The organism is Streptomyces silvisoli (assembly GCF_029269905.1).
In the GTDB taxonomy this organism is placed as follows: Bacteria; Actinomycetota; Actinomycetes; order Streptomycetales; family Streptomycetaceae; genus Streptantibioticus_A; species Streptantibioticus_A silvisoli_A.
In genome coordinates, this window is record NZ_JARJBC010000018.1 from 1 (window position 1) to 57671 (window position 57671).

The following is a 57671-nucleotide window of genomic DNA, read 5'->3' on the forward strand; positions in this document are numbered from 1 at the left end:
ACGCCACACGCACGATCTGGCACCCCGAGGCCGTCAGCTCCGCGATCTGCTGCAACGTGGCACCGATGTCGGCCGTCACCGTGGTGGTCATCGACTGCACCGACACCGGCGCGTCGCCACCCACCGCGACCGACCCCACCTGGATCTTGCGGCTCCTGCGCCGTTCCGCCAGCTTGGGCGGAACGGACGGCACGCCGAGTGAAACCGCCGCCATGGCTCAGCCCCGGTTTCCGGCGACGGTGTCGCGTGCGGCGCGCAGCGACTCCTTGAGCGAACCCATGGTGGCGAAGACGGCGGTGGGCTCGTAGCCGCAGTGGGCCATGCAGTTGTCACAGCGCGGGTCCTTGCCGCGGCCGTACTTGTCCCAGTCGGTCTTCTCGATCAACTCCCTGTAGGTGGGGACGTATCCGTCGCTCATCAGGTAGCAGGGGCGCTGCCAGCCGAACAACGAGTAGTTGGGGATCGCCCAGGCGGTGCAGGGGAAGTCGGCCTTGCCCTCCAGGAAGTCGAGGAACAGGGGACTGTGGTTGAGCCGCCACCGCTGCCGGTTGCCGCCCGCGAACGCCTTCCTGAACAGTTCCCTGGTCTGCTCGACGCCGAGGAAGTGGTCCTGGTCGGGCGCCTTCTCGTAGGCGTAGGCGGGCGAGATCATCATCTCGTCCACCTGTAGGTCGTCGTTGAGGTAGTTGAGCACCTCGACGATGGTCTGCGGAGTGTCGGTGTTGAAGAAAGTGGAGTTGGTGGTCACCCGGAAGCCGCGCCGCTTGGCCTCCTTGATCGCGGCAACGGCTTCGTCGAACACACCCTCCTTGGCCACGGACTCATCATGGCGCTCACGCAGTCCGTCGATGTGCACAGCGAAGGCGAAGTACCGGGAGGGGGTGAACTTGTCCAACTTCTTACGGAGCAACATCGCATTGGTGCACAAGAAGACGTATTTCTTTCGGGCCACCAACTGCCGCACGATCTCGTCGATCTGCGGATGCATCAGCGGTTCGCCCCCGGCGATCGACACCATCGGCGCACCGGACTCCAGGACGGCGCCCACCGCCTGGGCGACCGGCATGCGTTGTTTGAGCACACCGGCCGGGTGCTGGATCTTGCCGCAACCCTCGCACTTGAGGTTGCACGCAAAGAGCGGTTCAAGTTCCACGATCAAGGGGAACTTCTCGCGGCGGCGGAGCATTTTCTGTTCAAAGAGGTAGGTCCCGACCCGGACGGTCTGACGGAGCGGCATGGCCATCTGGCTCACCTCCAAGGGAGCTCGGTAGAGCGGTGCCAATCAAGAAAGGCGGGAAGAATAGACCTCAACACGCGGAACGCGTTGATTCCTGTGCGGAGCGTCGCGACACGCAGGAGTTCGTACTCAGGGGTGTCCACAACGACACGGACGGCGGTCACCGGACGCGGCCCCGCGGCGAGGGCCGCGCGCTGGACGGCGGCCGACTCCATGTCGACCGCCGTCGCCCCGGCAACGCGCAACGCGGATCGCTCCGCGCCCCGGACCACATGGTCCGAGGCGGCGATCCGACCGGTGTGGACGGTGCACCCGAGCCGCCGTACGGCGGCGGCCAACGGTGCGCCGTCGGCGGTGCGGTCGTCGACGACCACGTCACCGGGTGCCACGCCGGGGGCCAGCCCGGCGCAGAAGCCGGTGGCGAGCACCGCCGCGCCACGCAGCGCCGGGTCGTCGCGCAGCGCCCGGGTCACCGCGCGTTCCGCGTTGCGCGGCCCCATGCCGGTGCGCAGCAGCGCGACCGGACCGGCCGCGCCCAGGCGGCTTCCCCGGCGCAGTGCCGCCGCCTCGACGCCCAGCGCGCAGACGACCAGCAGCGGGCCCCGGCCGAGATCCCTACCCTCCGGCCCTCTCCGCACGTCGGGTGGTATCGGCTCGGTTTCGGACCGGAACATCAAGCGGCCTTCCCCAGCGGGGCCTCTGCCTGCAAGGAGGGTTCGCCGTGCAGGTAGCGACCGAGCGCTGTGACCGGGAAGACCATCCGGTACAGGTGGTAGTTGATGGAGAAGTCCCATGGGAAGCCGGTGCCGGTGAAGTACGGCTCGTCCCAGGACCCGTCGGGTGCCTGGGTCTCGGCCAGCCAGCGGATGCCGCGCTCGACCGCCTTGCCGTCCCGCTCGCCCGCGGCCAGCAGCGCCATCAGCGCCCACGCGGTCTGCGACGCGGTGGAGGTGCCACGGGCGATCCAGCCGGTGTCGGCGTAGGAGCGCAGGTCCTCACCCCAACCGCCGTCCGCGTTCTGCACGCTCTCCAGCCAGCTGACCGCCCGGCGGATCGCCGGATGCGACGTGGGAATCCCGGTGGCGACCAGTGCGGGCACCACGGAGCCCGTTCCGTAGACGTAGTTGACGCCCCAGCGGCCGAACCAGGCGCCGTTGGCCTCCTGTTCGGACAGCAGCCACTCCACACCGCGCCGGGTGCGCGGATCGTCCGTCATGCCGACGGCCGCCAGCATCTCCACCACGTGCGCGGTGACATCGGCCGACGGCGGATCGATGACCTCGCCGAAGTCGCAGAACGGCAGCAGGTTGGGCAGTCGGCTGGTGTTGTCCACGTCGAACGCGCCCCAGGCGCCGTTCCTGGACTGCATGCCCAGCACCCAGCGCGCCCCGCGCTCGATGGCGGACCGCAGCCGCGCCTGATCGGGGTGGGCGATCCGCTTGAGCGCCAGCACCACCTCCGCGCTGTCGTCGATGTCCGGGTAGTTGTCGTTGTGGAACTCGAACGCCCAGCCCCCGGCGGGGAGTTGGGGGCGGCGCACCGACCAGTCGCCGCGGCGGGTGATCTGCTCGTCCAGCATCCATCCCGCCGCCTTCACCAGCGCCGGATGGTCGGCGGGCAGCCCGGCGTCGGCCAGCGCGATGGCGGCCAGGCAGGTGTCCCACACCGGGGACTGGCAGGCCTCGATCATCCGGCTGCCGTCCTCGTGCCACACCGCGAAGCGGTCCAGGGACTCAAGCCCGGCGCGCATCACCGGGTGTTCCATGTCGTAGCCGAGCAGGTGCAGTGCGATCAGCGAGTAGACGGCGGGTGGTTGGATGCCACCCCAGCAGCCGTCGTTCTCCTGGCGCTCGATGATCCAGCGGGCGCAGACGTTCAACGCGGTGCGGCGCAGCGGCCGCAGGTTGACCTTGCGGTAGGCGTGCAGCGCCTTGTCCAGGCGGTGGAAGACGCCCTCCCAGCTGGCCAGCGGAGCCGCGGGGCGCGGCGGGTTGGGCACCTTGGGATCGGTGTGCAGCTCGTCCAGCGCGAACGGCGCGGGCCGCACCGGGCGGTGGGCGCCGACCACGGTCAGCGGCACGATGGTCTGCCGGGCCCACTGCCCGAAGGAGTAGATGTTGAGGGGGAACCACTTGGGCAGGTAGATCAGCTCCGGCGGCAGCTCGGGCAGATCCTCCCACTTCCACCAGCCGAACAGGGCCAGCCAGATCCGGGTGAACACCCGGGTGCCGGCGATGCCGCCCTGGGCGCGCACCCACTGCGCGGCCTTCGCCATATGCGGTGCGCCGGGTTCGTCACCGGCCAGTCGCAGCGCGGTGTACGCCTCGACAGTGGTGGACAGTTCGCCGGGGCCGCCGTAGAACGTGGCCCAGGTGCCGTCCTCGGCCTGCTGGGAGCGGATCCAGCGGGCACCCGCCTGAAGCGTCTTGTCGTCCTGGATGCCCAGGAACTGACGGAGCAGCAGGTCTTCGGCGTCCATGGTGACGTTGGTCTCCAGGGTGCCCTTCCACCATCCGTCCGGATGCTGCGCGGCGAGCAGGTAGGCGGTGGCGCGCTCCGCGGTGCGGGCCGCCGCCTCGTCCAACTCCGTTACGGGGTCGGCCGCGGACGCCGGGGTCGATGTTTTGTTGGCCGAGGTGACACGGGGTGGTAGGGATCCCGCGCTGCCGTCGGTCGTCGCTGTCATGGCTTCCCCTTCTGCACACTGCGCTGGTGGGGCTTCCACCGCACGCCTTTGCGGACGTGCGGTCGGCGACTGGGTTAAGTCGTCGGACTCTGATAAGTCGTCGGTTGCCTTGGTCATCTTTCTCGTACCACAACGAAGTCCGCGAGGGCGAAGAGGTTTTGCCGGGTTTCCTCGGGCATGGCGACACCCCGCAGTGCGTCCAGCGCCGTCGCGTGCTGGCGGCGGGCTTCCTGCGACGTCCACTCGCGTCCGCCCGCCTCCTCGATCAACGCGGCGCGGTCGGCGAACTCCTCCTCGCTGAAGTCACCGATCTCCGGGTTCTTGGCGTCGGCGGCGAGGAGTTCGGCGAGCCGCTCGGCGGCGGCGCCCTTGGCGGCCAGTGCCGCGACGACCGGCAGGGACTTCTTGCGCTGCCGCAGGTCGCTCCAGGTCTGCTTGCCGGTGACGGCGGGCTCGCCCCAGATGCCCAGCAGGTCGTCCACCGCCTGGAACGCCAGGCCCAGGTGGTAGCCGTACGCCTCCAGGGCGTCGGCGGTGGCGTCGTCGGCGCCGCCGAGCACCGCGCCGATGGAGGAGGCGCAGGCCAGCAGGGCGCCGGTCTTGTTGCCCTCCATCTCCAGGCACTCCTTGACGGTGACCCGCTCGCGGTGCTCGAAGGAGATGTCCTGCGCCTGACCGTCGATCAGCTTGCGGGTGGCGGTGGTGAGCCGCTTGGTGGCGCGCCGGGCGTCGGTGGTACCGACCTCCAGCAGGATCTCGTTGGCCAGCGCGAACAGCGCGTCGCCGACCAGGATCGCCTGCGCCGGTCCGTGCACCTTCCACACGGTGTCGCGGTGCCGGCGTTGCTCGTCGCCGTCCATCAGGTCGTCGTGCAGCAGCGAGAAGTTGTGCACCAGCTCGACGGCGACCGCCCCCGGGATCCCGACCTCGGGCGCGGCGCCCGCGGCCTCCGCGGACATCAGGGCGAGGGCGGGGCGCACCGCCTTGCCGCTGTCGCCGTCGGTGGGGCGCCCGGTGGCGTCGATCCAGCCGAAGTGGTAGGCGGCGACGGTGTTCATCGGAGGCGCGAGCCGGTCCACCGCCGCGCGGAGCACGGGGGTGGACATCGTCCGCCCGCGCTCCAGCAGCGCGGTGACGCCGTCGCGCGCCTCGGGCGCTGCGACCTGCTGCTCGTGGGCCGGGGTCACGTGTTCTCCTTGGGTCCTGTGGATGTCGTGGTGGCTCATGCGGCCGTCAACTCCCCGTCCGGGGCGGGCCTGCCCAGTTCCGTGAGCGCCTCCCTGGCGGCCCGCAGCCCGCTGCGCACGGCGCCCTCCATGGTCGCGGGCCAGCCGGTGGCGGTCCACGCGCCGGCCAGGTACAGGCCGGGCGCCTGGGTTCGGGCCTCGGGGCGCAGCCTGCCGACGCCCGGGGTGGGGGCGAAGGTGGCGGTGCGCTCCCTGGTGACGAAGAAGTCCCGCACCGTCACGCCGCGTGCGGCGGGGAGCAGCCGCTCCAGCGCGGGCAGGTACCGGTCCCGCAACTCGCTGACGGGACGGTCGATGTCGTCGTGCGCGGCCGACTGGGACAGCGCCAGATACTGCCCGCGGCTGGTCATCCCGGAGGTACCGGTCCGGTCGAAGACCCACTGGACGGGGCTGTCCAACGCGGCGAAGAAGGGCCGCTGGGTCACTGTGCGGTCGTACACGACATGGACGTTGAGGATCGGCGCGGTGCCGATGCGCAGCAGCGCGCCGGGGTCCGCCAGCGCGCCGTCCGGCAGCAGGCCGTGCGCCTCGCGCTGCGGTACCGCGAGCACCACGGTGGCGGCGGTCAGCCGCTCGGCGCGGCCGGGGCCGGTGGCCACGTCGACCTGCCAGCCGCCGTCCGCCGCGGGACGCAGCGCGGTCACCCGGCCGCGCAGTACGGTGCGCACCCCCGCCCTTTCGAGGGCGGTGCGGGCCCGGCCGTGGTGCAGGTCGCCGAGCGGGGCGGTGGCCCACCCGATGTCGGCGGCGCCTGGGTGGGACAGCAGGCCGGTCTTGAACACCATGGCGGCGAGCGCCAGCGAGGACTGCTCGGCGGTGGCGTTGAGGGTGGCCACGCCGACCAGGTCCCACAGCGCGGCGACGGTGCGCGGCGACTGGCCGCGGTCCCGCAGCCAGCTGCCGAAGTCCGTCTCGTCCAGCGCCGGGTCGTCCAGGTCGAGACCGCGCAGCGCCAGCGCGGCCCGGCCGACCCTGGCCCGTTCGGCGAGCGAGAGGTGCGGGTAGGTGGCGAGCGAGGCGGCGAGGTGCAACGGTACCGGCAGCGCGGCCCGGCGCAGCCGCCCGAGTCGGGCACGGCGCGCGTCCAGCACCGGCACGTCGAGCCGGTCCTGGAGGGTGACCATGTCCTGGGCGGCGATGCGGTCGAGGAACCACTGGTACGCGGTGCAGCAGCGCAGGAAGACGTGTTGGCCGTTGTCGACCGTCAACTCCCCTGCGGCGGTGGCCCGTTGGAAGGAGAAGGCGAGTCCGCCCAGCCGCGGGCGGCCCTCCACGAGGGTGACCCGGACCCCGGAGTCGGCGAGGGTGAGCGCGGCCGTGGTCCCGGCCAGCCCGCCGCCGATCACGACCGCCTCCGGTCCCCGCGCGGCCTCGGACGCCGCGTGCTCGCTCATGCCCGCCCCCGTTCGACGCCGCCGTCTGGCGGCGTGGTGAGGGACGCGCGGGAGGCCGGCAGGGTTGGTCCCGAGCCGTCCGGGCGCGGCCGTTGCGTGGTGATCGGTGGTCCGGAACGCATCAGGCGCGCCCCCTGGCGACCTGCCGGGCGTCCAGACCGGCGAGTCCGCGCAGCGCCACGTACGCCTTCTCACGGCCGGGCAGCGAGACCCGGCCGCGCAGCACCGCCTCCGGGTCCGCGGCGATCCGCTCCAGCAGGCGGCGGTAGATCCCGGCCATGGCGGCGACACAGGCGCCGCTGCGCCGGTCGAGCATGGGCAGCAGCCGGAAGCCCTCGTCGAACAGCGCACGGGCGCGCCGGACCTCGAAGTGCACGAGTCCGGTGAAGTCGGAGCCCTCCGACGGCCGGGAACCCCGGAACCCGGCGGAGCAGCCGAACTTGGCGAGGTCCTCGGCGGGCAGATAGCTGCGCCCGTTGGCCGCGTCCTCGCGTACGTCCCGTAGGACGTTGGTGAGTTGGAGGGCGAGGCCGAGCGTGTTGGCGTACTCCGCGGCGTGCTCGGCGTCGCGTGCGCCGGGTACGGTGCCGAACACGCCGAGGGAGAGCCGTCCGATGGCCCCGGCGACGCAGCGGCAGTAGTCCTTCAGGTCGTCCCAGGTCTCGTAGGTCTCACCGCGTACGTCCATCAGCACGCCGTCGATGAGTTCGTCGAGCCCGCCGAGCGGCAGCGGGAAGCGGCGCGCGGCGTCGGCCAGCGCGACCGCCACCGGGTCGGTGTCGTCCTGCTCCACCTCGCCGTCCCTGATCCGGCCGAGCAGCGCTCTGGTCTCCTCCAGCCGGACCTGCTTGACGGCCGGGTCGAGGTCGCCGTCACCGATGTCGTCCACCCGGCGGGAGAACGCGTACAGCGCCGACATGGCCTGACGTTTCTCCCCGGGCAGAAGCCTGATGCCGTAGGCGAAGTTGCGGGCCTGCTGCCCCGTCACGGTCTCGCAGTACCGGTACGCAGCGAGCACCGGCGCGGACGTGTGCGCGGTACCGTCCACGGTCCGGCTCACCCCTCTCGTCGCAATGTGGAGCCCACCTCGCGCAGCAGTCCGAGCTTGGTGGCCTTCGGCGGCCCCGGCAGGACGTCGTACCCGGCGGCCGCGACCGCCGCGAGCGCGGCCCGGCCCCCGGCGACAAACCCGGCGAGCAGCAGCTTCAGCCTGCCGTGGACGCTACCCACCAGCGGGGTGCCTTCATTCAACAGATCACCGGCGCGTTCCGCTTCGAATTTCACCAGCGCACGCACCTTCGCGCCGCCGGTGGGGGCGGCGAGGTCGGCCTCGGTGACGCCGAACCGCGCCATGTCCTGAGCGGGCAGGTAGACGCGGTCCCGGCGCAGGTCCTCGGCGACGTCCTGGAGGTGCTCGATGATCTGCAGGGCGGTGCACACGGCGTCGGAGCGTCGGATCCGCTCCGGGGTGGCGGTACCGGTGATGGCGAGAACCAGTCGGCCCACCGGGTTGGCGGACAGTTCGCAGTAGGCCAGCAGGTCCTGGTGGCTCTGGTAGCGGCTGACCCGCTGGTCCTGGCGGTTGGCCTCGATCAGGCCGAGGAACGGCTCGGGGGTGAGCCCGCGGCGGCGAACCGTGGGTTGCAGCGCCCGCAGCAGAGGGTGTCCCGGGGTGGCGTCGAAGACCCGGCGCAGATCGGCCTCGAAGGCGTCCAGCATGGCGAGCCGGTCGTCGGCCGCCTCGCGCGGCAGGCCGAGCCACAGCGCGTCGTCCCGGCCGGGCGGCAGGTCGCCGTCGCCGATGTCGTCGACCAGCCGGGCGTAGCCGTAGACGGCCATCAGGTCGTCGCGCCAGGCGCGCGGCAGGAAGAACGGCGCTACGGGGAAGTTCTCACGGGCGGCCTTGTCCAGCACGGCTCGGGACTGCGCGGCTCGCGACCGAACGGCCGCGTCGGCCTGTCCGGCGCCCACCCGCGCGGTCACCACTGGAAGCCCCGGGTGCGAGCGGCGGACGCGCCTCGGAGCTGGATGGTCTGCGTCGTCATGGCCGCCACATCCCCCGTTCTACACCGATCCCTAGGATCTTCCCATTTCGGACACGCCGCTCCCAATACCGCCCCTCCATTCCGGCTCGCGCCGCCCTTCGGATCCGCCCTCCCGTATGGGGGACAGACCATCGGTATTCCGGCGCTGAGCACCGCCCCAGCGTACGCCGTACAGTGATCCGTCGTACGCGGGGGTGGTTCGCGAGAACCTCCGCGACGGTGAACAAGCCGGGGGGTGTGAATCTTCCCTTCGGCCCCACGAGTTGCCGCACATCACGCTATCGGCCTCCGCCGATGTTGTCGGCGGAGGCCGGGAAAAAGTCCATGCGGTATGCCGGTAGTGGCTATTTGCCGCCGGTGTGCTCCTCGTACGCCTCAAGCACCTCTTCGGTCGGGCCGTCCATCCACAGCTCGCCCTTCTCCAGCCACAACACCCGATCACAGGTGTCCCGGATCGACTTGTTGTTGTGACTCACCAGGAACACCGTCCCGGCCTCGGCCCGCAACTCCCGGATCCGCTCCTCCGACCGCTTCTGAAACGCCCGGTCACCCGTCGCCAACGCCTCATCGATCATCAACACATCGTGCTGCTTCGCCGCCGCGATCGAAAACCTCAACCGCGCCGCCATACCCGACGAATACGTCCGCATCGGCAACGAGATGAAATCACCCTTCTCATTGATCCCCGAGAAGTCCACAATGTCCTGATACTTCTCACGAATCTCGGAATTACCCATCCCCATCGCCAACCCACCCAGGATGACGTTCCGCTCCCCCGTCAGATCATTCATCAACGCCGCGTTCACACCCAGCAACGACGGCTGCCCATCGGTGTACACCCGACCCCGCTCCGGCGGCAGCAACCCCGCGATCGCCCGCAGCATCGTCGACTTACCCGAACCGTTCGAACCGATCAGCCCGACCGCCTCACCCCGGTACGCCACGAAACTCACCCCGCGCACCGCGTGCACCTCACGCACGTTCGGCGACGTACGACGCTGCACGATCCGACTCAACGCGGCCGTGGCACTGCCCTTGCCGCTGCCCGCACCATGCACCCGGTACACGATGTGCAGATCGTCCACGATCACCGTGGGAACCCGCTCGGCCCCACCCACCTGCTGCTCAGCCACGACCGTACTGCTCCTCAGCCTTCCAGAAGAACACGAAGCCCCCGATACCGGCGACAACGGCCCATGCCACGGCGGCGATCCATACGTGGTGCGGCAGTTGCGCGGAGGTGAAGCTGTCGATCAGCGCGAAGCGGATCAGGTCGATGTACACGGCGGCCGGGTTCAGGTCCAGCAGCACGCCGACCGCGGTCGGCAGGTGCTTGACGACCTTGTCGATCGCGTAGAACACGCCGGAGACGTACATCCAGGTGCGCAGCAGGAAGGGCATCAGCTGGGCGAGGTCGGTGACCTTGCTGCCCAGCCGGGCCACGTAAAGCGCGACACCGATGTTGAAGACGGACTGCAGCACCAGCGCGGGCAGCAGCAGGAACCAGGAGAACTGCGGCACCTCGCCGGTCATCAGCACGATGGCGACCAGCACGATCATCGAGTACAGCAGCTGCTGCAGCTGGATGAGGGTGACCGAGATCGGCAGCGCGGCCCGCGGGAAGTGCAGTGCGCGGATCAACCCGAGGTTGTCGGAGATGGCCCGGGTGCCGGCGAGCACCGTGGACTGGGTGAAGTTGAAGACGAAGACGCCGGTGACCAGGTAGGCGATGAAGTTGTCGATGCCGTGGTCGGTCTGCAGCAGCACACCGAAGATCAGGTAGTAGACGGCCGCGTTGAGCAGCGGCGTCATCACGTTCCAGATCTGGCCGAGCCGCGCCTTGGTGTACTGGGCGCTCAGCCGGGCGATGGAGTACGCCACGATGAAGTGCCGACGTCCCCACAACTGGTGTACGTAATCCGGCAGGCTCGGCCGGGCACCGCTCACCGACAGCCCGTACTTGGCCGCCAGCTCGGCCGGTGACAGGCCGCCGTCAGCGGCCGAGACCGGCGGGGTGCTCACGGCGACCGCGCCCTCATGCGTGGTATCGCTCACAGTTGACACTTTCGTCCTCATGGTGCACGGGCCGGGGCGGGATCCCGGTCCGCGCCCGATGCGTTTCCATCCGAGCTTGTCAGATGACGGGTGGTCGTCCCAGTCGGGTCAGCCGCCAAACCGTACGCCACTTCATTGTGTGACGCGGGCCACAGGGAGTGGTCCACCCCTCCTTGAAGCCGCCCACCCAGGCCCGCAGCGCCTGCCGGGACGGGCGCCGGGCGACGGTGAGCAGGATCCAGGTTCCCAGATACAGCGGCACCAGTGGAGCCGGAAGGTTCCTCCGGGCCAGCCAGACCCGGTTGCGGGCCACCATCCTGTGGTAGACGGCATGGCGGCTCGGGGCGGTCGCCGGGTGCTCCAGCACCATGTCGGACCGGTAGTCGATCAGCCAACCGGCGTCCAGCGCCCGCCAGGCCAGGTCGGTCTCCTCATGGGCGTAGAAGAACTCGTCGGGCAGCCCGCCGACCTGCTGGAGGACCTCGGTGCGTGCCGCGCTCGCACCCCCCAGGAAGGTGGTGACCCGGGACGAGCGCATCGGGTCCGAGGCGCGCAGCCGCGGAACATGGCGGCGCTGGGTGGTGCCGGTGGCCGGGTCGGTGATGCGGAAGCTGAGGATGCCCAGCTTCGGGTCGGCGGTGAACGCCTCCCGGACCAGTTCCGCGGTGTCCTCGTTGGGCAGGAAGCCGTCGTCGTCCAGGAACAGGATCGCGTCGACCTCGGACCCGCCGGGCCCGAACGCCTCGATGCCCACGTTGCGTCCGGCCGGGATGCCCAGGTTCTCCGGCAGCTCAACGGTCCTTACCCCGTCGGGGAGTTCGGGAAGCGGTGAGCCGTTGCCCACCACCACCACCTCGACGGGCTCACCGCGCTGCTTGGCGACGGAGTCCAGCAGGGCGCGCAACTCGGCGGGGCGGTTGCCCATGGTGAGCACCACCGCGCCGAGCCTGGTCACCGGGCGGCCCGTCATCGCAACCTGCTCGACGCGAGGATGGACACCAGATGCAGCACCGTCTGCAGCATCGCGATGGCGGCGAGCACGGCGACGCCCAGCCGCGAGAAGAACAGGTCGCCCCTGATCGCGTCCGCGACCGCCAGAGCCAGGATCAGCAGGGACGCCTCGATCCCCAGGACGAGCCGGTGGAACTTCAGGGCCGCGGCGGCCCTGCGGGCCAGCGCCAGACCGGACGAACGCGGCTCGGACGCCGCCTCCTTGACCGGGGGCAACCCGCCCTGGTGGCGGGCGACGCCGACGAGGTCGGTCTCGGCCTTGATCAGGACCGCGCCGAGGGCGGCGAGGGTGCCGAGAAAGGCCCACAGCCAGTCGATCCGCCCGTGGCCCCACAGGTCGGCGGCGCGCAGGCCGAAGCCCACCAGGACCGCCGCGTCGCACAGGTAGGCGCCGACCCGGTCCAGGTACACGCCGCCGAGCGAGAACTGCTTCTTCCAGCGGGCGACCTCGCCGTCGACGCAGTCGAGCAGCAGGTAGAGCTGGGCCATCAGCACACCGAGCACGGCGCCCGGAATGCCGGGCACCAGCAGCGCGGGGCAGGCGAGGACACCGAAGAGGGTCATCAGGTAGGTCAGCTGGTTGGGCGTGACCCGGGTGTTCACCAGGTGCCGGTCCACCCGCAGCGAGATCTCCCGCATGTAGATGCGCCCGGCCCAGTGCTCACCGCTGCGCCGGTCCTTCACCCCGGCGGGGTGAACGACCGGCCGCAGTTCAGCTACCGATGGCTTTGACATAGTCCGCGTACGCATCCCTGATCGCGTCGGTGTCGAGGTCCAGGTGTTCCAGGATCGTGTACCGCCCGGGGCGGGTCTGCGGCGCGTACTCCACCGCGGCCACGAACTCGGCGTCGGAGAAGCCGATTTCGCCCGGTAGCACCGGCAGGCTGTGCCGCCGCAGTACGTCGGCGATGTTGCGGGCCTCGTCGGCCGCGCCGCGCAGGTACATCGCGAACGCCGCACCCATGCCGACCTGTTCGCCATGGGAGGCGGCCCGCTGCGGGTACAGCAGGTCGAAGGCGTGGCTGATCTCGTGGCAGGCGCCGGACGACGGGCGGGTGTCACCGCTGATCGCCATGGCGATGCCGGAGAGCACCAGCCCCTCGGCGAGCGTGGTCAGGAAGTCGTCGTCGGTGATGGTGCCGGGGTGCCGCAGCACCGACTCGCCGGCGCTGCGGGCCATCGCGGCGGCCAGGCCGTCGATGGGCTCGGCGGTCTCGCGGTGCGACAGCTCCCAGTCCGCGAGGGCGGACAGGTTGGAGACCGCGTCGCCGATGCCGGAGCGTACGAAGCGAGCCGGGGTCTGCCGGATCACGTCGAGGTCGATGACGAGCGCGATCGGCTGCGGGACGCCGTAGGAGCCGCGGCCGTTGTCGTTGTCCAGGGTGGACACCGGCGAGCAGATGCCGTCGTGCGACAGGTTGGTCGCCACCGCCACCATGGGCAGCCCGACCCGCGCGGCCGCGTACTTGGCCACGTCGATCACCTTGCCGCCGCCGAGCCCGACCACCGCGTCGTACCGCTTGCCGCGCATGGCGTCGGCCAGCTTGACGGCGGAGTCCAGCGAGCCGCCCGCCACCGAGTACCAGTCGGCGCCCGGCAGTTCGGGGGCGAGCCGCTCCCGCAGCTTCTGGCCGGAGCCGCCGCTGATGGCGACCGCGAGCTTGCCCGAGCTGGAGACGCGCTGGTCGGCGAGGAGGCCGGCCAGGTCGTCCAGCGCTCCGCCGTTGATGTCGACGACGACCGGCGAGGGGATCAGCCGGGTCAGTACAGGCACGCGATCTCCCGGGCCCGCTTGAGGTCGTCGTGGTTGTCGATCTCGACCCAGGAGACCTCGCCGATGGCGGCGGTGTCGACCTGGAAGCCGCGGTTGACCAGCTCCTGGTAGCCGTCCTCGTAGTACAGCTGCGGGTCGCGCTCGTAGGTCGCCTTCAGCGCGTCCGCGAGCGCCGCGGCGGCCTCGGACTCGATGAGGGTGACGCCGATGTACTCACCGGTGGCCTCGGCCGGGTCCATCAGCTTGGTGATCCGCCGCACGCCCTTGCCGTCGGCGGTGACGACCTTCATCTCCTCGTCGGCGAGCTGCTTGACCGTGTCGAGGGCCAGGATGATCCGCTGGCCGTTGCCGCGGGCGGACAGCAGGGTGCGCTCCACGGAGGCGGGGTGGACGGTGTCGCCGTTGGCCAGGATCACGCCCTCGGTGAGCACGTCACGGGCGCACCACAGGGAGTAGGCGTTGTTCCACTCCTCGGCCTTGTCGTTGTGCACCAGGTGCAGCTTGACGCCGTACTTCTTCTCCAGCTCCGCCTGGCGCTCGATGACGGCCTCGCCGCGGTAGCCGATCACGACGGCCGCGTCGGTCAGACCGACCTCGGCGAAGTTGCCCAGGGTCAGGTCGAGGACCGTGGTGGCAGCCTCCGCCCCACCGGGGCGGCCTACGGGGACCAAGGCCTTCGGCAGGGTGTCGGTGTAGGGGCGAAGACGCCGTCCGGCGCCGGCCGCCAGCACGAGGCCGATCATGTGGGTTCTCCTGTTTCGTCGTGTACCGCGGGTGCACCGGCCGAGACCCAGAAACGGATGGACTCGGTGAGCACCACCAGCGCCAGGTATCCGGCCAGTACTGCTACCGCCGTGGGCCAAGCTGCCGTTTTCAAAGCTGTGGTGTGCGCGAGCAGGGCTGAGGCCACGGTGATCACCAGCAGCCTGCCCTCATGGCCGCCGGTCGCGCGGACCAGGGCCCGGGGAGGCGCACCGGTGCCGCCGCGGATGCGGTACACCGTGTCGTAGTGATGGTAGGCGACGGCCGCCACCAGCCCGAACGCCGCTGGAAGCGCGCCGGGCACGCCGGAGCGCGCGGCGAGCGCCAGGATCACGGTGTACTCGGTGGCGCGCAGGATCGGCGGGACCAGCCAGTCCAGCGCGCCCTTCAGCGGTGCCGCGACCGCCACCGCCGAGGTCAGGCAGTACACACCCGCCCCGAGCACCGGCCACCAGGTGCCGTACGGGGTGAGCAGGGCGGTCGCCAGTGCGGCGGCACCGCCGACGACGGCGGTCACCGGCGCCGCGAAGGACGGCAGCACGCGCGCCGCCAGCTCCGCCACCGGCCCGGAGTCCGCCAGATCCGCCAGCGCCTGTGCCGCCCGGTCGGTGCGCCGCGCCTTGCGGGTGACCGAGCGCAGCACCCGGCCCGCGGTGGTGTAGCAGGCGGCGAAGGAGCAGCCGACGAGCAGCGCGTAGAAGACCACCCGCGGCGTGGTGGCCGCGGTCAGCACCGCGATCAGCGCCCAGCGCTCGCCGATCGGCAGCACGATCATCCGGCGCACCCACACCGTCCAGCCCACGCCGTCCAACCGGTCGGAGAGGGAAGCGGTGGGGCTGGTGTTGGCGGTGGCGTCGTGGTTGGACTCGTTGAAGGAGAAGTCCACGACATGGCGGCAGGTCTGCAGCACCATCGCGCCGAGCGCCAGCGCCCACACGTCGTCGCCCGCCCGGGCCGCGCCGAGCGCCAGGCCCGCGTAGTAGGCGTACTCCTTGGCCCGGTCGAAGGTGGCGTCCAGCCAGGCGCCGAGGGTGGAGTACTGCAGGGAGTAGCGGGCCAGCTGGCCGTCGGTGCAGTCCAGGAAGAAGGAGGCCAGCAGCAGCACGCCCGCCGCGACGAACCCGGCCCGGGTTCCGGTGGCCGCGCAACCGGCGGCGATCAGCGCGACCAGCAGCGAGGCGGTGGTCACCTGGTTCGGGGTGAGGCCGCGCCGGGCGCACCAGCGGGCCAGGTAGCGCGAGTAAGGGCTGACGCAGAACGTCGTGAAGAAGCCGTCGCGCGACTTCACGGCGGTGCGCAGCCGTACCTCCTCGTCATCGACGGCCGCCACGGCGTCGCGGGCCTCGGCGCGCGCCGCCTCGTCGGCGGGCACCGCGGCGGTCAGTACGCCCAGCTCCGGCCGGTGTACCGGAACGCCGGCGGTGTCCAGTGCGGCGGCCAGTTCGTCGGGGGTGGCCAGGCCGTCGGCGGCGAGGCACAGCCGGTCACGGCCGGCGGGGCTGACGCCGAGCGCGCCGGGGACGGCCCCCGCCGTGAAGCGCGGGTCGGTCAGGGCCAGCCGCAGCGCGTGCCGGTGCCCGATGAAGCGGCGGTCGACCACGGCGACCCTGGTCCCGGCGGGTGCGGCCTTGAGGTGTCCGGCGAGCTCGGCCGGGCTGTCCGCGGCGACCACGTCGAAGCCGAGGAGGCGCAGATCGTCCTCCACGGTCGAGTCCGCGACCGGCGGACCGGTGAGGATGGCGGTCGACAGACGAACTCACTCCCTGATGGGTCAAGGCGACGGCAAGGTCCCGCGTGGCTGCTGCACCTCGTGGCGCCCGGATTCCGGACGCGCCTGCGTCCCGCCACGGCAGTTCGCGGGGCGGGTTCGACGGCTGAGGCTATCGGATCCCCGGAAGGCACCGTTCACCGCACGTTCACTGCCCCCCGGTGGCGGCCTCGGCGCGGCCCTGGACCGGGCTGGTCGCCCGGGCGGGCGGCACAGCAGACACTCCAGCATGGGCGAGGGTCGGGTGTGACGACAAACCGCCGGTGCGCCAGGTGATCGACCGGCGGGGGTGCGGTGGTGTGCGGCAGACTTAGGCATCTCGTACGTCATGAGCGTCAAGAGCGAAGGATGGCCATGCCGATCAGTCCCGCCACCGGCCGGCCCGGCGACCCAGCGAGCGCAGGTCCGTCGTCCGCCGGGCCGTCGTCCAACGGCAGCTCCGCACCGATCCTGCTGGAGCTGGTCGACGAGGGCGGTGTGACCATCGGCACCGCGGAGAAGCTGTCCGCGCATCTGGCGCCGGGCAGGCTGCACCGGGCGTTCTCGGTCTTCCTCTTCGACGACGAGGGCCGGCTGCTGATGCAGCGGCGCGCGCTCGGCAAGTACCACTCGCCCGGTGTGTGGTCCAACACATGCTGCGGCCACCCGTACCCGGGCGAGCAGCCGTTCGTCGCCGCCACCCGGCGCACCGCCGAGGAACTGGGCCTCGCGCCCGTGCTGCTGCGCGAGGCGGGAACGGTGCGCTACAACCACCCCGACCCGGCCTCGGGCCTGGTGGAGCAGGAGTACAACCACCTGTTCGTGGGCCTGGTCCGGGCCGAGCCGCGGCCCGATCCGGAGGAGGTGTGCGACACCGCGTTCGTCACCCCGGACGGCCTCGCCGAACTGCGGGAGGGGACCACGCTGTCCGCGTGGTTCGGCACTGTGCTGGACGCCGCGCTGCCCGCGGTACGGGAGCTGACCGGCCCGTCGGCGGGCTGGTGACGGGCCGGTGGGCCGCCGACGTCACAGCAGCGGCATCGTCAGCGGGAGGGCCGCCCAGACCACCTTCCCGCCCGCCGGGGTGTGTTCGACGTCACAGACACCTCCCGCCTCGTCGGTGATCGCCTTCACCAGCAGCAGGCCCCGGCCGCCGGTCTTGGCGTAGTCCGCCTCCAACGCCTTGGGGCGGTACGGGTGGTCGTCGGCCACGCCGACCCTCACCCACTGCGGCCCCACCGCGATCTCCACGGTGATCTGCGGGGAGAGCACGGCGGCGTGCCGTACCGCGTTGGTGACCAGTTCGGAGACGATCAGCAGCAGACCGTCCACGGTCTCGGCCGCGACCGGGACGCCCTGCCGGGCGAGCAGGTCGCGCACCGCGTGCCGCACCTGCGGTACCGAGGAGTCCAGGGCCGGTGCGGTGAACCGCCAGGTGCCCTCGTAGGGGCAGGGGGCGACCCGCTCCGCGCCCGGAACCGCTCGCGCGGTCTCCGGGGGCATGGGTTCGGGCGGGGTTCTCCCGCAGACCGTCATGACAGCACCAGCCCTCGCTGACGTACCCCGCAGTCCCGCCCTGTCCCCACTTGCCGGGGCGACGGGAACCGCCTCATATGTGAAGAGTGTTGGGGCCACAAGGCGCTTGCCGTTGCGCTGACCACAAGTCAGCGTGTCTCGACGGGTCTTGACCGATTCAGACCGTCTACAGTGGGCGGCCAGAGCGGTCTTGCGGCTTTTGCTCGCTAATTTCGGGGGGTTGTCCGAGAGGCAGACATTAGGATCGCCCGAATCGGACCACCGGCCGGACAGCCCGGACGGACCCCCGCACCCCGACTGGAGGAAGCCGCATGGCAGAGCCCGGCCTGTCGCTCGACCATGCCGACGGCGCCGCCACCGCGACCATCACCATCAGCAATCCGGCCAAGCGGAACGCCATGACCCCGGACATGTGGCGGCAGTTGCCGGAGTTGCTCGACCAACTGGCCGCCGACCCCTCGGTACGGGCACTGGTACTCACCGGCGCGGGCGGGACGTTCTGCGCGGGCGCCGACATCGAGGCGCTGCGCGGCCAGCCGGACCCCGGCGCACCGGCGGTGGTCGCGGAGGAGGCGCTGGCGGCCTTCCCCAAACCGACGATCGCGGCGATCCGCGGCTTCTGCGTGGGCGGCGGCTGCCAACTGGCCGCCGCCTGCGATCTGCGGTTCGCGGCGCGGGGTGCCCGGTTCGGGGTGACACCCGCCAAGCTCGGCATCGTCTATCCGGCGTCGTCCACCCGCAGGCTGGTCGGCCTGGTCGGCCCGGCCACCGCCAAGTACCTGCTGTTCTCGGCCGAGTTGATCGACGGCGAACGGGCGCTGCGCACCGGGCTGGTGGACGAACTGCTCGCCGACGGGGAGCTCGACGCGCGGGTCGCCGAGTTCACCGGGATCCTGACCGCACGCTCCCAGCTCACGCAGGCGGCGGCCAAGGAGTTCACCGCGATGGCGCTGGGCGCGTCCGGCGCCGCGGATCCCGGCCGGCTGGCGCACTGGGCGGAGCAGGCGCGGGACAGCGCGGACCGCACCGAGGGGGTGGCCGCCTTCCTGGAACGCCGGATGCCGAAGTTCACCTGGACGGTCGAGACCGCCCACACCGCCCGCCCGGCGCGGCGAGGACACCCCGGCAACGGTTCTACCGACGGGTAACGTGACGCCATGACGACTCTCACCCTGCGCGCGTCACGGCGTTGCTACAACGCCCTCAACCCGCTGCACTCGGCCTTCTACTTCGCGCCAGAGCACGATGACGAGCTGGCCGCGCTCGGCCTGGAACGCGGGTCGATGGCGTACTTCGCCGGGCGGGCCGCGCCACTGGGCGCCGTCGGTGCGGGCACGGTCACCGCGACGTTCTACAACTTCCACCCCGACCTGGTCGCCCGGCACATCCCGCGCGCCTGGCACGCCGCGTCGCCGCGGGCCGTGCTGGAGGCCCGGCTGCGCATCACCGACGCCTACCTGCGGCGGCTGCTCGGCCCGGAGGCCATCGGCTCCCGGCAGTTGACCGAGGCCGCCGAACTCGCGCTACGGGCCACCGAGGCCTGCGGCCGCCCCGGCCGCCCGCTGTACTCGGCCAACGCCGACCTGCCGGTGCCCGACGCCCCCCACCTGGCGCTGTGGCACGCCGCCACACTGCTGCGCGAACACCGTGGTGACGGGCATCTGATCGCGCTCGCCGAGGCCGAACTCGACGGCCTGGAGGCCCTGGTGTCGCACACCGCCACCGGCAAGGGCTTCACCCGCTACTTCTCCCAGGCCACCCGCGGCTGGTCGGCCCAGGAGTGGTCGGCGGCCGAGGAGCGGCTGCGGGAGCGCGGACTGCTGGACCCGGCGGGCGAACTCACCGAAGCCGGTGTGGAACTGCGGCGCACCATCGAGGACGACACCGACCGTCTGGGCTTCGCCCCCTACCGGCACCTGGGCGCGGAGTACGCCGAACGGCTGACCGAGCTGGTCGCGCCGTTCACCAAGGCGGTGCTGGCGGCCAACGCGCTGCCGGTCAAGCACATGGGCAAGTAGCGGCCGGGCTCCCGTCAGCGGTCGCGGCCCTTGTGTGATGGGGTGGGTCAGCGAAAATGCTGCGAGCGCACCGACCAGGAGATGCCGATGACACTCGCCGGGACAGCAGCGATAGGCGCCCGAACGGCCGGATCAGCGGTCGCCCGCGTCCGCCGTGATCCGCGACTGGCGGTCGTCGCCGCGCTGTACACCGTCGCGCAGCTGGTGTTCGCGGCGCCCGGCCGCTCACTCGCCTGGGACGAGTCGATCTACTTCTCGCAGGTCGACCCGCGCTCTCCGGCCGCCTTCTTCAGCGCGCCGCGGTCCCGCGGGGTGACCCTGCTCGGAGCGCCGGTGGCGGCCTTCACCTCCGATCCGCTGGTGCTGCGCACCTTCCTCGCGGCGCTCTCCGGCCTGGCGCTGTTCGGCGCGTTCGCGGTATGGCGGCGGATCGTCGGACCCGGCACCTCGGCACTGGCGGCGCTGCTGTTCGCGGGGCTGTGGGTCACCGTCGAGTACGGGTCGCAGATGATGCCGAACCTGTGGGTGGCCTTCGGCGCGGTGGCCGCCACCGGCTTCTTCCTGCTCACGGTGCGGGAGGGGCCGCGACGGCGGTACCTGGTGGGGCTCGCGGTGGCGGTGGGCTGGCCCACGCTGGTGCGCGCCCCGGACGGGGTGTGGCTGGCACTGCCGCTGCTCGCGGGGGTGCTGCTGGTCAGGGCCTGGCGCCGGTGGCGGGTCGCGGCGGCGATCGTCGTGGGGCTGGCGGCCGGGCTGGCCGAGTGGATCGCCGAGGCGTACGCGCGGTTCGGCGGGGTCTGGGAGCGGCTGGCGGACTCCGACGCGATAGAGGGCGGACTGGGCTTCTCCTGGAACGTCGGAAACGCGCTGCGCAGCGCGGACGGTCCGCTGCTGTGCCGCCCGTGCGACGTCGGCTACCCGCCGGTGGCGCACATCGCCTGGTGGCTCGCGCTGCCGCTGCTCGCGGTGGTCGGCGTCGTGGTGGCGGCGCGGGCCGGACGGCTGGCCGGCGCGCTGCTGCCGGTGGTGTGCGCGCTGTCGCTCACGGCTTCGTATCTGTTCCTGATCCCGTACGCGGCGCCCCGGTTCCTCCTGCCGGCGTACGCGCTGCTGGCGCTGCCGGTCGCCGGGCTGCTGTCGGCGGGGGCGCGGTGGGTGCGCAGTTCGCCGACACCGCCGCGGATCGTGGCCGCCGTGCTCGCCGGTGCGCTGCTCGTCGGGCACTGGTACGTGCAGGGGGAGATCCTGCGGCGGCAGATCGGTTCCGCCGAGCGGAACGTCGGCGAGTACCGGGCGCTGGCCGACGCCCTGCGGCGGATCGGGGTACGGCCGCCCTGCCTGGTCGCCGGTGACACGCAGCCCATCGCCTACGACGCGGGCTGCGCGTCGTCGCTGCGCTCCAACCTGCGCAGTGACGCGTCGCAGGCCTCCGGCCCGGAGGTGGTCCGCGCGGCCCGGTCCCGCGCGGTGGCGATCCTGGTCCCGCCCGGGGGCTCCGCCCCCTCGTACGCCCCCGGTTGGCAGCGGCGCGCGCTCACCGGCTCCGCCGCGGTCACCGGTTGGTCCGCGTACGTACCGCCGACCGGGTTGCGCTGACCCCGAACCCGCTGGGCGTTTGGGGGCTTCGCCCCCAGGTCACCCCTCGAGGGCACGGGCGGCGTGGTCCGCGGGATGCGGATCACGCACCGCACAAGGACCTTCCGGCATCGCCGGATGGCGCCCGAGGAGCACGATGCCGATCACGATGGCCAGCAGCCCGGACGCCTGCCAGGCCAGCGCACCGGGCGTCACCCGCAGCCGGTCGCCCAGGAACCCCACCCCGCAGGCGATACCGGCGAGCGGCTGCGCCGCGGTCAGCGCGGGCAGCGAGGACCGCAGCGGCGCGGTCTCGAACGCGCTTTGCACCAGCAGCAACCCGGTCAGCCCGAGCGCCACGATCACGTACGGCTGCCAGTGGACGAACAGCACCGCGACCCCGTCGCTCCTGACGAACTGCCCCGAGATCCGGGTGAGCGCGTCCTGCAACCCGTAGAGCAGCCCCGCGGCCAGTGCCAGCACGGTGGCCTCCAGGGTGGGCCTCAGCCGCTTGGCGAGCCCGGTCAGCAGCATCGCCAGGCCCACGAAGGTGCCGAACAGCACCCAGTGCCGCAGCGGCCCGGCGAGCTGGCCGTCCCCGGACGGGCGGCCGGCCACGATGAACGACGTCACGCCGAGCGCCAGCAACGCCACCCCGGCCCAGCCGCTCCAGCCCAGCGGCTGGCCGGAGAGCCATCTGGACAGGCCCATGGCGAACAGGAGGTTGGTCGCGGTGAGCGGCTCCACCAGGGAGATCTCGCCGTGCGCCAACGCGAGCGCCCCCAGGACCATTCCGGCGACCATCGCCACGATGCCGATGACCCACTCGGGCATCCGCATCAGGTCGAGCAGCAGCCGGAAGGACAGGAAGTCGGAGAGTGGAGCGCGTTGCGCGGCTCTTTGCTGGAGCACGAAGCCGAAGCCGAGGCAGCAGGCGGCGCTGAGCCCGAGTAGGAATACGACCACGACGTTACCCTCTCCGGCTCGAACCGACTTCGGGCGCCGCCTGGGCGCCTGCCTTCGTACAACGGCTGTGCGGTCTCCGCAGTGCCGACGATAGCGCCCGGCGCCGGGGTCAGCGACCGTCTCCCGCCACCGCCCTCAGCCGAGGTTCACCCGCGCCGCGGTCACCAGGGGTCAGTGCCACTGGTCGTAGCCGAGCTTGGCGACCAGCAGCACGACGACCACGAGCAGCGCGTACCGGACGAACGAGGCGCCCCGCTTGAGCGCCATCCGCGCCCCGAGCGCGCCACCCGTCACGTTGCCGACGGCCATGCCGGCGGCCAGCAGCCACAGCACGTGCCCCTGGACCACGAAGACGATAAGCGCGCCGAGGTTGGTGCCGACGTTCACCACCTTGGCCATGGCCGAGCCGTGCACGAAGTCGGCGCCGAGCACCAGCAGGAAGGTGATGATGAGGAAGGTGCCGGTACCGGAGCCGATCACCCCGTCGTAGAAGCCGATACCGGCGCCGCTGAGCGCGGCCGCGAGCGCCGCGCGGGAGCGGCTGAGCCGTACCGGCGCGTGGGTGCGGCCGAAGTCGGGGCGCAGGGTGACGAACGCGCCGACGGTCAGCAGCGCCGCCATGATCACCGGGCGGAACACACCGCTGGGCAGCGCGGTGGCCACCAGTGCGCCAGCGGACGCCGCCGGCAGTGCGACCGCCGCCGCCAGCCCGACGAATCTCCAGTTGATGTCGGTTTTGCGCAGGAAGGTGATGGTGGCCGAGGTGGTGCCGGTTATCGCCACCGCCTTGTTGGTGCCGAGCACGGTCGCGGTGGGCAGGGTGGGGAACGCCACCAGCATGGCCGGGAGTTGCAGCAGACCGCCGCCGCCCACCACGGCGTCGATCCAACCGGCGGCGACGGCGACGGGTATCAGTTGCAAGGCGTCCAGCGCGGTCATCGGTCCCCACCCTTCGTCCAGGCCACCGATCATGCCGGACGCGGCAGCCGGCGGTTGAGCCGCCCCGGGGTGCGGGTGGCCCGCCGCTCAGGCCTCGACGACCTTGCCGTCCGCCACCTCGATCCGCCGGTTGGTACGCACCGCGCCGAGCATCCGGCGGTCGTGGGTGACCAGCAGCAGCGTGCCGTCGTAGGAGGCCAGCGCGGACTCCAACTGCTCGATGGCGGGCAGGTCAAGGTGGTTGGTGGGCTCGTCGAGCACCAGCAGGTTCACGCCGCGGCCCTGGAGCAGGGCCAGCGCCGCCCGGGTCCGCTCCCCCGGCGACAACGTGGCGGCCGGGCGCAGCACATGGTCGGCCTTCAGTCCGAACTTGGCCAGAAGCGTACGGACTTCGGCCGCAGGCATCTCCGGCACGACGGCGCCGAAGGCGTCCAGGAGAGCCTCATCTCCGTAGAAAAGCCCCCGGGCCTGGTCCACCTCGCCGACCACCACGCCGGGCCCGAGCGAGGCCGCGCCCGCGGTCAGCGGGATCCGGCCGAGCAGGGCGCCGAGCAGGGTGGACTTGCCGGAGCCGTTGGCACCGGTGATCGCGATCCGGTCCGCCCAGTCGACCTGGAGGTCCACCGGCCCCAACTGGAAGGTCCCGCGCCGTACTTCGGCGCCGCGCAGGGTGGCCACCACCGCTCCGGCGCGGGGTGCCGCGGCGATGCTCATCCGCAGCTCCCACTCCTTGCGCGGTTCCTCGACCACTTCGAGCCGCTCGATGAGGCGCTCGGTCTGCCGGGCCTTGGCGGCCTGCTTCTCGGTGGTCTCCACCCGGGCGTTGCGGCCGATCTTGTCGTGGTCGGTGGACCTGCGGCGGGCGTTCTTCACGCCCTTCTCCATCCAGGCGCGCTGCATACGGGCCCGGGCCAGCAGGTCGGACCGGTTCTGCGCGTACTCCTCGTACTCCTCGCGGGCGTGCCGCCGGGCGACCGCGCGCTCCTCCAGGTACGCCTCGTAGCCGCCGCCGTAGACGTTCACCTGCTGCTGGGCGAGGTCGAGTTCCACCACGCGGTTCACGGTGCGGGTGAGGAACTCGCGGTCGTGGCTGACCACGACGGTTCCGGCACGCAGTCCGGTGACGAAGGCCTCCAACCGGTCGAGGCCGTCCAGGTCGAGGTCGTTGGTGGGCTCGTCCAGCAGGAAGACGTCGTACCGGCTGAGCAGCAGCGAGGCGAGACCGGCACGCGCGGCCTGGCCACCGGAGAGCGAGGCCATCGGCTGGTCGAGGTCGACGGTCAGGCCGAGGTCGGCGGCGACCGTCTCCGCGCGGTCCTCCAGGTCGGCCGCGCCGAGCGACAGCCAGCGCTCCAGTGCGGTGGCGTACGCGTCGTCGGCGCCCGGCGCTCCGTCGACCAGGGCCTCGGTGGCGGTGTCGAGTTCACGCTGGACGGCGGCCACACCGGTGCGGCGGGCGAGGAAGGCCCGTACCGTCTCGTCGGACCTGCGCTCCGGCTCCTGCGGCAGATGACCGACCACCGCCGCGGGCGGGCTGAGCCGCAACGTTCCCCGCTCCGGGGCGTCGAGACCGGCGAGCAGCCGCAGTAGCGTGGACTTCCCGGCGCCGTTGGCCCCGACGAGCCCGATGACATCACCGGGTGCGACGACGAGTTCCAGACCGGAGAACAGGATGCGGTCGCCGTGTCCTGCGGCGAGGCCCTTGGCGACGAGAGTGGCACTCATAAGGGAGTAAATCCTAGCTGGAGGTATGTGCCGTGCCCAGTAAGAAGGCCCTCGTCCGCCGCCCCAGCCCGCGCCTCGCGGAGGGTCTGGTCACCCACATCGCACCCGAACCGGTCGACGCGGCGCTGGCTCTGCGGCAGTGGGAGGGCTATGTCGAGACCCTGCGGGCGCACGGCTGGCAGACCGTCGAGGTCGCTGCCGCCGACGAGTGCCCGGACGGGGTGTTCGTCGAGGACACCATGGTCGTCTTCCGCAACGTCGCGCTGATCGGCCGCCCGGGGGCGCGGTCCCGCAGACCGGAGACCGAGGCGGCCGAGCGGGCGGCGTCCGGCCTCGGGATGTCCATCAACCACGTCCGTGAATCGGGAACCCTGGACGGTGGCGATGTGCTCAAGATCGGTGACACGGTGTACGTGGGCCGCGGTGGCCGCACCAACGCGGCCGGAGTACGGCAACTGCGCGCCGCGTTCGCGCCACTGGGCGCCCGAGTGGTGGCCGTGCCGGTCAGCAGGGTGCTGCACCTCAAGTCGGCGGTGACCGCGCTGCCGGACGGTACGGTGATCGGCCATCCGCCGCTGGTGGACGATCCGTCGGTGTTCCCGCACTTCCTGCCGGTGCCGGAGGAGGCCGGGGCGCATGTCGTCCTGCTGGGCGCCGACCGGCTGCTGATGTCGGCTTCCGCCCCGAAGACGGCCGAGCTGCTGGCCGCTCTCGGCTACACCCCGGTCCCGGTCGACCTCACGGAGTTCGAGAAGCGCGAGGGCTGCGTCACCTGCCTCTCGGTTCGTGTGCGCGAGTTGTACGGCTGACGCCTGCCGGATGGTGGGCGGGAGGTCGCTGCGAGTGCGGCCCCGCCGGGCTCCACCGTCGTGGTCACGCACCGACGCGGCGGGCTTTCTCGGTGTCGGGCCGACTCAGCCCCGGCATCCCGGCCGGAAGGCGAAAAACCATGCAAGCACGCTTGATTGTTCCCTGTCGCGGTGCCAGCCTTCTCCCGTGGCGAAGCCAGACCCGAACTGACACCACGTCAACTGGGAGGCCCGCATGGCCAATACGCTCCTCGCCGGGCCCGAATACCTGGCGAACCGCGAGACCGCCCTCGCACGCCTCGCCGAACTGGACGCCGAACACGCCAAAGCCATCGCCGGAGGCGGCCAGAAGTACGTGGACCGGCACCGAGCACGCGGCAGGCTGCTGGCCCGCGAGCGGATCGAGCTGCTGCTCGACCCGGACACACCGTTCCTCGAACTCTCCCCGCTGGCCGCCTGGGGCAGCGACTACCCGGTGGGTGCCTCCATGGTCACCGGCATCGGCGTGATCAAGGGCACCGAGTGCGTGATCACCGCCAACGACCCCACGGTACGCGGCGGCGCGAGCAACCCCTGGACGCTCAAGAAGGCGCTGCGCGCCAACGAGATCGCGTTCGCCAACCGGCTTCCGCTGGTCAGCCTGGTCGAGTCCGGCGGCGCCGACCTGCCCAGCCAGAAGGAGATCTTCATCCCCGGTGGCGCGCTGTTCCGGGACCTGACCCGGTTGTCCGCCGCCGGAATCCCCACCGTGGCCGTGGTGTTCGGCAACTCCACCGCGGGCGGGGCGTACATACCGGGAATGTCCGACCACGTGATCATGGTGAAGGAGCGTTCCAAGGTCTTCCTCGGCGGGCCGCCGCTGGTGAAGATGGCCACCGGTGAGGAGAGCGACGACGAGTCGCTCGGCGGCGCCGAGATGCACGCCCGTTCCTCCGGCCTCGCCGACTACTTCGCGGTGGACGAACCCGACGCGCTGCGCACCGCCCGACGGGTCGTCGCCCGGCTGTGCTGGCGCAAGTCGGGGCCCGCACCGCGCCCCGACCCGCTGCCGCCGCGCCACGACGAGGAGGAACTGCTGGGCATCGTGCCCGGCGACCTGCGTGTCCCGTTCGACCCACGCGAGGTGATCGCGAGGGTGGTGGACGACTCGGCGTTCGACGAGTTCAAGCCGCTCTACGGGCCGAGCCTGGCGACCGGTTGGGCCGAACTGCACGGCTATCCGCTGGGCGTACTGGCCAACGCGCGGGGCGTGCTGTTCAGCGCCGAGTCGCAGAAGGCGGCGCAGTTCATCCAACTGGCCAACCAGCGCGACATCCCGCTGCTGTTCCTGCACAACACCACCGGCTACATGGTGGGCAGGGAGTACGAGCAGGGCGGCATCATCAAGCACGGCGCGATGATGATCAACGCGGTGGCGAACTCCAGGGTCCCGCACATCTCCGTGCTGATGGGCGCGAGTTACGGCGCGGGCCACTACGGCATGTGCGGCCGGGCGTACCAGCCGCGCTTCCTGTTCGCCTGGCCGAGCGCCAAGTCGGCGGTGATGGGTCCCGCGCAGCTCGCCGGAGTGCTGTCCATCGTCGCCCGCCAGTCGGCGGCGGCGCAGGGCAGGCCGTACGACGAGGAGGCCGACGCCGCGCTGCGCGAGGCGGTGGAGCGGCAGATCGAGTCGGAGTCACTGCCGATGTTCCTGTCCGGACGGCTCCACGACGACGGTGTGATCGACCCGCGGGACACCCGCACGGTGCTCGGCCTGTGCCTTTCGGCCATCCACAGCGCGCCCGTCGAAGGGGCGCGCGGCGGATTCGGCGTCTTCCGGATGTAGGGGGCTGCTACGTGATCTCTTCCCTGCTGGTGGCGAACCGCGGCGAGATCGCCCGCAGGATCTTCAGGACCTGCCGCGAACTCGGCATCGCCACCGTCGCGGTCTACTCCGACCCGGACGCCGACGCCCCGCACGTACGCGAGGCCGACGCCGCCGTGCGGCTGCCGGGCAGCGCGCCCGGCGACACGTATCTGCGCGGCGAGCTGATCGTGCGGGCCGCGCGCACGGCGGGCGCGGACGCGGTGCATCCGGGGTACGGATTCCTCTCTGAGAACGCCGGGTTCGCGCGTGCCGTACTGGACGCCGGGTTGACCTGGATCGGCCCGCCGCCCGAGGCGGTCGAGGCGATGGGGTCGAAGACCCGGGCCAAGGCCCTGATGGCGAAGGCCGGTGTGCCGCTGCTGGAACCGGTCGACCCGGCGACCGCCACAACGGACCAACTGCCGCTGCTGGTCAAGGCCGCCGCGGGCGGCGGCGGACGCGGTATGCGCCTCGTCCGCGAACTCGGCCAGCTCCAAGGAGAGTTGACCGCGGCGGAGGCCGAGGCGAGCGCCGCGTTCGGGGACGGCGAGGTGTTCGTCGAGCCGTACGTCGAGGACGGCCGCCACATCGAGGTGCAGGTGCTGGCGGACGCGCACGGCACGGTGTGGACGCTCGGCGAGCGGGACTGCTCGGTGCAGCGGCGGCACCAGAAGGTCATCGAGGAGACCCCGGCCCCCGGCATCGGCGACGAACTGCGCCGCACGCTGTACGAGTCGGCCCGCGAGGCGGCACGGACGATCGGCTATGTCGGGGCGGGCACCGTGGAGTTCCTGGTCTCCGGGGACGGCCGCCCGTACTTCCTGGAGATGAACACCCGCCTACAGGTGGAGCACCCGGTCACCGAGTGCGTGACCGGCATTGATCTGGTGGCCTGGCAGATCCGGGTGGCCGAGGGCGCCCGGCTGCCCGGCGAGCCCGCGCAGCCGAGCGGGCACGCGATCGAGGCCCGGCTCTACGCCGAGGACCCGGCCCACGACTGGCAGCCGCGCACCGGCACCGTGCACCGCTTCGCCGTCCGCGCGGCCGACGGCATACGGGTGGACTCCGGCGTCGAGGACGGCAGCACGGTCACCACGCACTACGACCCGCTGCTCGCCAAGGTCATCGCCCACGCGCCGACCCGGCAGCAGGCGCTGCGGCTGCTCGCCCACACGCTGGAACGGGCCCGGATCCACGGCCCGGTCACCAATCGCGACCTGCTGGTGCGGGTGCTGCGCGATCCGCGGTTCGTCGACGGCGGGGTGAGCACGGCGTTCCTCGGCCAGCTGCCGCCGGCCTCCAGCGATCCGGGGCCGGTTCGGCTCGCCGCGCTGGCCGCGGCGCTGTGCGACGCCGCGGGCCGCTCGCCGTTCGGCGGCTGGCGCAACGTACCGTCGCAGCCGCAGTCCAAGCGGTACCGCGCCGCGCCGAACGGCGAGGAGCACGAGGTCCGCTACCGGCTGGGCCGCGAGGGGCTGCTGGCCGAGGGCCACCCGGACGTCCGGCTGCTGACCCACACCACGGACCGTGCGGTGTTCGAAGTGGCCGGTGTGCGCCGCGAGTTCGAGGTCTCGGTGTACGGGGACCGGGTGTACGTCGACTCGGCGCTCGGCGCGGTCGCGCTCACCGCACTGCCGCGCTTCCCGGAGCCGCACACCCGTACCGCGCCGGGTTCACTGATCGCCCCGATGCCCGGCACGGTGGTACGCGTCGCCGAGGTCGCCGTCGGCGACCGGGTGGCGGCCGGGCAACCGCTGGTCTGGCTGGAGGCGATGAAGATGGAGCACCAGATCACCGCCCCCGCCTCCGGCACCCTCAGCACGCTCCAGGCCGCCGTCGGCCGTCAGGTCGAGGTCGGCACCGTACTGGCCGTCGTCACGCAGGAGGGCACCACCGAATGAGCGTCACCCTGGACAACGCGTTGCTGGACAGCGAGGAACGCCGCGCGCTGCGCTCCGCCGTCACCGCCCTGGGCCGCCGCTACGGCCGCGAGTACTTCACCTCGGTCGTCCGCGAGGGACGGCAGACCGACGAGCTGTGGCGGGAGGCGGCCAAGCTGGGCTACCTGGGCGTCAACCTGCCGCAGGAGTACGGCGGCGGGGGCGGCGGGATCACCGAACTGTCCATCGTGCTGGAGGAGTTGGGGGCGACCGGCTGCCCGCTGCTGCTGCTCGTGGTCTCCCCCGCCATCTGCGGCACCGTCATCGCCAGGTTCGGCACCGAAACGCAGAGGGCTCGCTGGCTGCCGGGTCTCGCCGACGGCTCGGTGCGGATGGCGTTCGGCATCACCGAGCCCGACGCGGGCTCCAACTCGCACCGGCTGACCACCACCGCCCGCCGGGACGGCGGCGACTGGCTGCTGTCCGGCCGCAAGGTCTTCATCTCCGGCGTGGACATCGCCGACGCGACCCTGATCGTCGGCAGGACCGAGGACGCCAGGACCGGCAAGCTCAAGCCCTGCCTGTTCATCGTCCCGCGCGACGCACCGGGCTTCGAGTTCCGGCCGATACCCATGGAACTGGCCGCGCCCGAGAAGCAGTTCCAGCTGTTCCTGGACGAGGTACGGCTGCCCGCCGACGCGCTCGTCGGCGACGAGGACGCGGGCCTGCTGCAACTGTTCGCCGGGCTCAACCCCGAGCGGATCATGACGGCCGCGTTCTCCCTGGGAATGGGCCGCTACGCGCTGGACACGGCCGTGGAGTACGCCCGCACCCGGCGGGTCTGGGACACGCCGATCGGCGCGCACCAGGCGATCGCCCATCCGCTGGCCCAGGTGCGGATCGAGCTGGAACTGGCCCAGTTGATGATGCGCAAAGCGGCGTTCCTGTACGACGCCGGCGACGACATGGCCGCCGGAGAGGCGGCGAACATGGCCAAGTACGCGGCCGCGGAAGCCGGGGCGCACGCCGTCGACCAGGCCATGCACACCCTCGGCGGCAACGGGCTCACCAAGGAGTACGGCCTGGCGTCGCTGCTGACCGCGTCCCGGGTCGGCCGGATCGCCCCGGTCAGCCGGGAGATGGTGCTCAACTTCATCTGCCACCACACCCTCGGCCTGCCCAAGTCCTACTGAGGAGCCCCGCATGCCCCACCTCCGACAGGACCACGAACGCGGCATCCGGATCCTCACCCTCGACTCGCCGCACAACCGCAACGCCCTGTCCACCGGGCTGGTCGCCGAGTTGCACGAGGCGCTGGCGGCGGCGGACAAGGCCCCGGACACCCGCGCCGTACTGCTCAACCACACCGGAAGCACCTTCTGCGCGGGCGCCGATCTGACCGAGAAGTCCCCCACCGGTCCACGGGCCCTCACCCAACTGCTGCGCACCGTCGTGGAGTCGACCAAGCCGGTGGTGGCCTGCGTGACCGGCCATGTCCGGGCCGGGGGCCTGGGGCTGCTGGCCGCCTGTGACATCGCGGTCGCCGGGCCGAAGGCCACCTTCGCCTTCACCGAGGCACGGCTCGGCCTGGCCCCGGCCGTCATCTCGCTGACCGTGCTGCCACGGATACCCGCCGCGGACGCGGCCCGCTACTACCTCACCGGCGAGGTGTTCGACACCGCCGAGGCGGTGCGGATGGGGCTGGTGAGCGCCGGCCTGGAGGCGCTGGACGGCATCCTCGACGGGCTGCGGGCCGCCTCCCCGCAGGGCCTGGCCGAGTCCAAGCGGCTCATCAGCGCCGCGGTACTGCGCGGCTTCGACCGGGACGCCGAGGCGTACGCCGAGCAGTCCGCCCGGCTGTTCGCCTCGGCGGAGGCGGCCGAAGGCATCCGCGCCTTCCTCGAACGCCGGGAGCCGCAATGGGTGTTGTGACGCCGCGCACCGCCACCTTCCCCAAGCAGGACCGCAGCCGGGCGACCCGGCGGCGACTGCTGGAGGCCGCGGTGGCCTGCCTCGCCGAGCGCGGCTGGGGCGGCAGCACGGTCGCGGTGGTGGCCGAGCGGGCCGGGGTGTCCCGGGGTGCCGCCCAGCACCACTTCCGCACCCGGGAGGACCTGTTCACCGCGGCCATCGAGCATGTCGCGGAGGAATGGCTGGCGACGCTGCGCGAGCACGCCCGCACCCTGCCGGACAGCGGGGTTCCACGCACCCGTGCGGTGGTGGAGATGCTGGTCGGCGTCTACACCGGAGCGCTGTTCCGGGCGGCGCTGCACCTGTGGGTGGCAGCCGCCGACGAGGTCCAACTAAGGCCGCGGGTCGTGGCGTTGGAGAGCCGCATCGGACGGGAGGCACACCGGCTGGCGGTGGAGTTCCTGGGCGCGGACGAGACCGTGCCGGGGGTACGGGAGACGGTGCAGGCCACCTTGGACATGGCGCGCGGCCTCGGCCTCGCCACTCTGCTGCGCGACGACACCCCGCGGCGCACCGCGATCGTGCGGGAGTGGTCCCGGATCCTGGACTCCGCGCTGCGCCGGGACGGCTGACCGGCGCGCGTACGCTGGGAGTAGGCACACCCACGACGGTGGGAGATGTGTGGCGATGCGTACCGGAAGCGAACCGACACAGGCCCGCAGCGCGCTGCGGCTGCGGTTGGGGCTGACACTGTTCGGCCTCGTCTGGTCACTGGGCGCCATGGCGGGCTTCGCCCTCGCCCGGCAGCCGGGCTGGGCGGGATTCTTCGGCGCCGTCGCACTGGTGGCGGTGGTGGACCTCACCGTGATCGTCCACCACATGCACCAGGGCGCCCACTACCAGCCCGGCCGCGACATCCCGCCCTACTGGCCCGCGGACCGCGCCGCCGACCGCCGCACCCCGTGGTGGCACCGTTTCCGGTTGTGACGGCCGGACCGGCGGGGGTGTCGCTGCCCCCGTCACCCGCGCCCCTCGCCGGAACCCGTGCTACCGCGTGACGAAGTCGGCCATCATCGCCATGTCCTCGTGCTCCAGGTTGTGGCAGTGGAACAGGAACCGCCCGGTGTAGTCGGTGAACCGCACGGCGATCTCCGCCGACTGCCCGGGCAGCACGTCCACCGTGTCCTTCCACCCCGCGTCATGGCGTCCCGGCGCCCCTCCGTTACGGGCCACCACCTGGAACGGGTTGAGATGCACATGTATCGGATGGTGGAAGTCGCTGACGATCCGCCACAGCTCGGTCGTCCCCAGCTTCGGCGTCGCGAGCGAGCGCCCCGGCAGGTAGGGCATGCCGTTGATCGTCCAACCGGCCGTCGTCCGGCGGAAGGAGAACGTGCGTACCGCCATGGCGCGGCGCGGGTCGAGCCGTTCGAAGGTGCAGAGCCTGGCTGGCACCGCGGTCTCGTCGACCGGGGCGCGGGTCGCGCCGGAGACGTCGAACCGCATCACCTCCGCCGTGGTACCGCTGCCGAGGCGGTTGACCAGCCGTACGCGGGTGCCGGGCCGGTAGCGGGCGAAGTCGACCACGACGTCGAAGCGTTCGGCCGGAGCCATCGGCAACGCGTCGTGCGGTACCGGCCGTTCCAGTAGCCCGCCGTCCGCGCCGATCTGCACCAGCGCGTCCCCGCCCGGTGGCGGTGGGTCCAACTCCAGCCGGTAGATACGGGAGTTGGAGGCGTTGAGCAGCCGCAGCCGGTACCGCAGCCGCCGTACGTCGAGCACCGGCCAGGGCGCGCCGTTGACCAGGATCGTGTCGCCGAGCATCCCTTCCATCCAGTGGTGGGTCACCCCGGGCATCCCCCACTCGGGGTCGAGCGCCGGATAGTGGAAGGACCCGTCGGCGGTGAAGGACCGGTCGGTGATCATCAGCGGGATGTCCCGCTCACCGCGCGGCAGCGGCAGCGCCTCCTCCTCGTCGTCGTGCACCAGGTGGAACCCGGCGAGCCCGCGGTAGGCGGACGGGCCGGTGAAGCCCATGCGGTGGTCGTGGTACCAGAGCGTGGCGGCCCGCTGGTCCATCGGATAGTTGTACGTGCGCTCGCCCAGCGTTATCCGACCCACTCCGCTGGTGTCGGCCATGGCGTACCGGTGCCGTCTGCTCCAGCCGACCGGCAGTATCAGGTCGGTGGGGTGGCCGTCGCTGTCGTGCGGGGTGTGGCCGCCGTGCAGATGGACGGCGGCCGGTTGCGGCAGCTCGTTGCGGTGGGTCACCACGGTGCGGCGTCCGGATCTGGAGACCAGCGTCGGCCCCGGATAGCTGCCGTCGTAGGTCCATGCCTCGGTTTCGAGCCCGGGGAGTATGCGCAGGTGCGCGACCTGCTGGGTGATCTCGTAGAAGTCCGTGGTGGCGTCGGCGCGCAACGGGCGCAGCACCGCGGGTACGGGCAGCGGCACCTGGTACGGACGCGGAAGCGGGGCGGCGCTGCGCAGCGGCATCGGCAGCCCGGGGCGGCCGGGCACCCGCAGCCGTCCGCCGAACGGGGCACCGGCCGCCAGGCCCGTCCCCGCCGCCGCCGTCAGGAAACGCCGCCGCTTCATCATGCCTCCTCGTCCGCGTCCGCCTCGTGTGCGTCGCTCGCGGTGTTGTCCCCCCACGCTGCGTCCGGCCCGCGGCGCCCGCCACGCGCGTTGCGCCAACAGGGCGACACTCACGGTCACCACGACGGCTCCGCGAAGCATGATCCGGCGTTCACACGACGCCATTGACAAGCGTTCGCCGGAACGTTGTCATGAGCACACGCATGGGCGTTCGAACGATCCCGCCCATCGTCGTCGGATTCCGGGCGAAGGGTGGGACCGTGCGAGAACCAGCCCTGACCGGCCGCGACGGGCTGCTCGAAACCGCTGGCGACGCGATGGCCGCGCACCGCGCGGTCCTCTTCCACGGCCCCGCCGGAATCGGCCGGTCCAGTCTGCTCGGCGCACTCCTGCGCCAACTGCCGCCTGCCGCCCACGTGTTGCGCTGCGCACCCGCGAGCGAGGACGCGGCGCTGCCCTATGTCGGGCTGATCGACCTGCTCGCGGTGGTGCCGCGGGGCGTCCTGGACGGCCTGCCGCCCGAGCCGGGCGCCGCCCTGCGCGCCGCGCTGCTGCGCGGCCGTGAACCGTCCGGTGCGCACAGCAGGCTCGCGGTGCGGATCGCGCTGCTCGAAGTGCTGCGCAAGCTGGCCGGCGCCGGCGGGGTGCTGCTGGTAGTGGACGACCTCCAGTGGCTGGACGGGCCGAGCGCCGAAGTGCTGGCCTTCGCGATGCGCCGCCTGGACGGCGCGGACGTCCGGATGATCGCGGCCGAGCGGGTACCGGACGGCGAGCAGCCCGAGCGGCTGCGGTGCTGCCCGCCGGGCACCGCCGAACTGCCGGTCCCCCCGCTGCCGACCAGCACCGTCACCCGGCTGCTGCGCGCGGCCACCGGCGCCGACCTGCCGCCCCCGGTGCTGCGCGCCATCCAGCGCACCGCCGCCGGAAACCCGCTGTACGCGCTGGAGTTGGCCCGAGCCGTGCTGCGCGAGGGCGCGCCCGAGTCACCGGACGGCCCGCTACCGGTGCCCCGCAGGCTCCGTACGCCGCTGCTCGACCGGTTCCGCACCCTGCCGGAACCGGTCCGCCGCACCCTCCTGGTGTGCAGCGCGGCCGCCCGGCCCACCCTCACCGTGCTGCACGCCGCGGGCCTGGCCGGGGCGGCGGCACACCTGTCGGCGGCCGAACGGCTGGGGGTGGCCGGTACCGACGGCTCCGGGGCGGTGCGCTTCCGCCATCCGCTGATCCGGGCAGCCGTCTACGCCGACGCCACCGCGCACGCCCGCCGCGAGGCGCACGCCGTACTTGCCGCCGCGGTGACCGAACCCGTCGAACAGGCCCGGCACTTGGCGCTGGCGCATCCGCAGGAGGACGAGGCGACGGCCGCCACCCTGCTGGCCGCCGCCGCGTCCGCCCGCCGCCGTGGCGCACCGGGCGCGGCGGCCGAACTGGCCGTGCTCGCGGCCCGCCGCACCCCGGCCGACCGCCCGGCGGAACAGGCCGAGCGCTGGCTGGCCGCCGCCGACTACGCGTGTGACGCCGGGCAGCGCGCGGAGGCGGACCGGGCGGCACGGATCGTGCTGGAGGGCTCCGACTCGCCCCCGCAACGGGTGCGTGCCCGGCTTGTCCTGCTGCGCAACGCCGGACAGGCACTGGAGGGCGCCGGTTCGCTCATCGAGGAGGGGCTGCACGACGCGGCCCAGGACCCGGTCCTCAAGGCCCGGTTGTACCACTGGGCGGCGCTACGCGGCCTGCTTCGCGGGGAGTTGGCGCAGGCCGCGGGGCATGCCGAGCGTGCCGCCGCGGCGGGTGACAGCGCCGACCGGGCCGGAGCACTCACCACCCTCGCCAGGATCCGTTCTCTCGCCGGTCGGGCCGCCGAGGCGGACGCGGCGCTGACGGCGGCACTCAACCTGCTCGGCGGGGCGGACGGCGGTCCGGAGAGCCGGGCGCTGGTGCGGATGCGCGCGGTGCTGGCGCTGGACTCCGACCGGGTGGCCGAGGCGCACACCCAGATCACCGAACTGCTGCGCACCACCGAGGGGTTGGCGGGAGTGGAGGACCGGCTGGCCGGCCTTGTCGTGCTCACCCGGGTCCAGGTGCGCTCCGGCGACTGCCGTCGCGCGCTGCGCACCGCGGCCCGCTGCACCCGGCTGCTCACCGAGTCCGGCGTGGAGTCGGCGCCCGCGCTGTACGCCGCGGCGCTGGCCGCCACCGCGGGCGGCGCCCCGCAGGAGGCGCGCCGACTGGCGGAGCGCGCGGTCCGGGCCTCCGCGGCGGACGGCGACCGGCTGTTCCTGCTGCGCGCCCTGGCCGTGCTGGGTCAGGCCGCGCTGCTCCCCGGTGACACGCACGGCGCCGCGGCGGCGGTGGAGGCGCTGCGTCGGGCCAAGGAGATCGGCGCGGCGATGTGCGCCGCCGATCCGCCGCTGCTGCAGTGGTACGGCGATCTGGCCGAGGCGCTGGTGATGCTGGGTGAGACGGACGCGGCGGGGTCGGTGATCCAGGAGGCCCACCGGCTGGCGGCGAACCCGCCCGGCAGTGTGTTCGCCGCCCTGGAGCGGGCCGAGGGGCTGCGCGAGGCGGCGCTGGGCCGGGCGAAGTCGGGCGCGGCACTGCTGCGCCGCTCGGCGGACCGGCTGCGTGAACTGCCGCTTCCGCTGGAGCTGGTGCGTACGCTCATCGCGCTCGGGGCGGTGGAGCGGCGGGGCAGGCACCGCAACGCCGCGCGGGCCGCGCTGACCGAGGCGCTGGAGACCGCCCGGGTGTGCGGGGCGGCACCGCTGGAGGCGCGGTCCGCCGAGGAACTGGCCCGGCTGGACGCCGTGGAGCGCGGCGGCGGTCCCGAACTGACCGCCACCGAGGCCCGGATCGCCGCGTTGGTGGGCGGTGGGGCGACCAACCGCGAGGTCGCCGCCGAGCTGTTCATCAGCGTCAAGACGGTGGAGGGCACGCTATCCAGGGTTTACCGGAAGTTCGGGGTCCGCTCCCGTACGGCGCTGGCACATGCGATGGCGGTGGGTCCGCTCGGCGCCAGCGTCACACCGATCAGCAGCAAACTTCCCTCGGCCAGGGGGGAGTTGGGACCGCGCGTCGTCGACATACCGGGTTAACACGACACCGGCAGTTAACACATGACGCAAGGGTTCCCCCGCTTATGCGAGCGTCCCTCCGTTTCTAGCGTGGTGTCAGTTCCGCTCCGCCCCTAGCGCGACCAGAGTGCGCCCAAAGCGCCCTGGCAGCGCGTCCCCCCATGGAGGACCCAGTGACGCCACGTCTGAAACTGCTCGCCCTGGCCGCCGTTCCGGCCCTGCTCGTCGCCGCCGTTCCCGCCGCCTACGCGGCGGCGCCGCAACCGCACACGGCGAGCGCGGCGCTCACCGGTGACGTGGTCAAGGGCCTCGGCGCGCACGCGGTGCGCACCGGCGCCGTCGCCTCGAGCCATCGCATATCGGTGGCGGTGAGCCTGACTCCCAGAGACGACAAGGCACTTGACACCTTCATCGCCAAGGTGAGCGACCCGCGCTCCAGCTCCTACGGCCACTACCTGACCAAGGCCGAGTTCGCCGCCCGGTTCGGCCGCACCGACGCCGAGGTCAAGCGGGTCAGGGACTACCTGCGGGCCCAGGGCCTCACCGTCACCGCGGTACACCCCGGCAACCTGCTGATCGACGCCAACGGCACCGCCGCCCAGGTGCAGAAGGCCTTCGGCACCAGGCTGTCGACCTGGAAGGACACCCGGTCCGGCCACACCTTCTACGCCAACGACACCGCGCCGACACTCCCCGGTTCCATCGCCTCGATCGTCAGTGACGTGGCGGGCCTGAACAACCGGCTCCAACTGCGCCACCAGGCCCCCTCCGGCGTGACCCCGCACAACGGCCCCGCGGGCGGCTACACCCCGGCCCAGCTCAAGGGCGGCTACAACGTGAAGGGCACCGCCAACGGCAGCGGCCAGAAGATCGCACTACTGGAGTTCGACGGCTTCCAGCAGTCCAACATCAGTGCCTACGACAGCCACTACGGCCTGAACTCGCCCGCGCCCTCCGTACAGCAGGTGGACGGCGGCTCCGGCGCGCTGGGCGACGGCCAGGTCGAGGTCGAACTGGACATCGAGGTGCTGAACGCGATCGCGCCCAAGGCGAACGTCACCGTCTTCGAGGGCCCCAACTCCGACGCGGGCGAGGTCGACACCTACCAAGCCATCGTCGACAGCGGTATCCCGACCACGTCGATCAGCTGGGGCGCGGCCGAGACCCAGCGCACCAGCTCCAACATCACCGCGGTGGACAACATCTTCAAGCAGGGCGCGGCCGAGGGCCTGGGCTTCTACGCGGCCTCGGGTGACAACGGCTCCGACGACGCGGGCGACGGCGGCACCTCGGTGGACTACCCGGCGAGCGACCCGTACGTCACGGGTGTCGGCGGCACCCGCCTGACCGTCAGCTCCTCCAACGCCTGGAAGAGCGAGGTGGCCTGGTCCGGTGGCGGCGGCGGGGTCTCCACCAGCTTCTCCATCCCGAGCTGGCAGAAGTCCGTCCAGCAGAGCGCGGGCGGCGGCCAACGCCAGGTGCCGGACGTGTCGGCGCACGCCGACCCGTCTCCCGGTGTCTCCATCTACTCGCAGGGCAGTTGGTCCTCGGTCGGCGGCACCAGCGCCGCCGCCCCGGAGTGGGCCGCCTTCGCCGCCCTGGTCAACCAGCAGGCCGCGGCGGCCGGCAAGCCCAACCTCGGCTTCGCCAACCCGAAGCTGTACGCGGCGAACGGCACCGGCTTCCACGACATCACCAGCGGCAGCAACGGCGCCTACAGCGCGGGCAGGGGCTGGGACTTCGTGAGCGGCTGGGGCTCCTACAACGCGGCGACGCTGGCAGCGAAGCTGCTCGGCTGACGCCGTACGGGCTCGGCCCGGGGGTCCAGACTCCCGGGCCGAGCCCATGGTCACGTGGTTGGTAACGCCACGGCCCCGGACTTCGGAGGTCGCGCGCCGGGACAGCCGTACTCCTCGTCCACCAGGACGAGCACGACGAGGGGCACGTGTTCGCGTACGACGGTCTCCAGTTCCTGGGAGTTCATCAGGAACGAGCCGATCGCCCATCATCGCCAGCACCCGCCGCTGCGGGCGGGCGAGCTTGACGGCGATCGCGCCCGGCAGCGCGAACCCCTGGTGGTTGCGATGAGCCGAACATAGGTGCGGTACACCAGCGAGCCTGCACCCCATCCGCGCTACTCAGGGCGCGGCGTGACCTGCCCAGGGGCTGTTCGACTGTCGGGGTGGTCGCCGACAGTTGACTGTGCCGCAGCGACCGCGACGGCTGCCGGGCCAGCACGATGTCAGCGTTGCGCCACCGTGAAGGGCATGGTGGCAAGATCCCCGGGAGTGCTCCTTGACCGCCCAGTCGCCGACCGCCGACGCACCGCCTGCTCGCTACGACGACCTGCGGGCCCTCGTCTTCAACTGCACGCTCAAGCGGTCGCCGCTGCGCAGCAACACCCAGGGGCTCATCGACCGCAGCGTGGGCATCATGGAGGGGCAGGGCGTCCACGTCGACGTCGTGCGAGCCATCGATCACGACATTGCCACCGGTGTCTGGCCGGACATGACCGAACACGGCTGGCAGACCGACGCCTGGCCGGGGCTGTACGAAAAGGTCCTGGCGGCCGACATTCTCGTGCTGGCGGGTCCGATCTGGCTGGGTGACAACAGCTCGGTGACCAAGCAGGTGATCGAACGCCTGTACGCCTGCTCCAGCCTCCTCAACGAAGCCGGACAGTACGCCTACTACGGCCGGGTCGGCGGTTGCCTGATCACCGGCAACGAGGACGGCGTCAAGCACTGCGCCATGAACGTCCTCTACAGCCTGCAGCACCTCGGCTACACCATCCCCCCGCAGGCCGACGCCGGCTGGATCGGCGAGGCGGGCCCCGGCCCTTCGTACCTAGACCCGGGGTCAGGCGGCCCGGAGAACGACTTCACCAACCGCAACACCACGTTCATGACCTGGAACCTGCTCCACCTGGCCCGGATGCTCAAAGACGCCGGAGGCATCCCCGCCTACGGCAACCAGCGAACCGCCTGGGACGCTGGCTGCCGCCACGACTACGAGAACCCCGAACACCGGTAATCGGCCGCTTCGCCACCTCACCCCTGACAAAACTCCAGGTCGTTGCGACTGGCCTGCCGGGCCGCCGAGGTCGGGACACGGAAGGCCGCGACGGTGGCGGGGCGGAAGTGACGGAAGATCAGGACAGCGCCGGAGGTGGTGAGGTAGGCCAGGACGAACAGGCCGCTCGCAGCGAGGTGCGCACGCACGGCCCGGATCGGGTACCGGCGGAAGGTGATTCGGCGATTGGCCTCGGCGTTGATGAGCGACCGGGTTGACCGCCGCTGTCCGTCCGTGCCGTTCCGCGTCGCACGCCACCATCTTTCATCTTCGGCCAGCGCGCGGACGTCGCGGATCGTACTCTGTCCGCATGCCGCGGCTGCCAGGAGGCCGGGCTCCACCGTTCGACTGACGGGGGCGGGAGCGTGAGCCCGTCGGCTCTCTCCGGCTGTATCCCCATCGGGGGACTTGCCCGCTCTGGTCGGCCGGAGCGGGGGCTTAGACGGCGATTCCCAGGGCGATTGTCCAGCCCCATACAGAACGCGATGCACGCGACGCACAGCAGCCTTCCGCGCCTACTCATCCACGCTGTCAGCCGGTGCACTCTGGCGCCCCTTCCTGATGCAGATGTGGCAGGGAAACGGGCACGGCGGTACGGGCTCACCCTGCGGGATGTAGGTCACGTACGGCATGGATGCATACGGCAGCGCCGACAGGACCACAGCCACGGAATCACGGGCGTCCTCCACTGCTACGCGCTCTGTCTCATCCGGGATCACGGCCGCACCACCGACGCCACACTGTGAACCCTCCGCAGATGGCGCCGAGCCAACACGCGATAGTCGACTTCCCTGCTCGGGTTTCGGTTCAACCGAGCTGCCTGCTCGGCGGACTTCAGCCGCGCGCACTCTTCGCACCCTTCCTGGTACGGCAGTGGTGGAGTCCTCACCGCGCCACCCCCACACCGGAGGGCACGTGCAGCCTCACGGGCGCACTGGTGGACACCGCCAGGGCGGCGCGGCCTGGCGGGCGGAGGGTCAAGAGATCTCGGATACGCCCGACCCAGCGGGCGATAGTCTGTGGCATGTTGACGCTCCAAGCAGCGTTGACCATGCCCCGGGACCGGTCGCACGGTCGCCGGGGTCCTTACTGGCCTCCTGACTCTTCCGCCTCAGAGAGTGTCGGCATAGTGGCCAACTGTCGGCCAGAATGAGGACATGACCGATGCCATTGGTGTCAACATCAAGCGCCTTCGTGTAGAGCGCGGTTGGAGTCAAGCGCGCTTAGCACGCGAAGTGTGCCGGTTGGCGGGGGTCAATGGAGAGCCGATCGGACGGCAGGAGATCAGCCGCTACGAGACAGGCAAGCGCACGCCCCGTGAGTGGTTGCCGTTCGTTGCTGAGGCGTTGAGCGTGACTGTGGCTGACCTCAAGGCATCCCAGAAGCCCGTCGAAGCGCCCTTGCCGACTCTGGCTGACTATCTGCCTGACAGAGACCTACTGGCCCCCCTCAGCGCCCGTACAGGGCGTCGTATCGGTATTGGCACGGTGGACGACCTACGACAGCGCGTACACGGGCTCAGGCTTGCCGATGACGTTATCGCCGGAGGCGATCTAATCCGTCCTGCACTCCGGGAACTCCGTTCCGCTGTGAAGCTCTACCGGGACGGAACCCACACGAGCGAAGTAGGGCGGCAACTCCTCAGCCAGATTGGCGAGTTGGCGCAGATTGCCGGATGGATTGCCAGCGACGCCGGACAGCACGGGGAGGCGGAACAAATTTATCGGCTAGGCATCAGCGCAGCAAGGCAGGCCGAAGACCTCACGCTGGCCGGGAACCTTGCCGGATCACTCGCCTACCAGTACAGCAACACAGGACGCGAAGTCGAAGGGATAACGCTTGCTCGCGTTGCCCTTACCGACGCTGGCAACGACGCGCCCCCGAAAGCCCGTGCTCTCTACCTAGACAGGGTGGCATGGGCTCACACGAAGGCAGGCGAAGCACAACCAGCCATGCGGGCCTTGGGCAAGGCTTCCGAAGCGTTGTCGGAAGACACTGCGGACACAGATTCGCCCACCTACCTGTACTGGGTGGACGCTGGCGAACTGCAAGTTATGGAATCCCGCTGCTACACCGAACTACATCGCCCCTTGCGCGCCGTGCCGTTGCTGCGGGAGGTACTCAAGGAGTACAACGCAACGCACACGCGAGAATTGGCGCTCTATCTGTCGTGGCTTGCTGTCGCGCTTGCCGACGCCAACGAGCCAGAAGAGGCAGCAGTGACAGCGGAGCGTGTCATCACACTCTCATCCGACGTAGCCTCCGAAAGGACGGCAGAACGGGTACGCGTGGTATTACGTCGACTGGAAGAATTCTCAGATGTTCCGGAAGTCGCCTCATTGCTCGCTGAAGGCAGGGCAACCATTCAAGGCGGACCGAGCAGGGGGCCCGCAGGACCCTGAGAAGGTCTCCGCACGGTGGAGGACCCTTCGGGTCAGGCTGAGCCTGCCCGATGACTTCCGTATCCATGACTGGCGTCACTCTTGGGTGACCAACGCCTTGGATGCCGGAGAGAACCCTGTGGACGTCTCGGCGAACGTACGGCACCACTCGCCGGGCTGCACGATGGAGCGGTACGGCAAGCGCCGTGCTGCGGGTGCAAAGAAGCTGGCTGCGAGCAACGCCAGTCGAGTAGGTCTGTCGACTCCGGTCCAGGGAGTCGGCTGGGCTGTTGGTCACGTGGCTGGTCACGCCACAGCCCAGAAATGAAGAAAGCCCCTGGTAGGGGGCCTTCCACTGGTGTCCGAGGGGGGACTTGAACCCCCACGCCCGATAAAGGGCACTAGCACCTCAAGCTAGCGCGTCTGCCATTCCGCCACCCGGACTGGGTGTCCGCGGCTTCCCGCGGCGACAGGGATAACGATACCAAGGATTCGGAGTGCGTTTCACCTGCGTATCCCGGCCCAGGCCGGGGGCTGAAGGTCGGCTAGGGCGATACGCGTGATACTGGCGGTACGGGTGGTTCGTCAGCTGTGGGTGGCCGCCGCCGACCGGCCGTGCAGTTCCTGGCGGAGGTGGCGCACCTGCCGCTGGGGGCGGTGCGCCACCACGACCGGGCCGCAGCGTTGCGGCTGGGACCCGGCACCGTACGCCGCTGGCGCGGGCCGTGCGGCGGACGGTGCCGGACGTCCACGAGTTCCGCGCTGGTCGCCTACCGTCAGGGCATCGGCTGCCCGCTACGGCATCAGGTGGTAGTCCGGGAAGTTGCCCGGGAGCCGCTCACCGCGCGGGCCGTCCGTGACGGCCCGTACCAGCAGGTCGCCGCCTACGAAGGCGCCGCGCCATGAGGCGCCGAAGCCGCCGAAGAGTTCGTCGCGGTCGCCACGGGAGCGCGGCCGGCCCAGGCCCACCTTGAACGCCCGGATCTGCGGGGCCAGCCGCGCCGCGGTCCGTTCGTCGTCGCAGGACAGGCTGGCGACCAGCGCACCGTTGCTGGCGTTCATCGCGGCCAACAGCTCGGCCTCGGTGTCCACCAGCACGATGGTGTCCACCGGACCGAACGGCTCCGCGTGGTGCAGCGGCGACGAGCGCGGCGGGGCCAGCAGGGTGACCGGCGGCATGTAGCCGGAGGTGTCCTGAGCGGGCAGGAAGCGGCCGTCGGCGAGGGTTCCGCGGTGCAGCGGTACGGCACCGCGGTCGATCGCGTCGTCCACCAGCTCGGTCAGCTCCTTGGCCTTGGCCGCGTTGATCACCGGACCGAAGTCCAGCTCGGGCAGCGGGTCGTCCGGGGACTCCACGGCGAGCGGATGGCCGAAGACCACCGACCGGACCGCCGGAAGGTAGGCGCCCAGGAAACGGTCGAACAGCCGCCGTTGCACCACGAACCGCGGATAGGCGGTGCACCGCTGCTTGGCGTAGTCGAAGGTCTTGCGAATCTGGCCGGAAAGCGTGTCCCAGTCACTGAACTCCCACAGCCCCCAGCAGTTGAGCCCCTCCTGCTCCAGGATGTGCCGCTTGCCGAGGTCGGCCACGTCGGAGGCGACCCGGCCGCCCGCGTCCCGTCCGCCGACGAAGGAGACGCAGCCGATCTCCGGCGCCCGCACCAGCGCCTCGGACAGTTCCCCGCCGGAGCCGCTGACCAGGGTGATCGGGAGCCCCTCGCGCACCGCCAGGGCGCTGGCGAGCGTCAGGCAGGCCAGGCCGCCGTCGGTCGGGGTCTTGGCGATCACCGCGTTGCCCGCCAGGATCTGCACCAGCATGGCGTGCACCAGGACGCTCATCGGGTAGTTCCAGCTGGCGATGTTGCTCACCGGCCCGGCGAGCGGCGCCCGCCCCTCGACCATGCGGTCGATCTCCTCGACGTACCAGCGCACCCCCTCGATGGCACGGTCCACGTCGGCCTGGGCGAGCCGCCAGGGCTTGCCGATCTCCCAGACCAGCAGCAGCGAGAGCAGCTCCCGGTGCGCGGTGAGCGCGTCGAGGGCCGCGGTCACCCGCGCCTTGCGCTCCGGCAGCGGGACGCCGCGCCAGGCGCGGTGCTGGTCCAGCGAGGCGCGCACGGCATGGTGCGCGGCGTCCGGATCCAGCCGCGGCAGGCCCGCTATCGGGCTGCCGTCGACCGGCGACTGACAGGGCAGCAGTCGCCCGTCGGCATGCCAGCGGCCGTCCCACAGGTTGCGTACGCGGTCTTCGGCGAACGCTTCGGGCGCGGCGTCGAGACACCGCCGCCAGGCGTCCCGCCAGGCGGTTCCGGGCTTGAGGGTGAGGGTTGGTGCCATGTCGGTCTCCGCTCGGTAGTCGGGAGATCTTGGCCAACGGAAAGGCTCGGCAACGGCGAAGTGCCGTCGGAACGGGGGCCTCAAGGTCTACCGGAACGAACGGGCGCGCGGAACAGCGCGAGGCGCGACCCCGGCCGAGAGTGTCAACATCAGATCATGGAGTCGAACATTCTGAGCGGTACGAGCTTCGGAAAGCGGGACTGATCGCCATGGGACGGGTAACCGAGCGCCGACGCGTGCTGCGGGTCAGGGACGGGGCGGTCGGCCATCGCTCGGACACGCTGGTCGCCGAGGAGCCGCTGGAGATCCGGCTGAACGGAAAGCCGCTGGCGATCACCATGCGCACCCCGGGTGACGACTTCGCGCTGGCCGCCGGGTTCCTGGTGAGCGAGGGGGTGCTCGGCGCGGCGGAGGAGCTGGCTTCGATCGTCTACTGCGCGGGCGCGACGGACGACGGGTCGAACACCTACAACGTGGTGGACGTCTCGCTCGCCCCGGGCGTTCCGGTGCCGGACATCACCCTGGAGCGCAACGTCTACACCACGTCGTCGTGCGGTCTGTGCGGCAAGGCGAGCCTGGACGCGGTGGAGACGACGACCCGCTGGCCGCTGTCCGACTCGCCCGAGGTCGGGCTCGACCCCGAGGTGCTGGCGGTGCTACCGGACCGGCTGCGGGCCGCGCAGCGGGTCTTCGACCGAACCGGCGGCCTGCACGCCGCCGCGCTGTTCACCCCGGACGGAGAACTGCTGGACGTTCGGGAGGACGTGGGCCGGCACAACGCGGTCGACAAGCTCGTGGGACGCGCCCTCCAGCAGGGTCTGCTCCCCCTGTCCGGAAGCGTGCTGCTGGTCTCCGGGCGCGCCTCCTTCGAGTTGGCGCAGAAGGCGGTGATGGCCGGGATCCCGGTGCTGGCGGCGGTGTCCGCGCCGTCCTCGCTCGCCGTGGACCTGGCCGTGCGGACCGGGATGACACTGGTCGGCTTCCTGCGCGGCACGTCGATGAACGTCTACGCGGGCGAGCACCGCGTGCTGCTGGAGACGACGACGGCCGGAGCCTGACCGTTACTCAGGCCGCAGGACTGAGGAAGGACCGAGGCCTCAGCGGGCCTGGGTGGATGCCTGGCGGTCTGCCGTAGCGGTGTTCGCGCCGTCGACCACCTCGCCCGCCACCGTGCGCTGCTCGCCCGCCGGGGTCTCGTCCTTGAGCGCCTTGGTCTCCGCCTTCAGGATGCGCATCGACTTGCCGAGTTGCCGGGCGGTGTCCGGCAGCCGCTTGGCACCGAACAGCACGATCGCCACGACGGCGACGATCAGCAGGTGGGTGGGCGTGAACAGGTCGCGGATCACAGCAACTCCTCAAGCGTGGACAGGGCGGGCCTGGGCGTCTGGCGACGACCGTTCCGATGGCAGGCTACCTTCCCCGCCGCCGTCCGCGTCAGTCGAGTCATGGGACCACCGCTTGGCGATCACCGCGCAGACCATGAGTTGCATCTGGTGGAACAGCATCAGCGGCAGGATCATCAGGCCCGCGTGCCCGCCGAACAGCACGCTGGCCATCGGCAGCCCGTTCGCCAGGCTCTTCTTGGAGCCGCAGAAGACTATGGCGGTGCGGTCCGCGCGGGAGAAGCCGAGCCTGCGGGAGGCCACCGAGGTGAGGCAGAGCACCAGGCCGAGCAGCACCGCCTCGACCCCGAGCAGCGCCGACAGCCGGGCCGCCGTCACCTGGTGCCAGATGCCGTGCACCATGCCCTCGCTGAACGCCGTGTAGACGACGAACAGGATCGAGCTGCGGTCCGCCAGTGCGAGCACCTTCTTGTGGCGGGCGACGAAGCCGCCGATCCAGCGCCGCAGCAACTGCCCGGCCAGGAACGGCGCCAGCAGTTGCAGCGCGATGTCGGCCAGACCGTGCGCGGAGAACCCGGCACCGCTGGAGTGCAGCATCAGCCCGGCGAGTACCGGTGTGACGACCATGCCGAGCAGCGCGGAGTACGTCCCGGCGCAGATGGCCGCCGAGACGTTGCCGCGCGCGATCGAGGTGAACGCGATCGAGGACTGGATGGTCGAGGGCAGGATGCACAGATAGACGAACCCGGTGTAAAGCTGCGGGGTCAGCACGTACGGGACCAGGCCGCGGGCCGCCAGGCCCAGCAGTGGGAACAGCGCGAAGGTGCTGAGTACCACGGTCAGGTGCAGCCGCCAGTGGCTCAGCCCCGCCAGTGCCTCACGGCTGGAGAGCCGGGCGCCATAGAGGAAGAACAGCAGCGCGATCGCGAAGGTGGACGCCCCGTCGGCGACCGGCGCCGCGGCGCCCTTGGCGGGGAACAGCGCCGCCAGGCCCACGGTGGCGACGAGCGCCACGATGAACGGTTCGATCGGCATCCAGGACGGCCAGGACGGCAGCGTGACGCGGCGCATGTCTTCTCTCAGTCGGCTGTGGGGCAGGTCGGTACCAACGAGTGCACGCCTTCGTGGGGAGGGGGCGGTGACCCTGGTCAGCCTGCTCCTCACCAGGCTCATTGTGAACCCCGTTCACCGAACTGATAATCATCACAATTCACGATAACGGGGCTACCATCGGGGACGTGTTCGATCCCACGCAGTTGCGGACCTTCCTCGCGGTGGCGCAGACCCTGAGCTTCACCCAGGCCGCGCACCGGCTGGAGCTGCGGCAGTCGACCGTGAGCCAGCACGTGCGCAAGCTGGAGGAGACCGCCGGGCGGCAGTTGTTCCTGCGCGACACCCATGGCGTGGAGCTGACCGAGGACGGCGAGGCGATGCTCGGCTTCGCCCGCACGATCCTGGAGGCCAACGAGCGGGCCGCGGGCTTCTTCGCGGGCACCCGGTTGCGCGGACGGCTGCGCTTCGGCGCCTCGGAGGACTTCGTACTGAGCAGGCTGCCGGAGATCCTGGAGCGGTTCCGCCATGACCACCCCGAGGTCGACCTGGAGCTGACCGTCGAACTGTCCGGCACCCTGCACCAGCAACTGGCGGAAGGGCGGCTGGACCTGGTACTGGGCAAGCGGGCCGCCGGGGAGACGCACGGGCGGCTGGTGTGGCGGGACCGGCTGGTGTGGATCGGCGGCGAACGGCTGCGGATCGAACCGGACCGCCCAGTGCCGCTGATCCTCTATCCACCGCCGAGCATCACGCGGGCCCGCGCCCTGGAGGTGCTGGAGCGGGCGGGCCGCTCCTGGCACATCGCCTGCACCAGCGGCAGCCTCAGCGGGGTGCGCGCGGCGGCGCTCGCCGGGCTCGGCGTGGTTCCGCACGCCCAGGGGCTGGTCCCCCCGGGCCTACGCACCCTGCCCGCCCGGTCCTGCGGGCTCCCGGAGCTGGGCGGGGTGGACTTCGTGCTGCTGCACGGGCGGCGCGCGACGGCGGCCCAGGAGCCCGCCATGGCGCTGTCCCGGGCGGTGCTCGCCGCGGGCGACCGACTGCACCGGCCGATGTGACCTCAGCGCGGCCCTTCGTAGGTGAGCTGCTTGACCTGGCGCAGGATGGGCGCGGTCTCGACCTGCTGCACCCCGTCGAGGCCGCCGATCCGCTCGCTCAGATACCGGTACAGGCCCGAGGTGTCCCGGCAGACGGCGACGGCGACCACGTTCGACGGGCCGGTGATGGCCGCGGCGAAGACGATCTCGCGGTGTTCGGCGAGTGCGGCGCCCACCGATGCCAGGGCGGACGGGGTGACGGTCAGCCAGAGGGTGGCCTTGGTCTCGTATCCGATCAGGCCGGAGTCGAACTGGACGTCGACGAACAGCACACCGCTGCGCCGCAGTTGCTCCAGGCGGCGCCGGACCGCCGACTCCGACTGCCCCGTCACCTTCCGCAGCTCGGTGACGGGGGTGCGGCCGTCGCGTTCCAGCGCGGCCAGCAGCAGCTCGTCGGTGGCGTCGAGCACCACCGGGTCGGGTCCCGGCGGATCCACCGGTGGCGGGGCGAGCGCGGCGACCTGCTCGGGCGCGAGTATCCGCGACTTGGTGAACCAGCCGAGCGATCCGCCGTAAAAGGTGTGCAGCAGGCAGTGCGCGCTCACCGCGGTGACCCGCGGGGTGCGCTGGAGCTTGTCGAACAGCAGGCTGTCGCGCTCGTCGCGGCTGCGCGCGACCATCACGCAGAGCACCTCGGTACCGCCGGACGTCAGGCCGACCCAGGAGGTGTCGGGGCGCCGGGCGAGCGCGGTGGCCAGTCCCTCTGCGGCGTCCGGGGTGCAGCTCAGCCGCAGGTACCAGCGGGTGCGGCCGAGCCGGGTCCCGTCGGTGACCCCGATGACCCGCAGGCCGCCGCTGGTGCGCAGTCTGGCGTAGCGGCGGGCGACGGTCTGGTCGGAGACGCCGAGCACGCCGGCGATCCTGCTGAACGCGGCCCGGCCGTCCAGCTGCAGCGCCTGTAGCAGCTGGAGGTCCAGCTCGTCGGCGACGAGGGAATCCACCGCTCCACCGTCCTCGAATGTCGGTTTCCGCCGCCGCTCTCGCTCTGCCTGGCACGTATCGGCGCCGTCCGTTCATCGTACGTACCGCAACCAACGAACGAGGCAAGGGGCTTTCCATGCGCAAGTGGGCACCGCTGATCGCGGTCTGCCTGGGTACGTTCATGCTGCTGCTCGACGTGACGATCGTGACGGTGGCGCTGCCGGACATGGCGGGGGCGCTGCACGCCTCACTGTCCAGCCTGCAGTGGGTGATCGACAGCTACGCCCTGGCGCTGGCCGCGCTGCTGCTGGGCGTGGGATCGGCGGCGGACGTGCTGGGCCGCCGCCGGACGTACGTGGCCGGGACGGTGCTGTTCGCCGCCGCGTCACTGGCCTGCGGGCTCAGCTCGAGCGCGGGGATGCTGGTGGCGATGCGCGGGGTGCAGGGGGTCGGCGGCGCGGCGATGTTCGCGACGACGCTCTCCCTGCTCGGCGCGGAGTACCAGGGCCGCGACCGGGGTGTGGCGTTCGGCGTGTGGGGCGCGGTCTCCGCCGCCGCGGCGGCGCTCGGCCCGGTGCTCGGCGGCCTGCTGACGCAGAACCTGGACTGGCGGTGGATCTTCTACGTCAACCTGCCGGTCAGCGTGGCCGCGGTGGCGCTGACGCTCCGGATGGTCGGTGAGTCGCGGGGCCGAGCCGGGCAGCGGGTGGACGTGTTCGGCACCCTGTCCTGGACGGTCTTCGCCGGTACCGGGGTCTACGCGGTGGTGCGCGCGGACGCGGTGGGCTGGGGTTCGGCGGCCACGCTGGGCACCCTCGCGGTCTCCGCGGTGGCGCTGCTGGTGTTCCTGTTCGCCCAGTTGCGGGCGGCGGATCCGATGCTGGATCCGCGGCTGTTCCGCGGCGCGTCGTTCAGCGGTGTGATGGCGGCGGCGTTCGCGATCAGCGCGGCGGCGTTCGGCGTACTGCCGTACACCTCGATCTGGCTGCAGACGGTGTTGGGGTTCAGCCCGCTCAAGGGCGGGCTGGTGCTGGTACCGCTGGCCGCCGCGTCATTCCTGGCGGCGGCGGTGGGCGGACGGCTGCTGCACGGTGTCCCCGCCCGGCTGACGGTGGGCGTCGGCATGCTGCTGATCGGCGCCGGGGCGCTGGCGCAGGCCGTGCTGGGCGCCGGCTCCGACTGGCCGTCCCTGCTGCCAGGGCTGATCGTGGCGGGCGTCGGCGTGGGCGTGGCCACCCCGGCGCTGTCCCAGGCGGCGCTGTCCTCGGTACCGCCGCACCGGGCCGGGATGGCGGGCGGCGCGGTCAACACCTTCCGGCAGCTCGGCTACGCGCTCGGGGTGGCCCTCTTCGGCACCCTGGCCGCCTCCCGGATGACCCACGCCCTGACCGGTGAGGCCGCCGACCCGCACGGCACGGCGCAGGCCCTCGCCGGTGGGGCCGCGCGGCAGCTGCTGTCCGCCCGGGTGGCCGCCCCGCACGCGCTGCGGGCCGCCTACGCCTCGGGCCTGGACGCCGCCGCGCTGGCCGCGGGTGCGGTGGGGATCGTGGCGGGCGTACTGGTGCTGCTGCTGGTCCGTACCCCGAACGCGCCGGTGCCGGGCCCACGGCGGGCGGCGGAGCAGGTACCGGTGCGGGCCAACGCGGGATGAACGGGAGTCGGCGTCGGCCAGCACCTGTAAGGCGCGGGTGAGTGCCCCGGAAAGATGGCGGAGAGATTCGGTGCAGATCCACGGTCCGTTACATCGCGGAAACCGTAAGGTAGTTCCCGAAGTTTCCGGCATAACGCGACGACACGGGTGATCACCCGGCCGACAAGTCCGGATTCGCCGTATCTGCAGGCCTCTCCCCTGGCGCGACAGGATCAGGTAGCTTACGGGCCCGCCCGGCATCCTTGCCCCACGGGTCCGCTTTACGGCCACTGTTCCCCTCCCGGGCGACAGCACCATCGTCGAAGCGCCGCGCGGGGCGCTCCCGAGGAGCAGAATTGCGCGAGTTCAGTGTCCCGCCACTGGCGACGGCGCCCCAGGTCGGGGGACTGGCCGACGCCGTGTACAGCAACGCCGCGCAGGCGCCCGACCATGTGGTGCTGGGGCGCAAGACGGACGGCGCATGGCGGGACGTGACCGCGGCACGGTTCCGCGACGAGGTGCTGGCGCTGGCCAAGGGACTGCTCGCCACCGGGATCCGGTTCGGCGACCGGGTCGGGATCATGTCCCGTACCCGCTACGAATGGACGCTGTTCGACTTCGCGTTGTGGTCGATCGGCGCCCAGCCGGTGCCGGTCTACCCCACCTCGTCGTCGGAGCAGGTCTACTGGATGCTCCACGACTCCGGCGCGGTGGCCTGCGTGGTAGAGCACGAGGACCACGCGATGACCATCGGCGCGGTGGTCGACCGGCTGCCGCAGCTCACCCGGCTGTGGCAGCTGGACGCCGGTGCGGTCGCGGAGTTGACCGCCGCTGGAGCACACATCGACGACGACGTGGTCGACCGCCACCGGTTCGCGGTGACGCCCGACGCGGTGGCCACCGTCATCTACACCTCCGGCACCACCGGCCGTCCCAAGGGCTGTGTGCTGACCCACGCCAACTTCATGGCGGAGGCCGACAACGTGGTGGCCCGCTGGGAGCCGGTGTTCCACTCCAGGCCCGGCGACGAGGCGGGCACTTTGCTGTTCCTGCCGCTGGCACACGTCTTCGGCCGCATGGTGGAGGTCGCGGCGATCCGCGCCCGGGTGCGGCTGGGCCACCAACCGAGCCTGGCGGCGAGGGACTTGCTCCCCGACCTGGCCGCCTTCCAGCCCACCTTCACGCTCGCGGTGCCGTACGTCTTCGAGAAGGTCTTCCACGCCGCGCGCCGCAAGGCGGAGGCGGATGGCAGGCTCGGCCCGTTCGACAAGGCCGTCGAGGTGGCGGTGCGCTACGCGGAGGCGCAGGAGCACAAGGCGTTCGGCACCGGCCCCGGCCCCAGCGCCGCGCTGCGGATGCAGCACCAGGTGTACGAGAAGCTGGTCTACACCAAGGTGCGCGCGGCGCTCGGCGGCCGGATGCGGCACGGGATGTCCGGCGGCTCGGGGATGGAGCGCCGGCTCGGGCTGTTCTTCGCCGGTGCGGGCGTGACCATCTACGAGGGGTACGGGCTGACCGAGTCCACCGCCGCCGCGACCGCCAACCCGCCGGAGCGCACCCGGTTCGGCACCGTGGGCCAGCCGGTGCCGGGCACGACCGTGCACATCGCGGACGACGGGGAGGTGTGGCTGCGCGGCGGCCAGGTCTTCGCCGGGTACCTGAACAACCCCAAGGCGACGGACGAGGTGCTGCACGACGGCTGGCTGGCCACCGGTGACCTGGGCGCGCTGGACGACGACGGCTATCTGACCATCACCGGCCGCAAGAAGGAGATCCTGGTCACCAGCGGTGGCAAGAGCGTCTCGCCGGTGCTGCTGGAGGAGCGGGTGCGGGCGCATCCGCTGGTCGCGCAGTGCGTGGTGGTCGGCAACGACCGGCCGTACGTCGCGGCGCTGGTCACCCTGGACCCGGACGGGGTGACCCACTGGCTGTCGATGCGCGGCAAGCCGCCGCTGCCGCCCGCCGAGCTGGTCCGCGACCCGGACCTGGAGACCGAGATCCGGCGGGCTGTGGTCGCCGCCAACACCCTCGTCTCGCAGGCCGAGTCCATCCGTACGTTCCGCATCCTCGCGGCGCAGTTCAGTGAGGAGAAAGGGTTGCTCACCCCCTCGCTGAAGCTGAAGCGGAAGGCGATCGAGAAGGCCTACTCGGTGGAGATAGACGCGCTGTACCGGGCCTGAGCAGCGGCTTTCGGCCACACGACACGGCGCCACTCGAACGGAGGGGAATGCCTGGCAGGTGGCTCCTCGTTGGAACAGGGGAGACATCGGAGTCAGAGCTAAGGAAACGACTGCTCGTGAGCAAAGTCCCCGCCATCACCCTGAACAACGGCGTCACGATGCCGCAACTGGGCTACGGCGTCTGGCAGGTTCCGGACGCGCAGGCCACCGACGCGGTGCGCACCGCCCTGGAGGCCGGTTACCGCAGCATCGACACCGCCGCCGCCTATGGCAACGAGGGGGGCGTCGGCCGGGCGATCAGCAGCTCCGCCATTGCGCGTGAGGAAATCTTCGTCACCACGAAGGTGTGGAACAACCACCACGGCTACGACAGCACCCTGCGGGCCTTCGACAGCTCGCTGTCCAAGCTGGGGCTGGAGCGGCTTGACCTGTACCTGATCCACTGGCCGGTGCCGTCCCGCGACCTGTACGTGGACACCTGGCGCGCGCTGGAGAAGCTCTACGCCGACGGCCTGGTCCGGGCGATCGGCGTGTGCAACTTCCAGACCGCGCACCTGCGGCGGCTGCTGGACGAGACCGACGTCGTGCCCGCGGTGAACCAGATCGAGCTGCACCCCCACTTCCAGCAGGCCGAGCTGCGCGCCTTCCACGCCGAGCACGACATCGCCACCGAGGCCTGGTCCCCGCTGGGCCAGGGCAAGGGGCTGCTGGACGATCCGACGATCGGCAAGATCGCCGAGAAGCACGGCCGCACCCCGGCCCAGATCGTGCTGCGCTGGCACATCCAGCTCGGCAACGTGGCGATCCCCAAGTCGGTGACCCCGTCCCGCATCGCCGAGAACATCGACGTGTTCGGCTTCGAGCTGGACGGCGACGACCTCGCGGCGCTGGCCGGGCTGGAGACCGGCACCCGGCTGGGCCCGGACCCGGACACGTTCGACATGATCTGAGCCCTCGGGTGCCCGCCGGTGAGGACGGCGGGCACCCGGAAATCCGGATGCGCGCCATGCCACCGGCCGCGGGTATGGGCCCGTGGACGTCATGAACGACGCGCCAGCGGAGCGCTTCATGGCCCAGCCGCCGCTGTACCCCGCGGTCGAGTGCGAGCTGGAGCGCGCGGACGGCGGCTACTCCCCCGTCGAGTTCGCCATCCGCGCCGGCCCGCAGGCCGCGGCTACTGCCGCTTGGCCGCCGGGAGTTGCTTCCCGGTAGCGCCGTCCACCAGCTTGCGGTTGTCCAGCGGCGCCTTCAACGTGGTGCTGACCTGGGTGAGTTGGGCGATGTCCGGGCACATCTGCCCCGGCTTCTGGTGCTTGGTCACCTGCACGGTCAAGGTGACGTCCGACGTCGCTTCACTGGCCCGCAGCGCGACGGTCTCGCAGCCCCCGCGTACCGCTTCTGTGCGCAGCGTACGGCCGTCGGAGGCAACGGTGACCTGCTTGGTGATCGGCTGGTCCTTCGGCTGACCGGCGGCGGTACCCCCGCCGGGGGCGGCGCTCGGGGCGTGTGAGCCGCTCGGGCTGGTGGAGGTCGGGCCGCTGGCCGGGGAGACGGTTTTGTTGCCGCAGCCGGTCAGGGCGGTGGTCGCGGCGATGGCCGCCGCGGCGGTCAGAGCAAGAAGTCGTCCGTTCATGTGGATGTGACGCATGAGGCGCGATCCGGGTTCCGTCCCCGCGGACCACGTGGCCCGGCAACGGCGACGGACGTAGCCTCACCGATCGAATTGACGATGACCCATCCACCTCCGGACACCTCTGCCCAGGCCCGGGGCCAGCGCCTTCAGGGGGAAACGTCGACCACTCGCCACCGTCGCGGCCACCGAGCCCGCGCAGAGGCGTCCATGATGTGGAATGACCTGTCCCGGATTGCGAGATCGGCCTACTCTGCCGCTACCGGACCGAAGGCAGGGAATCTTCCGAAGGGAGCCTCACCATGGCCGCGTACACCCATGGACACCACGAGTCCGTACTGCGCTCGCACCGCTGGCGCACCGCGCGGAACTCCGCGGCGTATCTGACCGGGCGGCTGCGGCCCGGCATGCGGCTGTTGGACGTGGGCTGCGGGCCGGGAACGATCACCGCCGACCTGGCCGAGCTGGTCGCCCCCGGACGGGTGAGCGCCGTCGACACGGCCGAGAGCGTGCTGGAGTCGGCCGCCCGGGTCGCCGCGGAACGCGGCCTGGACAACGTCGAGTTCCGCACCGCCGACGTGCACGCGCTGGAGTTCGCCGACGACACCTTCGACGTGGTCCACGCCCACCAGGTGCTCCAGCACGTGGCCGACCCGGTCCAGGCGCTGCGCGAGATGCGCCGGGTGTGCAGGCCCGGCGGCATCGTGGCGGCCCGGGACTCGGACTACCACGGCTTCGTGTGGTATCCCCAACTGCCCGCGCTGGACGAGTGGATGGACCTGTACCAGCGATGTGCCCGGGCCAACGGCGGTGAGCCGAACGCCGGGCGGCGGATGCTGGCCTGGGCCCGCGCCGCCGGGTTCACCGACATCACGCCGAGCACCAGCACCTGGTGCCACGCCGACGACGCGGACCGCGCCCACTGGGGCGGCATGTGGGCCGACCGCATCCTGCACTCGGCCATGGCCGACCAGGCCCGCCGGGACGGCATGGTCACCGAGGACGGCCTGCGCCGCATCTCGGCCGCCTGGCGCACCTGGTCCGCGGACCCCGACGGCTGGCTGAGCGTTCTGCACGGCGAGATCATCTGCCGCGCGTGACCGGCGCGTCGGCGGATCAACGCCCGGCGCGGCGGCCCTTCATCAGGACGTAGACCAGGACACCGGCGAACAGGAACAGCGTGCCCTGGTACACCGCCGCGTATCCGGCACCGGCGACCAGCCACATGGAGAAGCCGAACGCACCCAGCGCCATGACCACGTCGCGTGCGAAGCGACCCGGCCGCACCTGCTCGCGGCGGCCGGAGACCAGCCAGTACAACTGGGCGGCGGCGGCCAGCAGATAGGGCACGGTGGCCGAGAACGTGGTGATCAGCACCAGGATGTTGAACACCCCTGTGGCGCCGGTCGTGTAGTTGACGACGGTGAGCAGCGAGGCGAGCACCACGCCGACGAGCACGCCGAAGGTCGGCACGCCACGCTGCTTCTTGGTGAACGCGGCCGGGAACAGCCCGTCCTGGGCGGCGGCGTAGGGGGCCTGGGCGCTCATCAGCGTCCAGCCGTTGAGCGCGCCGATGATGGAGATCACCGCGCAGACCGCGATGAGCGTGCCGCCCCACTGGCCGCCGAACATGTTGTTGACCGCGTCGGAGAAGGGGGCGGAGGACTTCACCAGGTCGCGGTGCGACACGGTGCCGAACACCGAGACGGTGCCGAGCAGGTAGACCAGCGCGGCGCCGATGGTGCCCAGCACGCTGGCCCGGCCGACGTTGCGCTCCGGGTCGCGCACCTCGCCCGCGCTCATCGCGGCGGACTCCACGCCCACGTAGGAGTAGAGCAGCAGCGCGGCCGAGGCGGAGATCCCGCCGAGCAGGTTGCCGCCGCTGGGGTCGAAGGGGCCGAGGTTGTGCGGGTCGAAGAAGAACAGACCGATGACGGCGACGAACAGCAGCGGCAGGAACTTCAGCACGGTGGAGACGATCTGCACCGCGCCGACCCAGCGGGTGCCCGCGAGGTTCGCCAGCGCGGGCAGCCAGAGCGCGGCGAGCGCCACCGCGAGGTGGGTCCACTTGGAGAAGTGGCCGGGGAAGACCACGTCGATGTAGCCGACGGCGGCCACCGCCAGCGCCGCGTTGCTGACCCAGGTCATCACCCAGTACGACCAGGCGGACAGGAACCCGGCGAAGTCGCCGAACGCCTCCCGGGCGTAGACGTACGGTCCGCCGGTGCGCGGGTTGCGCTGGGCGAGGCGGCCGAAGACCAGGGCGAGGGTGATCGCGCCGACCGTCAGCACCACGAAGGCGAGCAGGCTGAGCGTGCCGAAGGGGGCGACGGAGGACGGCAGCAGGAAGATGCCGCCGCCGATGATGTTTCCCATCACCAAAGCAGTGGCGGTGGGCAGCCCGAAGCGCCGCGCGTGATGGGTCCCGTTCTCGGCCGGGTCGGCCGGCGGGGCCATGGTCTCGCTCGCGGTGTCGTGCATGGGTGTACGCGCCTCTCCTGCGTCCCGCCGCCGCACCGCACATCGCCGGGACCGGTGCGGTCGCACCGGTCCCGGCGATGACACGACGGAAGGTTGTTCTCCTTGTTCGGAGCGTCCCCATGGTGGACCAGCCCGCACACGTCAACAAATCGATCGCGGTTGTTTCGGGCCATGACCCCGCGCACGGTAAATGTTGCGGTCCGGCCGCCGTCGGACCGCAGAAACGCCGAAGGGCGCACGGCCCGGGCTTCCGAGCCGTGCGCCCTGTCCGGGCGGACGGGATCAGGCGGCGTCGCGGCGCCGGCGCAGTCCGAACGCGATGGCCCCACCAGCGGCGATCACCAGGCCGGCGGCCAGCCCGACGGGCAAGGCCGGGAAGGACGCACCGGTCTCGGCGAGCTGCTGCTGGGCGATGTCGTCGGTGCTGGCGGCGTTACCGGTGTTGTCAGAGATGCTGGAGTCACCGGAGTTGTCGGAGCCGCCGTGCGACGGCGGAATCGACTTCACCGAGGCGACGGAGCCGTCCGAATTCAGCAGCACCTGCTGGTTGTTGGGGTGCCTGAAGTCGAGCAGCGCCCCTATCGAGGTGGCCCGCTGGTCGAAGGAGCCGTCGCCGATGCGCCGGGTGCCCCAGTTGTCCTCGATGAACTTGGTGATCGAGGTCTGCTCGGTCTGGGTGTGGTCGACCTTGTTCACCTTGCTGAACGGGGAGATCAG

Annotated in this window: 51 protein-coding genes and 1 tRNA gene (1 of these 52 running past the window's edge); 22 read left to right on the top strand and 30 right to left on the bottom strand. The window is 71.5% G+C overall.

All coding sequences use genetic code 11. The features are described from left to right. The 15 genes from P3G67_RS25140 to P3G67_RS25210 all read right to left on the bottom strand — a co-directional run. Positions 1-214, bottom strand: a 214-nt coding sequence (locus P3G67_RS25140; RefSeq protein ID WP_276095528.1) for a flavodoxin-dependent (E)-4-hydroxy-3-methylbut-2-enyl-diphosphate synthase, incomplete at its 3' end; no start/stop codon positions are given. Between the two features lie 3 nt (positions 215-217). Then, positions 218-1243 (bottom strand): adenosyl-hopene transferase HpnH, encoded by a 1026-nt coding sequence (hpnH, locus tag P3G67_RS25145; RefSeq protein ID WP_269859671.1) that lies wholly within the window; start codon positions 1241-1243, stop codon positions 218-220. A 5-nt stretch (positions 1244-1248) separates the two neighbouring features. Beyond that, the gene (locus P3G67_RS25150) at positions 1249-1911 is read right to left on the bottom strand and encodes a phosphorylase family protein (protein ID WP_276095529.1); all 663 of its coding nucleotides are present in this window, start codon (positions 1909-1911) and stop codon (positions 1249-1251) included. After that, on the bottom strand, positions 1911-3923 hold the full coding sequence (gene shc, locus P3G67_RS25155) for a squalene--hopene cyclase (RefSeq protein ID WP_276095530.1): 2013 nt from the start codon (positions 3921-3923) through the stop codon (positions 1911-1913). Before shc ends, P3G67_RS25150 begins: the two co-directional genes overlap by 1 nt. Before the next feature lie 113 nt (positions 3924-4036). Next, positions 4037-5110, bottom strand: a complete 1074-nt coding sequence (locus P3G67_RS25160; RefSeq protein ID WP_276095531.1) for a polyprenyl synthetase family protein — start codon at positions 5108-5110, stop codon at positions 4037-4039. A 35-nt stretch (positions 5111-5145) separates the two neighbouring features. After that, complete coding sequence (hpnE, locus tag P3G67_RS25165) at positions 5146-6564, bottom strand: hydroxysqualene dehydroxylase HpnE (RefSeq protein WP_276095532.1); 1419 nt, start codon at positions 6562-6564, stop codon at positions 5146-5148. A gap of 121 nt (positions 6565-6685) precedes the next feature. Beyond that, complete coding sequence (hpnD, locus tag P3G67_RS25170) at positions 6686-7624, bottom strand: presqualene diphosphate synthase HpnD (RefSeq protein ID WP_276095533.1); 939 nt, start codon at positions 7622-7624, stop codon at positions 6686-6688. Beyond that, on the bottom strand, positions 7621-8535 hold the full coding sequence (hpnC, locus tag P3G67_RS25175; RefSeq protein ID WP_313881277.1) for a squalene synthase HpnC: 915 nt from the start codon (positions 8533-8535) through the stop codon (positions 7621-7623). Before hpnC ends, hpnD begins: the two co-directional genes overlap by 4 nt. A gap of 418 nt (positions 8536-8953) precedes the next feature. Next, positions 8954-9742: an ABC transporter ATP-binding protein gene (locus P3G67_RS25180; RefSeq protein ID WP_276095534.1), complete on the bottom strand. Its 789-nt coding sequence runs from the start codon at positions 9740-9742 to the stop codon at positions 8954-8956. After that, positions 9735-10664 carry an ABC transporter permease gene (locus P3G67_RS25185; protein WP_276095535.1) on the bottom strand — a complete coding sequence of 310 codons (930 nt, stop codon included), beginning with the start codon at positions 10662-10664 and terminating at the stop codon, positions 9735-9737. The genes P3G67_RS25180 and P3G67_RS25185 overlap by 8 nt, the downstream gene beginning before the upstream one ends. A 79-nt stretch (positions 10665-10743) precedes the next feature. Continuing rightward, positions 10744-11634, bottom strand: a complete 891-nt coding sequence (locus tag P3G67_RS25190; protein WP_276095536.1) for a glycosyltransferase family 2 protein — start codon at positions 11632-11634, stop codon at positions 10744-10746. Continuing rightward, a complete protein-coding gene (locus tag P3G67_RS25195; protein ID WP_269858831.1) occupies positions 11631-12410 on the bottom strand; it encodes a CDP-alcohol phosphatidyltransferase family protein in 780 nt (259 codons plus the stop codon). Before P3G67_RS25195 ends, P3G67_RS25190 begins: the two co-directional genes overlap by 4 nt. After that, positions 12388-13449, bottom strand: a complete 1062-nt coding sequence (locus P3G67_RS25200) for an iron-containing alcohol dehydrogenase family protein (RefSeq protein ID WP_276095537.1) — start codon at positions 13447-13449, stop codon at positions 12388-12390. The genes P3G67_RS25195 and P3G67_RS25200 overlap by 23 nt, the downstream gene beginning before the upstream one ends. Then, positions 13437-14192, bottom strand: coding sequence for a phosphocholine cytidylyltransferase family protein (locus P3G67_RS25205; protein WP_276095538.1), 756 nt, complete (start codon positions 14190-14192; stop codon positions 13437-13439). Before P3G67_RS25205 ends, P3G67_RS25200 begins: the two co-directional genes overlap by 13 nt. Then, entirely contained in the window at positions 14189-15961 is a 1773-nt protein-coding gene (locus P3G67_RS25210) for a DUF5941 domain-containing protein (RefSeq protein ID WP_276095628.1), read from the bottom strand. Before P3G67_RS25210 ends, P3G67_RS25205 begins: the two co-directional genes overlap by 4 nt. 372 nt (positions 15962-16333) lie before the next feature. Between P3G67_RS25210 and idi the strand changes: the two genes are divergently transcribed. Further along, complete coding sequence (idi, locus tag P3G67_RS25215; RefSeq protein ID WP_276095539.1) at positions 16334-16963, top strand: isopentenyl-diphosphate Delta-isomerase; 630 nt, start codon at positions 16334-16336, stop codon at positions 16961-16963. Positions 16964-16984: 21 nt separating this feature from the next. Here idi and P3G67_RS25220 read toward each other — a convergent pair whose 3' ends face one another. After that, the gene (locus P3G67_RS25220; RefSeq protein ID WP_276095540.1) at positions 16985-17461 is read right to left on the bottom strand and encodes an ATP-binding protein; all 477 of its coding nucleotides are present in this window, start codon (positions 17459-17461) and stop codon (positions 16985-16987) included. A 344-nt stretch (positions 17462-17805) separates the two neighbouring features. On the opposite strand from P3G67_RS25220, the gene P3G67_RS25225 reads away from it, so the two are divergent. From P3G67_RS25225 to P3G67_RS25235, 3 genes are all read left to right on the top strand, one after another. Continuing rightward, a complete protein-coding gene (locus tag P3G67_RS25225; RefSeq protein ID WP_276095541.1) occupies positions 17806-18642 on the top strand; it encodes an enoyl-CoA hydratase/isomerase family protein in 837 nt (278 codons plus the stop codon). Between the two features lie 9 nt (positions 18643-18651). After that, on the top strand, positions 18652-19512 hold the full coding sequence (locus P3G67_RS25230; protein WP_276095542.1) for an SCO6745 family protein: 861 nt from the start codon (positions 18652-18654) through the stop codon (positions 19510-19512). Between the two features lie 87 nt (positions 19513-19599). Then, positions 19600-21108 carry a hypothetical protein gene (locus tag P3G67_RS25235; RefSeq protein WP_276095543.1) on the top strand — a complete coding sequence of 503 codons (1509 nt, stop codon included), beginning with the start codon at positions 19600-19602 and terminating at the stop codon, positions 21106-21108. Between the two features lie 39 nt (positions 21109-21147). On the opposite strand, the gene P3G67_RS25240 is transcribed toward P3G67_RS25235, so the two are convergent. The 3 genes from P3G67_RS25240 to P3G67_RS25250 form a co-directional block, all read right to left on the bottom strand. Continuing rightward, complete coding sequence (locus P3G67_RS25240) at positions 21148-22053, bottom strand: DMT family transporter (RefSeq protein ID WP_276095544.1); 906 nt, start codon at positions 22051-22053, stop codon at positions 21148-21150. Positions 22054-22224: 171 nt separating this feature from the next. Next, a complete protein-coding gene (locus P3G67_RS25245; protein WP_276095545.1) occupies positions 22225-22992 on the bottom strand; it encodes a TSUP family transporter in 768 nt (255 codons plus the stop codon). A gap of 87 nt (positions 22993-23079) precedes the next feature. Beyond that, positions 23080-24717 carry an ABC-F family ATP-binding cassette domain-containing protein gene (locus P3G67_RS25250; protein ID WP_276095546.1) on the bottom strand — a complete coding sequence of 546 codons (1638 nt, stop codon included), beginning with the start codon at positions 24715-24717 and terminating at the stop codon, positions 23080-23082. A gap of 32 nt (positions 24718-24749) precedes the next feature. On the opposite strand from P3G67_RS25250, the gene ddaH reads away from it, so the two are divergent. From ddaH to P3G67_RS25285, 7 genes are all read left to right on the top strand, one after another. Continuing rightward, complete coding sequence (gene ddaH / locus P3G67_RS25255; protein ID WP_276095547.1) at positions 24750-25526, top strand: dimethylargininase; 777 nt, start codon at positions 24750-24752, stop codon at positions 25524-25526. Positions 25527-25761: 235 nt separating this feature from the next. Beyond that, positions 25762-27351, top strand: a complete 1590-nt coding sequence (locus P3G67_RS25260; RefSeq protein ID WP_276095548.1) for an acyl-CoA carboxylase subunit beta — start codon at positions 25762-25764, stop codon at positions 27349-27351. Positions 27352-27362: 11 nt separating this feature from the next. Continuing rightward, positions 27363-29273 carry an acetyl/propionyl/methylcrotonyl-CoA carboxylase subunit alpha gene (locus P3G67_RS25265; RefSeq protein ID WP_276095549.1) on the top strand — a complete coding sequence of 637 codons (1911 nt, stop codon included), beginning with the start codon at positions 27363-27365 and terminating at the stop codon, positions 29271-29273. Further along, positions 29270-30445: an acyl-CoA dehydrogenase family protein gene (locus P3G67_RS25270; protein ID WP_276095550.1), complete on the top strand. Its 1176-nt coding sequence runs from the start codon at positions 29270-29272 to the stop codon at positions 30443-30445. Before P3G67_RS25265 ends, P3G67_RS25270 begins: the two co-directional genes overlap by 4 nt. A gap of 10 nt (positions 30446-30455) precedes the next feature. After that, complete coding sequence (locus tag P3G67_RS25275) at positions 30456-31184, top strand: enoyl-CoA hydratase family protein (RefSeq protein ID WP_276095551.1); 729 nt, start codon at positions 30456-30458, stop codon at positions 31182-31184. Beyond that, positions 31172-31795: a TetR/AcrR family transcriptional regulator gene (locus P3G67_RS25280; protein WP_276095552.1), complete on the top strand. Its 624-nt coding sequence runs from the start codon at positions 31172-31174 to the stop codon at positions 31793-31795. Before P3G67_RS25275 ends, P3G67_RS25280 begins: the two co-directional genes overlap by 13 nt. A 55-nt stretch (positions 31796-31850) precedes the next feature. Next, the gene (locus P3G67_RS25285) at positions 31851-32150 is read left to right on the top strand and encodes a DUF6343 family protein (RefSeq protein ID WP_276095553.1); all 300 of its coding nucleotides are present in this window, start codon (positions 31851-31853) and stop codon (positions 32148-32150) included. Positions 32151-32210: 60 nt separating this feature from the next. Here P3G67_RS25285 and P3G67_RS25290 read toward each other — a convergent pair whose 3' ends face one another. Next, positions 32211-33764 (bottom strand): multicopper oxidase family protein, encoded by a 1554-nt coding sequence (locus P3G67_RS25290; RefSeq protein ID WP_276095554.1) that lies wholly within the window; start codon positions 33762-33764, stop codon positions 32211-32213. A 257-nt stretch (positions 33765-34021) separates the two neighbouring features. Here P3G67_RS25290 and P3G67_RS25295 point away from each other — a divergent pair, with 257 nt between their 5' ends. Beyond that, on the top strand, positions 34022-36853 hold the full coding sequence (locus P3G67_RS25295; protein WP_276095555.1) for a helix-turn-helix transcriptional regulator: 2832 nt from the start codon (positions 34022-34024) through the stop codon (positions 36851-36853). Positions 36854-37005: 152 nt separating this feature from the next. Further along, positions 37006-38631, top strand: a complete 1626-nt coding sequence (locus P3G67_RS25300) for a S53 family peptidase (RefSeq protein ID WP_276095556.1) — start codon at positions 37006-37008, stop codon at positions 38629-38631. A 50-nt stretch (positions 38632-38681) separates the two neighbouring features. Here the strand turns inward: P3G67_RS25300 and P3G67_RS36120 are convergent, their stop codons facing one another. Next, the gene (locus tag P3G67_RS36120; protein WP_269858851.1) at positions 38682-38816 is read right to left on the bottom strand and encodes a hypothetical protein; all 135 of its coding nucleotides are present in this window, start codon (positions 38814-38816) and stop codon (positions 38682-38684) included. A gap of 311 nt (positions 38817-39127) precedes the next feature. Here P3G67_RS36120 and P3G67_RS25310 point away from each other — a divergent pair, with 311 nt between their 5' ends. Continuing rightward, positions 39128-39865 (top strand): flavodoxin family protein, encoded by a 738-nt coding sequence (locus tag P3G67_RS25310; protein ID WP_276095557.1) that lies wholly within the window; start codon positions 39128-39130, stop codon positions 39863-39865. A gap of 17 nt (positions 39866-39882) precedes the next feature. On the opposite strand, the gene P3G67_RS25315 is transcribed toward P3G67_RS25310, so the two are convergent. After that, positions 39883-40245 (bottom strand): hypothetical protein, encoded by a 363-nt coding sequence (locus P3G67_RS25315; protein WP_276095558.1) that lies wholly within the window; start codon positions 40243-40245, stop codon positions 39883-39885. An 816-nt stretch (positions 40246-41061) separates the two neighbouring features. On the opposite strand from P3G67_RS25315, the gene P3G67_RS25320 reads away from it, so the two are divergent. Next, positions 41062-42306 carry a helix-turn-helix domain-containing protein gene (locus P3G67_RS25320; protein ID WP_276095559.1) on the top strand — a complete coding sequence of 415 codons (1245 nt, stop codon included), beginning with the start codon at positions 41062-41064 and terminating at the stop codon, positions 42304-42306. A gap of 335 nt (positions 42307-42641) precedes the next feature. Here the strand turns inward: P3G67_RS25320 and P3G67_RS25325 are convergent. Together P3G67_RS25325 and P3G67_RS25330 are read right to left on the bottom strand one after the other, a co-directional pair. Continuing rightward, positions 42642-42729: transfer RNA gene (locus tag P3G67_RS25325), tRNA-Leu, on the bottom strand. A gap of 351 nt (positions 42730-43080) precedes the next feature. Further along, positions 43081-44622, bottom strand: coding sequence for an aldehyde dehydrogenase family protein (locus tag P3G67_RS25330; RefSeq protein ID WP_276095560.1), 1542 nt, complete (start codon positions 44620-44622; stop codon positions 43081-43083). A 209-nt stretch (positions 44623-44831) separates the two neighbouring features. Here P3G67_RS25330 and fdhD point away from each other — a divergent pair, with 209 nt between their 5' ends. Continuing rightward, entirely contained in the window at positions 44832-45680 is an 849-nt protein-coding gene (gene fdhD, locus P3G67_RS25335) for a formate dehydrogenase accessory sulfurtransferase FdhD (protein WP_276095561.1), read from the top strand. A gap of 39 nt (positions 45681-45719) precedes the next feature. Here the strand turns inward: fdhD and tatA are convergent, their stop codons facing one another. Continuing rightward, positions 45720-45968 carry a Sec-independent protein translocase subunit TatA gene (gene tatA / locus P3G67_RS25340; RefSeq protein ID WP_276095562.1) on the bottom strand — a complete coding sequence of 83 codons (249 nt, stop codon included), beginning with the start codon at positions 45966-45968 and terminating at the stop codon, positions 45720-45722. Positions 45969-45977: 9 nt separating this feature from the next. Then, positions 45978-47036, bottom strand: a complete 1059-nt coding sequence (locus P3G67_RS25345; RefSeq protein WP_276095563.1) for a bile acid:sodium symporter family protein — start codon at positions 47034-47036, stop codon at positions 45978-45980. 167 nt (positions 47037-47203) lie between these two features. On the opposite strand from P3G67_RS25345, the gene P3G67_RS25350 reads away from it, so the two are divergent. Further along, positions 47204-48073, top strand: a complete 870-nt coding sequence (locus tag P3G67_RS25350; RefSeq protein ID WP_276095564.1) for a LysR substrate-binding domain-containing protein — start codon at positions 47204-47206, stop codon at positions 48071-48073. A 2-nt stretch (positions 48074-48075) separates the two neighbouring features. Here P3G67_RS25350 and P3G67_RS25355 read toward each other — a convergent pair whose 3' ends face one another. Then, positions 48076-49053: an Lrp/AsnC family transcriptional regulator gene (locus P3G67_RS25355; RefSeq protein ID WP_276095565.1), complete on the bottom strand. Its 978-nt coding sequence runs from the start codon at positions 49051-49053 to the stop codon at positions 48076-48078. A 116-nt stretch (positions 49054-49169) separates the two neighbouring features. Here P3G67_RS25355 and P3G67_RS25360 point away from each other — a divergent pair, with 116 nt between their 5' ends. The 4 genes from P3G67_RS25360 to P3G67_RS25375 all read left to right on the top strand — a co-directional run bounded on the left by P3G67_RS25360 (position 49170) and on the right by P3G67_RS25375 (position 54055). Next, positions 49170-50684 carry an MFS transporter gene (locus P3G67_RS25360; RefSeq protein WP_276095566.1) on the top strand — a complete coding sequence of 505 codons (1515 nt, stop codon included), beginning with the start codon at positions 49170-49172 and terminating at the stop codon, positions 50682-50684. A 335-nt stretch (positions 50685-51019) separates the two neighbouring features. Continuing rightward, the gene (locus P3G67_RS25365) at positions 51020-52843 is read left to right on the top strand and encodes an AMP-dependent synthetase/ligase (RefSeq protein ID WP_269858863.1); all 1824 of its coding nucleotides are present in this window, start codon (positions 51020-51022) and stop codon (positions 52841-52843) included. 116 nt (positions 52844-52959) lie between these two features. Then, positions 52960-53793, top strand: a complete 834-nt coding sequence (locus P3G67_RS25370) for an aldo/keto reductase (RefSeq protein WP_276095567.1) — start codon at positions 52960-52962, stop codon at positions 53791-53793. Positions 53794-53884: 91 nt separating this feature from the next. Next, positions 53885-54055 (top strand): hypothetical protein, encoded by a 171-nt coding sequence (locus P3G67_RS25375; RefSeq protein WP_276095638.1) that lies wholly within the window; start codon positions 53885-53887, stop codon positions 54053-54055. Here P3G67_RS25375 and P3G67_RS25380 read toward each other — a convergent pair. Further along, complete coding sequence (locus tag P3G67_RS25380) at positions 54018-54491, bottom strand: hypothetical protein (protein ID WP_269858865.1); 474 nt, start codon at positions 54489-54491, stop codon at positions 54018-54020. The two genes, P3G67_RS25375 and P3G67_RS25380, sit on opposite strands and share 38 nt — an antisense overlap. Before the next feature lie 284 nt (positions 54492-54775). Here P3G67_RS25380 and P3G67_RS25385 point away from each other — a divergent pair, with 284 nt between their 5' ends. Continuing rightward, positions 54776-55573 (top strand): methyltransferase domain-containing protein, encoded by a 798-nt coding sequence (locus tag P3G67_RS25385; RefSeq protein WP_276095568.1) that lies wholly within the window; start codon positions 54776-54778, stop codon positions 55571-55573. Positions 55574-55589: 16 nt separating this feature from the next. On the opposite strand, the gene P3G67_RS25390 is transcribed toward P3G67_RS25385, so the two are convergent. After that, positions 55590-56930: an amino acid permease gene (locus P3G67_RS25390; protein WP_276095629.1), complete on the bottom strand. Its 1341-nt coding sequence runs from the start codon at positions 56928-56930 to the stop codon at positions 55590-55592. Positions 56931-57236: 306 nt separating this feature from the next. Then, positions 57237-57671: the final stretch of a phospholipase C gene (locus P3G67_RS25395; protein WP_276095569.1), read on the bottom strand. The gene runs 1449 nt beyond the window's last position; only the last 435 of its 1884 coding nucleotides appear in the window; its start codon lies beyond the right edge, outside the window — the gene reads right to left on this strand; the stop codon is at positions 57237-57239.

Excerpts from the sequence above, each read along its gene's own strand:
- P3G67_RS25220 (WP_276095540.1), bottom strand. The coding sequence starts at position 17,461 with ATGCCCCCGGAGACCGCGCGAGCGGTTCCGGGCGCGGAGCGGGTCGCC.
- P3G67_RS25230 (WP_276095542.1), top strand. The coding sequence starts at position 18,652 with ATGACGACTCTCACCCTGCGCGCGTCACGGCGTTGCTACAACGCCCTC.
- P3G67_RS25235 (WP_276095543.1), top strand. The coding sequence starts at position 19,600 with ATGACACTCGCCGGGACAGCAGCGATAGGCGCCCGAACGGCCGGATCA.
- P3G67_RS25270 (WP_276095550.1), top strand. The coding sequence starts at position 29,270 with ATGAGCGTCACCCTGGACAACGCGTTGCTGGACAGCGAGGAACGCCGC.
- P3G67_RS25390 (WP_276095629.1), bottom strand. The coding sequence starts at position 56,930 with ATGGCCCCGCCGGCCGACCCGGCCGAGAACGGGACCCATCACGCGCGG.
- P3G67_RS25375 (WP_276095638.1), top strand. The coding sequence starts at position 53,885 with ATGAACGACGCGCCAGCGGAGCGCTTCATGGCCCAGCCGCCGCTGTAC.
- P3G67_RS25245 (WP_276095545.1), bottom strand. The coding sequence starts at position 22,992 with ATGACCGCGCTGGACGCCTTGCAACTGATACCCGTCGCCGTCGCCGCC.
- P3G67_RS25280 (WP_276095552.1), top strand. The coding sequence starts at position 31,172 with ATGGGTGTTGTGACGCCGCGCACCGCCACCTTCCCCAAGCAGGACCGC.
- fdhD (WP_276095561.1), top strand. The coding sequence starts at position 44,832 with ATGGGACGGGTAACCGAGCGCCGACGCGTGCTGCGGGTCAGGGACGGG.
- hpnE (WP_276095532.1), bottom strand. The coding sequence starts at position 6,564 with ATGAGCGAGCACGCGGCGTCCGAGGCCGCGCGGGGACCGGAGGCGGTC.
- P3G67_RS25250 (WP_276095546.1), bottom strand. The coding sequence starts at position 24,717 with ATGAGTGCCACTCTCGTCGCCAAGGGCCTCGCCGCAGGACACGGCGAC.
- P3G67_RS25385 (WP_276095568.1), top strand. The coding sequence starts at position 54,776 with ATGGCCGCGTACACCCATGGACACCACGAGTCCGTACTGCGCTCGCAC.
- P3G67_RS25285 (WP_276095553.1), top strand. The coding sequence starts at position 31,851 with ATGCGTACCGGAAGCGAACCGACACAGGCCCGCAGCGCGCTGCGGCTG.
- P3G67_RS25345 (WP_276095563.1), bottom strand. The coding sequence starts at position 47,036 with ATGCGCCGCGTCACGCTGCCGTCCTGGCCGTCCTGGATGCCGATCGAA.
- P3G67_RS25360 (WP_276095566.1), top strand. The coding sequence starts at position 49,170 with ATGCGCAAGTGGGCACCGCTGATCGCGGTCTGCCTGGGTACGTTCATG.
- P3G67_RS25195 (WP_269858831.1), bottom strand. The coding sequence starts at position 12,410 with ATGTCAAAGCCATCGGTAGCTGAACTGCGGCCGGTCGTTCACCCCGCC.
- shc (WP_276095530.1), bottom strand. The coding sequence starts at position 3,923 with ATGACAGCGACGACCGACGGCAGCGCGGGATCCCTACCACCCCGTGTC.
- P3G67_RS25275 (WP_276095551.1), top strand. The coding sequence starts at position 30,456 with ATGCCCCACCTCCGACAGGACCACGAACGCGGCATCCGGATCCTCACC.
- P3G67_RS25260 (WP_276095548.1), top strand. The coding sequence starts at position 25,762 with ATGGCCAATACGCTCCTCGCCGGGCCCGAATACCTGGCGAACCGCGAG.
- P3G67_RS25380 (WP_269858865.1), bottom strand. The coding sequence starts at position 54,491 with ATGCGTCACATCCACATGAACGGACGACTTCTTGCTCTGACCGCCGCG.
- hpnH (WP_269859671.1), bottom strand. The coding sequence starts at position 1,243 with ATGGCCATGCCGCTCCGTCAGACCGTCCGGGTCGGGACCTACCTCTTT.
- P3G67_RS25290 (WP_276095554.1), bottom strand. The coding sequence starts at position 33,764 with ATGATGAAGCGGCGGCGTTTCCTGACGGCGGCGGCGGGGACGGGCCTG.
- idi (WP_276095539.1), top strand. The coding sequence starts at position 16,334 with ATGCCGATCAGTCCCGCCACCGGCCGGCCCGGCGACCCAGCGAGCGCA.
- P3G67_RS25205 (WP_276095538.1), bottom strand. The coding sequence starts at position 14,192 with ATGATCGGCCTCGTGCTGGCGGCCGGCGCCGGACGGCGTCTTCGCCCC.
- P3G67_RS25150 (WP_276095529.1), bottom strand. The coding sequence starts at position 1,911 with ATGTTCCGGTCCGAAACCGAGCCGATACCACCCGACGTGCGGAGAGGG.
- P3G67_RS36120 (WP_269858851.1), bottom strand. The coding sequence starts at position 38,816 with ATGAACTCCCAGGAACTGGAGACCGTCGTACGCGAACACGTGCCCCTC.
- P3G67_RS25330 (WP_276095560.1), bottom strand. The coding sequence starts at position 44,622 with ATGGCACCAACCCTCACCCTCAAGCCCGGAACCGCCTGGCGGGACGCC.
- P3G67_RS25225 (WP_276095541.1), top strand. The coding sequence starts at position 17,806 with ATGGCAGAGCCCGGCCTGTCGCTCGACCATGCCGACGGCGCCGCCACC.
- P3G67_RS25190 (WP_276095536.1), bottom strand. The coding sequence starts at position 11,634 with ATGACGGGCCGCCCGGTGACCAGGCTCGGCGCGGTGGTGCTCACCATG.
- P3G67_RS25320 (WP_276095559.1), top strand. The coding sequence starts at position 41,062 with ATGACCGATGCCATTGGTGTCAACATCAAGCGCCTTCGTGTAGAGCGC.